This is a genomic window from Streptomyces sp. NPDC050416, assembly GCF_044458845.1.
Lineage (GTDB): Bacteria > Actinomycetota > Actinomycetes > Streptomycetales > Streptomycetaceae > Streptomyces.
This window is the reverse complement of sequence record NZ_JBITII010000017.1, coordinates 57,246-113,309: the sequence shown is the minus strand read 5'-3', so window position 1 is coordinate 113,309 and position 56,064 is coordinate 57,246. Positions and strand designations below refer to the sequence as shown.

At 70.4% G+C, this 56,064-nt stretch carries 54 protein-coding genes and 1 pseudogene (1 of these 55 cut by a window edge); 35 read left to right on the top strand and 20 right to left on the bottom strand.

Features of this window, described 5'->3' with window-relative positions:
* The 20 genes from rho to ACIBL4_RS37350 all read left to right on the top strand — a co-directional run.
* Positions 1-1,521: the 3' portion of a transcription termination factor Rho gene (gene rho, locus ACIBL4_RS37445; protein WP_399416269.1), read on the top strand. It extends 513 nt beyond the left edge of the window; only the last 1,521 of its 2,034 coding nucleotides appear in the window; its start codon lies off the left edge, out of view; the stop codon is at positions 1,519-1,521.
* Between the two features lie 124 nt (positions 1,522-1,645).
* Positions 1,646-3,439, top strand: a complete 1,794-nt coding sequence (locus ACIBL4_RS37440) for a trypsin-like serine protease (RefSeq protein ID WP_399416293.1) — start codon at positions 1,646-1,648, stop codon at positions 3,437-3,439.
* A gap of 209 nt (positions 3,440-3,648) precedes the next feature.
* Entirely contained in the window at positions 3,649-4,785 is a 1,137-nt protein-coding gene (locus ACIBL4_RS37435; protein WP_399416268.1) for an LCP family protein, read from the top strand.
* A gap of 139 nt (positions 4,786-4,924) precedes the next feature.
* Positions 4,925-5,146, top strand: coding sequence for a 50S ribosomal protein L31 (gene rpmE, locus ACIBL4_RS37430; protein WP_010040182.1), 222 nt, complete (start codon positions 4,925-4,927; stop codon positions 5,144-5,146).
* A gap of 106 nt (positions 5,147-5,252) precedes the next feature.
* Positions 5,253-6,329 (top strand): peptide chain release factor 1, encoded by a 1,077-nt coding sequence (gene prfA, locus ACIBL4_RS37425; RefSeq protein ID WP_399416267.1) that lies wholly within the window; start codon positions 5,253-5,255, stop codon positions 6,327-6,329.
* Positions 6,330-6,425: 96 nt separating this feature from the next.
* Positions 6,426-7,265 (top strand): peptide chain release factor N(5)-glutamine methyltransferase, encoded by an 840-nt coding sequence (prmC, locus tag ACIBL4_RS37420; RefSeq protein WP_307177497.1) that lies wholly within the window; start codon positions 6,426-6,428, stop codon positions 7,263-7,265.
* Positions 7,266-7,335: 70 nt separating this feature from the next.
* Positions 7,336-7,983: an L-threonylcarbamoyladenylate synthase gene (locus ACIBL4_RS37415; RefSeq protein ID WP_020272587.1), complete on the top strand. Its 648-nt coding sequence runs from the start codon at positions 7,336-7,338 to the stop codon at positions 7,981-7,983.
* On the top strand, positions 7,980-8,660 hold the full coding sequence (locus tag ACIBL4_RS37410) for a low molecular weight phosphatase family protein (RefSeq protein ID WP_059417218.1): 681 nt from the start codon (positions 7,980-7,982) through the stop codon (positions 8,658-8,660). The genes ACIBL4_RS37415 and ACIBL4_RS37410 overlap by 4 nt, the downstream gene beginning before the upstream one ends.
* A gap of 71 nt (positions 8,661-8,731) precedes the next feature.
* Positions 8,732-9,970 (top strand): serine hydroxymethyltransferase, encoded by a 1,239-nt coding sequence (glyA, locus tag ACIBL4_RS37405; protein ID WP_399416266.1) that lies wholly within the window; start codon positions 8,732-8,734, stop codon positions 9,968-9,970.
* A gap of 129 nt (positions 9,971-10,099) precedes the next feature.
* Positions 10,100-11,443 (top strand): MraY family glycosyltransferase, encoded by a 1,344-nt coding sequence (locus tag ACIBL4_RS37400; RefSeq protein WP_399416264.1) that lies wholly within the window; start codon positions 10,100-10,102, stop codon positions 11,441-11,443.
* A 315-nt stretch (positions 11,444-11,758) separates the two neighbouring features.
* The gene (locus tag ACIBL4_RS37395) at positions 11,759-12,196 is read left to right on the top strand and encodes a hypothetical protein (RefSeq protein ID WP_354741901.1); all 438 of its coding nucleotides are present in this window, start codon (positions 11,759-11,761) and stop codon (positions 12,194-12,196) included.
* 273 nt (positions 12,197-12,469) lie between these two features.
* Positions 12,470-13,240, top strand: coding sequence for a F0F1 ATP synthase subunit A (gene atpB, locus ACIBL4_RS37390; protein ID WP_399416292.1), 771 nt, complete (start codon positions 12,470-12,472; stop codon positions 13,238-13,240).
* A 68-nt stretch (positions 13,241-13,308) separates the two neighbouring features.
* Positions 13,309-13,548, top strand: a complete 240-nt coding sequence (locus ACIBL4_RS37385; RefSeq protein ID WP_053670587.1) for an ATP synthase subunit C — start codon at positions 13,309-13,311, stop codon at positions 13,546-13,548.
* A 38-nt stretch (positions 13,549-13,586) separates the two neighbouring features.
* The gene (locus tag ACIBL4_RS37380; RefSeq protein WP_086852629.1) at positions 13,587-14,135 is read left to right on the top strand and encodes a F0F1 ATP synthase subunit B; all 549 of its coding nucleotides are present in this window, start codon (positions 13,587-13,589) and stop codon (positions 14,133-14,135) included.
* Positions 14,132-14,947, top strand: coding sequence for a F0F1 ATP synthase subunit delta (locus ACIBL4_RS37375; protein ID WP_399416263.1), 816 nt, complete (start codon positions 14,132-14,134; stop codon positions 14,945-14,947). The genes ACIBL4_RS37380 and ACIBL4_RS37375 overlap by 4 nt, the downstream gene beginning before the upstream one ends.
* 126 nt (positions 14,948-15,073) lie before the next feature.
* Positions 15,074-16,663 (top strand): F0F1 ATP synthase subunit alpha, encoded by a 1,590-nt coding sequence (atpA, locus tag ACIBL4_RS37370; protein WP_059417212.1) that lies wholly within the window; start codon positions 15,074-15,076, stop codon positions 16,661-16,663.
* A gap of 21 nt (positions 16,664-16,684) precedes the next feature.
* A complete protein-coding gene (locus ACIBL4_RS37365; RefSeq protein WP_399416262.1) occupies positions 16,685-17,602 on the top strand; it encodes a F0F1 ATP synthase subunit gamma in 918 nt (305 codons plus the stop codon).
* Positions 17,603-19,039, top strand: coding sequence for a F0F1 ATP synthase subunit beta (atpD, locus tag ACIBL4_RS37360; RefSeq protein ID WP_399416261.1), 1,437 nt, complete (start codon positions 17,603-17,605; stop codon positions 19,037-19,039).
* A gap of 216 nt (positions 19,040-19,255) precedes the next feature.
* Positions 19,256-19,633 (top strand): F0F1 ATP synthase subunit epsilon, encoded by a 378-nt coding sequence (locus ACIBL4_RS37355; protein ID WP_053670581.1) that lies wholly within the window; start codon positions 19,256-19,258, stop codon positions 19,631-19,633.
* A 130-nt stretch (positions 19,634-19,763) separates the two neighbouring features.
* A complete protein-coding gene (locus ACIBL4_RS37350; RefSeq protein WP_399416260.1) occupies positions 19,764-20,210 on the top strand; it encodes a DUF2550 domain-containing protein in 447 nt (148 codons plus the stop codon).
* A gap of 241 nt (positions 20,211-20,451) precedes the next feature.
* Here the strand turns inward: ACIBL4_RS37350 and ACIBL4_RS37345 are convergent, their stop codons facing one another.
* The 3 genes from ACIBL4_RS37345 to ACIBL4_RS37335 all read right to left on the bottom strand — a co-directional run bounded on the left by ACIBL4_RS37345 (position 20,452) and on the right by ACIBL4_RS37335 (position 24,240).
* Entirely contained in the window at positions 20,452-22,275 is a 1,824-nt protein-coding gene (locus tag ACIBL4_RS37345; protein ID WP_399416259.1) for a glycosyl hydrolase family 18 protein, read from the bottom strand.
* Positions 22,276-22,408: 133 nt separating this feature from the next.
* Positions 22,409-23,050 (bottom strand): response regulator, encoded by a 642-nt coding sequence (locus ACIBL4_RS37340; protein ID WP_399416258.1) that lies wholly within the window; start codon positions 23,048-23,050, stop codon positions 22,409-22,411.
* On the bottom strand, positions 23,047-24,240 hold the full coding sequence (locus ACIBL4_RS37335; RefSeq protein WP_399416256.1) for a sensor histidine kinase: 1,194 nt from the start codon (positions 24,238-24,240) through the stop codon (positions 23,047-23,049). The genes ACIBL4_RS37340 and ACIBL4_RS37335 overlap by 4 nt, the downstream gene beginning before the upstream one ends.
* A gap of 152 nt (positions 24,241-24,392) precedes the next feature.
* On the opposite strand from ACIBL4_RS37335, the gene ACIBL4_RS37330 reads away from it, so the two are divergent.
* Both ACIBL4_RS37330 and ACIBL4_RS37325 read left to right on the top strand, forming a co-directional pair.
* A complete protein-coding gene (locus ACIBL4_RS37330) occupies positions 24,393-24,971 on the top strand; it encodes a hypothetical protein (RefSeq protein WP_399416255.1) in 579 nt (192 codons plus the stop codon).
* Positions 24,968-25,156: a DUF5708 family protein gene (locus ACIBL4_RS37325; RefSeq protein WP_399416254.1), complete on the top strand. Its 189-nt coding sequence runs from the start codon at positions 24,968-24,970 to the stop codon at positions 25,154-25,156. Before ACIBL4_RS37330 ends, ACIBL4_RS37325 begins: the two co-directional genes overlap by 4 nt.
* Before the next feature lie 3 nt (positions 25,157-25,159).
* Here the strand turns inward: ACIBL4_RS37325 and ACIBL4_RS37320 are convergent, their stop codons facing one another.
* From ACIBL4_RS37320 to ACIBL4_RS37310, 3 genes are read right to left on the bottom strand one after another with little or no spacing between them, the layout of a single operon-like run.
* Positions 25,160-25,732 carry a cob(I)yrinic acid a,c-diamide adenosyltransferase gene (locus tag ACIBL4_RS37320; protein ID WP_399416253.1) on the bottom strand — a complete coding sequence of 191 codons (573 nt, stop codon included), beginning with the start codon at positions 25,730-25,732 and terminating at the stop codon, positions 25,160-25,162.
* 13 nt (positions 25,733-25,745) lie between these two features.
* Complete coding sequence (locus ACIBL4_RS37315) at positions 25,746-26,495, bottom strand: ABC transporter permease (protein WP_399416252.1); 750 nt, start codon at positions 26,493-26,495, stop codon at positions 25,746-25,748.
* Positions 26,496-26,528: 33 nt separating this feature from the next.
* Complete coding sequence (locus ACIBL4_RS37310; protein WP_399416251.1) at positions 26,529-27,311, bottom strand: ABC transporter ATP-binding protein; 783 nt, start codon at positions 27,309-27,311, stop codon at positions 26,529-26,531.
* 79 nt (positions 27,312-27,390) lie between these two features.
* On the opposite strand from ACIBL4_RS37310, the gene ACIBL4_RS37305 reads away from it, so the two are divergent.
* The 4 genes from ACIBL4_RS37305 to ACIBL4_RS37290 all read left to right on the top strand — a co-directional run bounded on the left by ACIBL4_RS37305 (position 27,391) and on the right by ACIBL4_RS37290 (position 32,230).
* On the top strand, positions 27,391-28,032 hold the full coding sequence (locus ACIBL4_RS37305) for a TetR/AcrR family transcriptional regulator (RefSeq protein ID WP_399416250.1): 642 nt from the start codon (positions 27,391-27,393) through the stop codon (positions 28,030-28,032).
* Between the two features lie 127 nt (positions 28,033-28,159).
* A complete protein-coding gene (locus tag ACIBL4_RS37300) occupies positions 28,160-29,008 on the top strand; it encodes a 3-hydroxyacyl-CoA dehydrogenase family protein (protein ID WP_356924543.1) in 849 nt (282 codons plus the stop codon).
* A 149-nt stretch (positions 29,009-29,157) separates the two neighbouring features.
* Positions 29,158-29,481, top strand: a complete 324-nt coding sequence (locus ACIBL4_RS37295) for an STAS domain-containing protein (protein WP_030246483.1) — start codon at positions 29,158-29,160, stop codon at positions 29,479-29,481.
* A 265-nt stretch (positions 29,482-29,746) separates the two neighbouring features.
* A complete protein-coding gene (locus ACIBL4_RS37290) occupies positions 29,747-32,230 on the top strand; it encodes an ATP-binding protein (protein ID WP_399416249.1) in 2,484 nt (827 codons plus the stop codon).
* Positions 32,231-32,296: 66 nt separating this feature from the next.
* Here the strand turns inward: ACIBL4_RS37290 and nucS are convergent, their stop codons facing one another.
* Positions 32,297-32,968, bottom strand: coding sequence for an endonuclease NucS (nucS, locus tag ACIBL4_RS37285; RefSeq protein WP_190055002.1), 672 nt, complete (start codon positions 32,966-32,968; stop codon positions 32,297-32,299).
* Positions 32,969-33,224: 256 nt separating this feature from the next.
* Between nucS and ACIBL4_RS37280 the strand changes: the two genes are divergently transcribed.
* The gene (locus ACIBL4_RS37280) at positions 33,225-33,617 is read left to right on the top strand and encodes an SCO5389 family protein (RefSeq protein WP_030246492.1); all 393 of its coding nucleotides are present in this window, start codon (positions 33,225-33,227) and stop codon (positions 33,615-33,617) included.
* 84 nt (positions 33,618-33,701) lie between these two features.
* Here ACIBL4_RS37280 and ACIBL4_RS37275 read toward each other — a convergent pair whose 3' ends face one another.
* On the bottom strand, positions 33,702-34,730 hold the full coding sequence (locus tag ACIBL4_RS37275; protein WP_399416248.1) for an LLM class flavin-dependent oxidoreductase: 1,029 nt from the start codon (positions 34,728-34,730) through the stop codon (positions 33,702-33,704).
* A gap of 261 nt (positions 34,731-34,991) precedes the next feature.
* Between ACIBL4_RS37275 and ACIBL4_RS37270 the strand changes: the two genes are divergently transcribed.
* Entirely contained in the window at positions 34,992-35,324 is a 333-nt protein-coding gene (locus ACIBL4_RS37270) for an ATP/GTP-binding protein (protein WP_399416247.1), read from the top strand.
* A 6-nt stretch (positions 35,325-35,330) separates the two neighbouring features.
* Here ACIBL4_RS37270 and ACIBL4_RS37265 read toward each other — a convergent pair whose 3' ends face one another.
* From ACIBL4_RS37265 to mce, 7 genes are all read right to left on the bottom strand, one after another.
* Positions 35,331-36,200 carry an ABC transporter permease gene (locus ACIBL4_RS37265; RefSeq protein ID WP_399416246.1) on the bottom strand — a complete coding sequence of 290 codons (870 nt, stop codon included), beginning with the start codon at positions 36,198-36,200 and terminating at the stop codon, positions 35,331-35,333.
* 301 nt (positions 36,201-36,501) lie between these two features.
* A complete protein-coding gene (locus ACIBL4_RS37260; RefSeq protein WP_399416245.1) occupies positions 36,502-37,875 on the bottom strand; it encodes an ABC transporter ATP-binding protein in 1,374 nt (457 codons plus the stop codon).
* A 144-nt stretch (positions 37,876-38,019) separates the two neighbouring features.
* A complete protein-coding gene (locus tag ACIBL4_RS37255) occupies positions 38,020-38,787 on the bottom strand; it encodes an ABC transporter permease (protein WP_399416244.1) in 768 nt (255 codons plus the stop codon).
* 2 nt (positions 38,788-38,789) lie between these two features.
* Positions 38,790-39,749 (bottom strand): ABC transporter ATP-binding protein, encoded by a 960-nt coding sequence (locus ACIBL4_RS37250; protein ID WP_399416243.1) that lies wholly within the window; start codon positions 39,747-39,749, stop codon positions 38,790-38,792.
* An 86-nt stretch (positions 39,750-39,835) separates the two neighbouring features.
* Positions 39,836-40,771 (bottom strand): cellulose-binding protein, encoded by a 936-nt coding sequence (locus tag ACIBL4_RS37245; RefSeq protein WP_010040099.1) that lies wholly within the window; start codon positions 40,769-40,771, stop codon positions 39,836-39,838.
* Positions 40,772-41,030: 259 nt separating this feature from the next.
* Positions 41,031-44,912: a polarized growth protein Scy gene (gene scy / locus ACIBL4_RS37240; RefSeq protein WP_399416242.1), complete on the bottom strand. Its 3,882-nt coding sequence runs from the start codon at positions 44,910-44,912 to the stop codon at positions 41,031-41,033.
* A gap of 232 nt (positions 44,913-45,144) precedes the next feature.
* A complete protein-coding gene (mce, locus tag ACIBL4_RS37235) occupies positions 45,145-45,585 on the bottom strand; it encodes a methylmalonyl-CoA epimerase (protein WP_059417187.1) in 441 nt (146 codons plus the stop codon).
* 148 nt (positions 45,586-45,733) lie between these two features.
* Here mce and ACIBL4_RS37230 point away from each other — a divergent pair, with 148 nt between their 5' ends.
* Positions 45,734-46,933, top strand: a complete 1,200-nt coding sequence (locus ACIBL4_RS37230; protein ID WP_399416241.1) for an acetyl-CoA C-acetyltransferase — start codon at positions 45,734-45,736, stop codon at positions 46,931-46,933.
* Between the two features lie 40 nt (positions 46,934-46,973).
* On the top strand, positions 46,974-47,930 hold the full coding sequence (meaB, locus tag ACIBL4_RS37225) for a methylmalonyl Co-A mutase-associated GTPase MeaB (protein ID WP_399416239.1): 957 nt from the start codon (positions 46,974-46,976) through the stop codon (positions 47,928-47,930).
* Between the two features lie 441 nt (positions 47,931-48,371).
* Here the strand turns inward: meaB and ACIBL4_RS37220 are convergent, their stop codons facing one another.
* On the bottom strand, positions 48,372-49,010 hold the full coding sequence (locus ACIBL4_RS37220) for a PepSY domain-containing protein (protein WP_399416237.1): 639 nt from the start codon (positions 49,008-49,010) through the stop codon (positions 48,372-48,374).
* A 115-nt stretch (positions 49,011-49,125) separates the two neighbouring features.
* Here ACIBL4_RS37220 and ACIBL4_RS37215 point away from each other — a divergent pair, with 115 nt between their 5' ends.
* Positions 49,126-49,794, top strand: a complete 669-nt coding sequence (locus ACIBL4_RS37215; RefSeq protein WP_399416236.1) for a response regulator transcription factor — start codon at positions 49,126-49,128, stop codon at positions 49,792-49,794.
* The gene (locus ACIBL4_RS37210; RefSeq protein ID WP_399416235.1) at positions 49,791-51,200 is read left to right on the top strand and encodes a sensor histidine kinase; all 1,410 of its coding nucleotides are present in this window, start codon (positions 49,791-49,793) and stop codon (positions 51,198-51,200) included. Before ACIBL4_RS37215 ends, ACIBL4_RS37210 begins: the two co-directional genes overlap by 4 nt.
* 22 nt (positions 51,201-51,222) lie before the next feature.
* Here ACIBL4_RS37210 and ACIBL4_RS37205 read toward each other — a convergent pair whose 3' ends face one another.
* The 4 genes and pseudogenes from ACIBL4_RS37205 to ACIBL4_RS37190 form a co-directional block, all read right to left on the bottom strand.
* Positions 51,223-51,699: a MarR family winged helix-turn-helix transcriptional regulator gene (locus ACIBL4_RS37205; RefSeq protein WP_086564495.1), complete on the bottom strand. Its 477-nt coding sequence runs from the start codon at positions 51,697-51,699 to the stop codon at positions 51,223-51,225.
* Between the two features lie 116 nt (positions 51,700-51,815).
* Positions 51,816-52,616, bottom strand: coding sequence for an AIM24 family protein (locus ACIBL4_RS37200; RefSeq protein ID WP_399416234.1), 801 nt, complete (start codon positions 52,614-52,616; stop codon positions 51,816-51,818).
* On the bottom strand, positions 52,613-53,263 hold the full coding sequence (locus tag ACIBL4_RS37195) for an AIM24 family protein (protein ID WP_399416233.1): 651 nt from the start codon (positions 53,261-53,263) through the stop codon (positions 52,613-52,615). Before ACIBL4_RS37195 ends, ACIBL4_RS37200 begins: the two co-directional genes overlap by 4 nt.
* A 1-nt stretch (position 53,264) precedes the next feature.
* Positions 53,265-53,896 (bottom strand): annotated as a pseudogene (locus ACIBL4_RS37190) (AIM24 family protein).
* 175 nt (positions 53,897-54,071) lie between these two features.
* Between ACIBL4_RS37190 and ACIBL4_RS37185 the strand changes: the two are divergent.
* The 3 genes from ACIBL4_RS37185 to ACIBL4_RS37175 all read left to right on the top strand — a co-directional run bounded on the left by ACIBL4_RS37185 (position 54,072) and on the right by ACIBL4_RS37175 (position 56,011).
* Positions 54,072-54,416, top strand: a complete 345-nt coding sequence (locus ACIBL4_RS37185) for a DUF3817 domain-containing protein (protein WP_399416231.1) — start codon at positions 54,072-54,074, stop codon at positions 54,414-54,416.
* The gene (locus tag ACIBL4_RS37180; protein WP_030854324.1) at positions 54,413-54,706 is read left to right on the top strand and encodes an MTH1187 family thiamine-binding protein; all 294 of its coding nucleotides are present in this window, start codon (positions 54,413-54,415) and stop codon (positions 54,704-54,706) included. The genes ACIBL4_RS37185 and ACIBL4_RS37180 overlap by 4 nt, the downstream gene beginning before the upstream one ends.
* Before the next feature lie 186 nt (positions 54,707-54,892).
* Positions 54,893-56,011: a SchA/CurD-like domain-containing protein gene (locus tag ACIBL4_RS37175; RefSeq protein ID WP_399416230.1), complete on the top strand. Its 1,119-nt coding sequence runs from the start codon at positions 54,893-54,895 to the stop codon at positions 56,009-56,011.
* Positions 56,012-56,064: the final 53 nt, after the last annotated feature.

Here is a 56,064-nt window from a genome sequence, read left to right as displayed (position 1 = left end):
GCTTCCGAGACGGTCGCCGCCGAGGCGAAGAACGAGTCCAAGGGCGAGTCGCAGGCGCAGCAGCAGTCCCAGAACGACGCCAGGTCCGACGGGGGCGAGGGCGGCGAGGGCCGTCGTCGCGACCGTCGTGACCGCGGCCGGGACCGGGACGGCGGCCGTGACCGTGACCGCGACCGTCGTGGCAACAAGGGCGACGACCAGCAGGGCGGCCAGCGCGGGCAGCAGAACCAGCAGCAGGGCGGCGGCCGTCAGGACCGTGACCGTCAGCAGGACGACGACGACTTCGAGGGCGGCCGGCGTGGACGTCGCGGGCGTTACCGTGACCGCCGTGGCCGCCGTGGCCGCGACGACATCGCCTCCGAGCCGCAGATCACCGAGGACGACGTCCTGATCCCCGTCGCGGGCATCCTGGACATCCTCGACAACTACGCCTTCATCCGCACGTCCGGCTACCTGCCCGGCCCGAACGACGTGTACGTCTCCCTCGCCCAGGTCCGCAAGAACGGCCTGCGCAAGGGTGACCACATCACCGGTGCGGTCCGTCAGCCGAAGGAAGGCGAACGCCGCGAGAAGTTCAACGCGCTGGTGCGCCTGGACTCCGTCAACGGCATGGCGCCCGAACACGGCCGAGGCCGCCCGGAGTTCAACAAGCTGACGCCGCTGTACCCGCAGGACCGCCTCCGCCTGGAGACGGACCCGGGCGTCCTCACGACCCGCATCATCGACCTGGTCTCGCCCATCGGCAAGGGCCAGCGCGGTCTGATCGTGGCCCCGCCGAAGACCGGCAAGACCATGATCATGCAGGCGATCGCCAACGCGATCACCCACAACAACCCCGAGTGCCACCTGATGGTCGTCCTCGTCGACGAGCGTCCGGAAGAGGTCACCGACATGCAGCGGTCGGTCAAGGGCGAGGTCATCTCCTCGACCTTCGACCGCCCGGCCGAGGACCACACCACGGTCGCGGAGCTCGCCATCGAGCGTGCCAAGCGGCTGGTGGAGCTCGGTCACGACGTGGTCGTCCTGCTGGACTCCATCACGCGTCTGGGCCGTGCCTACAACCTCGCCGCCCCGGCCTCCGGCCGCATCCTGTCCGGTGGTGTCGACTCGACGGCCCTGTACCCGCCGAAGCGCTTCTTCGGTGCGGCCCGCAACATCGAGGACGGCGGCTCGCTGACCATCCTCGCCACCGCTCTGGTGGACACCGGTTCCCGCATGGACGAGGTCATCTTCGAGGAGTTCAAGGGCACTGGCAACGCCGAGCTCAAGCTCGACCGGAAGCTCGCCGACAAGCGCATCTTCCCGGCGGTGGACGTGGACGCGTCCGGCACCCGTAAGGAAGAGATCCTGCTCGCCAACGACGAGCTGTCCATCGTCTGGAAGCTGCGCCGGGTGCTGCACGCCCTCGACCAGCAGCAGGCCGTCGAACTGCTCCTCGACAAGATGAAGCAGACGAAGTCGAACGCCGAGTTCCTGATGCAGATCCAGAAGACCACCCCGACGCCGGGCAACGGCGACTGAGGTAAGCACTGCGTAAGAGGGCCGCTCCCGGAAACGGGGGCGGCCCTCTGTGCGTTCGCGTGAGGGTAGGATCACGCTCTCTTCGAACATGTGATCCCGAGGGGGGACATTCGTGGGTAGAACCATGCCTGGGGGCGGTCGGCACAGACGCCGGATACGCATCGCCCTTCCCGTCGCCGCGGCCGGTGTGGCCGCCGCCGTGGCCGCCGCGCTGCTGACGACGTCCGCCGGCGCGGCCACCGCACTGCCGCAGCCGACGGTCAAGCCCGCCACCACCTCACCGTCGCTCGCCGAGCTGGAGAAGCGCGTCGCGGGCGCCATGGCCGGTGACGACATCGCGGGCAAGACGAGCAAGACGTCGCTGAGCACGAGCACGAACACGAGCCCTTCCACCGTCGACCCGAAGATCATCGGCGGCAGCGAGACCACCATCACCTCGGCCCCGTGGATGGCGCAGCTGCACTACTACGACGACCGGGGCACCTCGACCACCAGCGACGACATCGGCTTCTTCTGCGGCGGCGCCGTCGTCGCGCCGACGAAGATCCTCACCGCCGCGCACTGCGTCAAGGGCTACGACTGGCACGCCAACGGCGCCATCGTCACCGGCACCTCCCAGCTGCCCTCGGCCGACGGCACCGACCTGCACGGCGGCACCGTCACCGGCGTCTGGCGGCAGTGGAACCACCCGTCGTACAACGCGACGACCATCGACAACGACATCGCGGTGCTCACCCTGCCCGTCCCGGTCAAGGCCACCCCGATCCGCATGACGACGTCCGGCGACACCACGTCGTACCAGGCCGGCACCAGCGCCAAGGTCTACGGCTGGGGCCGCACCAGCTCCACCAGCGACGACATCTCCGAGACGCTGAAGACGGCCACGCTGCCCGTCCAGTCGGACACCACCTGCGCCGGCGCGTACGGCAGCGACTTCGTCAAGGGGCACATGGTCTGCGCGGGCAACCCCGCCACCGGCAGCGACACCGGTACCACCACCGCCTGCAACGGTGACTCCGGCGGCCCCCTGGTCGTGAACAACCGGATCGTCGGTGTCGTCTCCTGGGGCGTGACGGACTGCGTCGCCAAGGGCGCCTACAGCGTCTTCAGCAAGGTCAGCACCTACGTCGGTGCCGCCTACCCGCGCCTCGACGACACCAACATCAGCGGCGACCACAAGGCCGACCTGTGGGTGCGCAACGCCTCGACGAAGACGGGCTACTCCAAGGACTCCAAGGGCACGTCGTTCGCCGCCCGCGAGTCCTGGGGCAACTGGAACGGCTTCAACACCGTCCTCCAGACGGACTTCGACCGGGACGGCTACCAGGACCTGGTCTACCGGCGCAGCAGCGACGGCGACGTCTTCTGGGCCCACTACGTGATCTCCACCGGCACCTGGTCCACCAAGCAGATCGCCGACAACTGGAAGACCCGCACCCGGATCATCACCCCCGGTGACGTCACCGGCGACTACCTGCCCGACCTGCTCTCGGTCGACTCGGCGGGCGTGATGTGGATCTACCCGGGCAAGGGCAACGGCACCTTCTCGCCTCGCGTCAAGGTGAGTTCCGGCTGGAACCAGTACAACTCCGTGCGCGGCCACGGCGACTTCACCGGCGACGGCAAGACCGACCTGATCGCGCGCAGCTCGTCGGGCAGCTACATGTACCTCTACAAGGGCACCGGCAAGGCCGGCTCGGGCGCCTTCTCGGCCCGGGTCAAGGTGCGCACCTGGAGCGGCTACAACGCCTTCGACGCCACCGGCGACATCACCGGCGACGGCAAGGCCGACTTCCTGGCCCGCACTCCCGGCGGGACGCTCTACCTGTACCCGGGCACCGGCAAGGCGACCAGCGAGATCTTCGCCACAAGGATCTCTGTCGGTACCGATTTCAAGCAGTACGACATCTTCGGCTGAAATCGCAGGTGAGCGGGGTACCCCTCGCTGACGTGAATACACACTGTGCCCACCGTCGTACGCGGTGGGCACAGTCCGTTGTGCAACCCTTTCCCGAGTTTCTCCGTCTGACCAGGCGGAGTGACGATGGTGCCAGGAGGAAGTCCCCGACCGAGCACGCCTGGCACTGACCGCAGGGGGTAACCGACCGTAGACGAGCTGAGGAGCACATGTCTGCCGAGAGCACGCCGGGTCCGGGTATACCGGGCGATACCGGCATCACCGGGCCGCGCCACCGCGCCAAGGGCCGGCGCCGCAAGCCCCGTAAGCGTCACAAGGCTCTGATGGTGACGGCCTGGACCGCTGCGGGCATCGTCGCCGTGGGCGGCGCCGGGGCGGGGTACATGTACTTCAAGCTCAACGGCAACCTCAAGAGCGTCGACATCGACCAGGCGCTCGGCACGGACCGGCCCAAGAAGGCCGACAACGGCTCGGAGAACATCCTCGTCCTCGGCTCCGACACCCGCGCCGGCGGCAACAAGAAGCTCGGCGGCGGCACCGACGACGGCAGCGCCCGCTCCGACACGGCGATGATCGTGCACGTCTACAAGGGGCACAAGAAGGCCAGCGTGGTCTCCATCCCGCGCGACACCCTCATCGACCGGCCCTCGTGCACGGACACCAAGGGCAAGGAGTACCCCGCCGCGAACGGCGTGATGTTCAACTCCGCGTACTCCACCGGCGGGGCCGCCTGCGCCGTCAAGACCGTCGAGTCGATCACCGACCTGCGCATGGACCACTACCTGGAGGTCGACTTCGCCGGCTTCCAGAGGCTCATCGACGACCTCGGCGGGGTCGAGGTCACCACGACCAAGAGCATCGACGACCCCGACAGCCACCTGAAGCTGAAGGCCGGCACCCACAGACTCGACGGCGAGCAGGCCCTCGGCCTGGTCCGCACCCGGCACGGCGTCGGCGACGGCTCCGACCTCGGGCGCATCCAGCTCCAGCAGGCCTTCATCAAGGCCCTGGTCAACCAGGTCAAGGACGTCGGCGTCTTCACGGACCCGAAGAAGCTGCTCGACCTCGCGGAGACCGCGACCAAGACGGTGACGACCGACTCCGACCTCGGCTCGGTCAGCAAGCTCGCGTCCTTCGCGGGCGGCCTCAAGGGCATCACCCCGTCCCACATGCACATGGTCACGATGCCGGTGGCCTACGACCCGGCCGACCCCAACCGGGTCCTCCTCCAGAAGAAGAAGGCCGACGAGATCTGGAAGGCCCTGCAGAACGACAAGCCGATCCCGAAGAGCGCGACGAAGGGAACGGCGACGGGTGAGGCCAAGGGTGTCGTGAGCGGCCAGTAAGGGGCACGGGGAACAAACAACGGCAACCCCCGGTTTTGGGGGATGGCCCCAGTCCTGGCAGACTGGTACGTCGGCCCCGGTTCACGCTCCCGCACCCCGCGGCAGCGACCCGGCGCCCTCCCGAAACCTAGGAGACACCTTGAAGCGCGACATCCACCCCGCGTACGTCGAGACGCAGGTCAGCTGCACCTGCGGCGCGTCGTTCACCACCCGCAGCACCATCGAGTCCGGCGCGATCCGTGCCGACGTGTGCTCCGAGTGCCACCCGTTCTACACGGGCAAGCAGAAGATCCTCGACACCGGTGGCCGCGTGGCCCGCTTCGAGGCCCGCTTCGGCAAGGCCGCCGGCTCCAAGAAGTAGCGAGCCCCATTTCGCCGGTCCGCGGACGCGCCCCCTCACCGGGCGCTCCGGGACCGGCGTTTTTGGTCGCCCGCCCTTCACCCCCGTCCCTGCACAGGAGCCCAAGATGTTCGAGGCCGTCGAGGAACTCGTCGCCGAGCACGCCGACCTGGAGAAGAAGCTCGCCGACCCGTCGGTCCACAACGACCAGGCCAACGCGCGCAAGCTGAACAAGCGCTACGCCGAGCTCACCCCGATCGTCGCCACGTACCGCTCCTGGATGCAGACGGGCGACGACATCGAGACCGGGCGCGAGTACGCCGCCGTCGACCCCGACTTCGCCGCCGAGGTCAAGGAACTGGAGAAGCAGCGCGAGGAGCTGACCGAGAAGCTGCGCCTTCTCCTCGTCCCGCGCGATCCCAGCGACGACAAGGACGTCATCCTCGAGATCAAGGCGGGCGCGGGCGGCGACGAGTCGGCCCTGTTCGCCGGCGACCTGCTGCGCATGTACCTGCGGTACGCCGAGCGGGTCGGCTGGAAGACCGAGATCATCGACGCCACGGAGTCCGAGCTCGGCGGCTACAAGGACGTCCAGGTGGCCGTGAAGACCAAGGGCGGCCAGGGCGCCACGGAGCCCGGGCAGGGCGTGTGGGCCCGACTGAAGTACGAGGGCGGCGTGCACCGCGTGCAGCGCGTCCCCGCCACCGAGTCCCAGGGCCGTATCCACACCTCCGCCGCCGGTGTCCTCGTCACCCCCGAGGCCGAGGAGGTCGACGTCGAGATCAACCCGAACGACCTCCGCATCGACGTCTACCGCTCCTCCGGGCCGGGCGGGCAGTCCGTCAACACCACCGACTCCGCCGTGCGCATCACGCACATCCCCACCGGAGTCGTCGCCTCCTGCCAGAACGAGAAGAGCCAGTTGCAGAACAAGGAGCAGGCACTGCGTATCCTGCGCTCCAGGCTCCTCGCAGCCGCACAGGAGGAAGCGGAGAGGAACGCCGCCGACGCCCGCCGCAGCCAGGTCCGCACCGTCGACCGCTCCGAGAAGATCCGTACGTACAACTACCCGGAGAACCGCATCTCGGACCACCGTGTCGGCTTCAAGGCGTACAACCTGGACCAGGTCCTGGACGGCGACCTCGACGCGGTGATCCAGGCCTGTGTCGACGCGGACTCGGCCGCCAAGCTGGCCGCCGCGTAAGGACACGGCCGCCGCGTAAGGACACATAGGAGTACCGAGCACCGGAGGACTTGCGTGCAGCAGTCATTTGGGGGGCGACCCCCAAGCCCCCGCAGCGTGCTGCTCGCGGAGGTGGCCCAGGCCACCCAGCGGCTCGCCGATGCCGGCGTGCCCTCGCCGCGCACCGACGCGGAGGAGCTCGCCGCGTTCGTGCACGGCGTCAAGCGAGGCGAGTTGCACTCCGTCAAGGACTCCGACTTCGACGCCCGCTACTGGGAGGTCATCGCCCGCCGCGAGGCCCGCGAGCCGCTCCAGCACATCACCGGGCGCGCCTACTTCCGGTACCTGGAACTCCAGGTCGGCCCCGGGGTGTTCGTGCCCCGGCCGGAGACGGAGTCCGTGGTCGGCTGGGCCATAGACGCCGTACGGGCCATGGACGTCGTCGAGCCGTGCATCGTCGACCTGTGCACCGGCTCCGGCGCCATCGCGCTCGCCCTCGCCCAGGAGGTGCCGCGCTCGCGCGTGCACGCCGTGGAGCTGTCCGAGGACGCCCTGAAGTGGACCCGCAAGAACGTGGAGGGATCCAGGGTCGAGCTGCGCCAGGGAGACGCCCTGACGGCCTTCCCGGACCTCGACGGCCAGGTCGACCTCGTCATCTCCAACCCGCCGTACATCCCGCTCACGGAGTGGGAGTACGTCGCCCCCGAGGCGCGGGACTACGACCCCGGTCTCGCCCTGTTCTCCGGCGAGGACGGCCTGGACCTCATCCGCGGCCTGGAGCGCACCGCGCACCGGCTGCTGCGCCCCGGCGGGGTCGTGGTCGTGGAGCACGCCGACACCCAGGGCGGCCAGGTGCCGTGGATCTTCGCCGAGGACCGGGGCTGGACCGACGCAGCCGACCACCCGGACCTGAACAACCGCCCGCGTTTCGCCACGGCCCGCAAGGCACTGCCGTGAGCACACCGGGCACCCCGCAGTCTTCGTGGACTTCACCCCAGCAGCACGTGTACGAGGAGGCCAGCTAAAGATGGCACGGCGATACGACACCAACGACGCGACCGACCGTGTGACCGGTCTGCGTGAGGCAGCGTCCGCCGTCCGCCGTGGCGAGCTCGTGGTGCTGCCGACGGACACGGTGTACGGCATCGGCGCCGACGCGTTCTCCTCGGAGGCGGTCGCGGACCTGCTGGAGGCCAAGGGCCGGGGCCGCAACATGCCCACCCCCGTCCTGATCGGCTCCCCGAACACGCTCCACGGTCTCGTCACGGACTTCTCGGAACTGGCCTGGGAGCTGGTCGACGCCTTCTGGCCGGGCGCGCTGACGCTCGTCGCCAAGCACCAGCCGTCCCTCCAGTGGGACCTGGGCGACACCCGAGGCACGGTCGCCGTGCGCATGCCCCTGCACCCCGTCGCCATCGAGCTGCTGACGGAGGTGGGCCCGATGGCCGTCTCCTCCGCCAACCTGACCGGCCACCCGGCGCCGGAGGACTGCGACGCCGCGCAGGAGATGCTCGGCGACTCCGTCTCCGTCTACCTCGACGGCGGCCCGACCCCCGGCAACGTCCCGTCGTCGATCGTCGACGTGACCCGTGAGGTGCCGCTGCTCTTGCGCGCCGGCGCGCTCTCCGCGGAAGAGCTGCGAAAGGTCGTACCCGACCTCGAGGTGGCGAATTGACGGCCCCTGGAGCGGGGCGTGGCATAGGCAACGGGGAAAGCGCGGCGGAGATCACGACGACATTCGTGGGGCTTCCGCGTGACAGCTTCCGCATCCTCCACGTCAGTACCGGCAACGTGTGCCGCTCGCCCATCACCGAGCGGCTGACCCGACATTTCGTGCGGGAGCGGCTCGGGATCCTGGGCGGCGGGCTGATCGTGGAGAGCGCGGGCACCTGGGGTCACGAGGGCGCCCCCATGGAGGCCAACGCGGAGACCGTGCTGGCCGACTTCGGCGCGGACGCCTCCGGCTTCACCGGGCGCGAGCTCCTCGACGAGCACGTGATCCGCGCCGACCTGGTGCTGACCGCCACCCGGGACCACCGGGCGCAGGTCATCTCCATGGGGCACTCGGCGGGCCTGCGGACCTTCACGCTCAAGGAGTTCACCCGCCTGGTGAAGGCCATCGACCCGGCGACCCTGCCGCCCCTGGAGGAGGGCGTGGTCACCCGCGCGCGTGCGCTGGTGCGCGCTGCGGCGGCTCTACGCGGGTGGCTCCTGGCGCCGAACGCCGAGGCGGACGAGGTGTACGACCCGTACGGGGCTCCCCTGACGTTCTTCCGGTCCATCGGGGACGAGATACACCAGGCACTCGATCCGGTCGTCACGGCCCTCACGGGCGTCCCCGCAAAGACGTAACGGCCGAGCGCGCCGGGGGCCCCGGGCCTACATTGGACGTACGTCACCGTCGACGCCGCCCGGAGCCCACCATGACGGTCACCCCTGCCATCGAGGCCGACCTCCTGCGCCGCCAGGACCCCGAACTCGCCGACATCCTGCTCGGCGAGCGGGAGCGGCAGGCGACCACGCTCCAGCTGATCGCCGCCGAGAACTTCAGCTCGCCGGCCGTCCTGGCCGCCCTCGGCTCGCCGCTCGCCAACAAGTACGCCGAGGGCTACCCCGGAGCGCGGCACCACGGCGGCTGCGAGATCGCCGACGTCGCCGAACGCGTCGCCGTGGACCGGGCCAGGGTGCTGTTCGGCGCCGAGCACGCCAACGTCCAGTCCCACTCCGGCTCTTCGGCCGTCCTGGCCGCCTACGCCGCCCTGCTGCGCCCCGGCGACACCGTCCTCGCCCTCGGCCTGCCCTACGGCGGCCACCTGACGCACGGGTCGCCGGCGAACTTCTCCGGCCGCTGGTTCGACTTCGTCGGATACGGCGTGGAGGCCGAGTCCGGGCTGATGGACCACGAGCAGGTGCGCACCCTGGCGCGCACGCGCCGGCCCAAGGCGATCGTGTGCGGCTCCATCGCCTACCCCCGGCACATCGACTACGCGTTCTTCCGTGAGGTCGCCGACGAGGTCGGCGCGTACCTCGTCGCGGACGCCGCGCACCCCATCGGGCTCGTCGCCGGGGGAGCGGCGCCGAACCCGGTGCCGTACGCGGACATCGTCTGTGCGACGACCCACAAGGTGCTGCGGGGCCCGCGCGGCGGCATGATCCTGTGCCGCGCGGAGCTGGCCGAGCGGGTCGACCGGGCCGTGTTCCCTTTCACACAGGGCGGTGCGCAGATGCACACCATCGCGGCCAAGGCGGTCGCGTTCGGGGAGGCGGCAACACCGGCGTTCGCCGTGTACGCCCATCAGGTGGTCGCCAACGCGAGGGTTCTCGCGGCCCGGCTGGCCGCCGAGGGACTGGTCGTCACCACGGGCGGCACGGACACCCATCTGATCACCGCCGACCCGGCGCCGCTCGGCGTCGACGGCCGCACCGCCCGGGGCCGTCTCGCCGCGGCCGGCCTGGTCATGGACTGCTGCGCCCTGCCGCACGGCGACGCCCGGGGGCTCAGGCTGGGCACGGCCGCCGTCACCACACAGGGCATGGGAGAGGCGGAGATGGCGCGGATCGCCAAGCTCCTCGCGGGGGTGCTCAGGGGCGTGACCGAGACCGCGAGAGCCCGTGAAGAAGTACGGGAGCTGGCCGGTGGATTTACGCCGTATCCCCGTTGAGACGGGGTAAGCGCACCAGGGTGCACAGCTACTCGTGCAACCATCGTCGCTACCCGGAAGTCCCCACTCATATGCGCGCATCGCTAGGGTGTGGGGCTGTGATGGCCAGCGAGACCTGTGGGGAAGCCCGTGCGTGAATACCTGCTGACGCTCTGCATCACGGCCGCGGTGACGTATCTGCTGACAGGGCCGGTACGGAAGTTCGCGATCGTGGCAGGAGCGATGCCGGAGATCCGGGCACGTGACGTGCACCGGGAACCCACTCCGCGGCTCGGCGGGATCGCGATGTTCTTCGGCCTGTGCGCGGGCCTGCTGGTCGCCGACCACCTGACCAACCTCAACCAGGTCTTCCAGGCCTCGAACGAACCCCGGGCACTGCTGTCCGGCGCGGCCCTGATCTGGCTGATCGGTGTGCTGGACGACAAGTTCGAGATCGACGCCCTGATCAAGCTGGGCGGCCAGATGATCGCCGCGGGCGTGATGGTCGTGCAGGGTCTGACGATCCTGTGGCTGCCCATCCCGGGCATCGGCTCGGTGGCGCTCACGCAGTGGCAGGGCACCCTGCTGACGGTGGCGCTGGTCGTCATCACGATCAACGCGGTCAACTTCGTCGACGGCCTGGACGGTCTCGCGGCCGGCATGGTCTGCATCGCGGCCACCGCGTTCTTCCTGTACGCCTACCGGATCTGGTACTCGTACGGCATCGAGGCCGCAGCCCCCGCCACGCTCTTCTCGGCGATCCTGATGGGCATGTGCCTGGGTTTCCTGCCGCACAACATGCACCCGGCGCGGATCTTCATGGGCGACTCGGGCTCGATGCTGATCGGCCTGGTGCTGGCCGCCGGCGCGATCTCCGTCACGGGGCAGGTCGACCCGGACGCGCTCAACCTGTACGTCGGGTCGGAGAAGGAGGCCGTGCACCAGACGGTCCCCGTCTACATCCCGCTGCTGCTGCCGCTGACGATCATCGCGGTCCCGGCCGCCGACCTGATCCTGGCGATCGTGCGCCGCACCTGGCGTGGCCAGTCGCCGTTCGCGGCCGACCGCGGCCACCTGCACCACCGCCTGCTGGAGATCGGCCACTCGCACAGCCGGGCCGTGCTGATCATGTACTTCTGGTCGGCGCTCATCGCCTTCGGGGCGCTGGCCTACTCGGTCAACTCGGCGTCCATGTGGATCGTTCTGGGCATCGTCTTCCTCAGCGCGATCGGTCTGGCGCTGCTCCTGCTGCCGCGCTTCACGCCGCGCACCCCGCGCTGGATGGAGCGGTTCGTGCCGCCGCGCTACCGGCGCCGCGGCCTCCCGGCCCTGGCGCCCGACGCCTCGACGCCGGCGTCCGCCGCGGAGCAGCCGGCTTCGGTCGCGCCCGGGAACCGCGCCCCGGTGGTGTCCGGCGTCGCAGGAGTCAACGGGGCGACCGCCATCGGCGCCCGCTCGCGTCCGGTGGACCGGCGCAAGGCCGGGACCAGGTAAGAGTCGGGACAAGGTAAGAATCTGACTAGAGCATTGCCAAGTCGTGGGGTTGCGATGGGGGAGCGAAGCACCCCAATACCAGACAAGTCGGCACTGTTCTTGCACAGACGCGCAGCTTCACTCTCATGTGTGACTGCCCGCACACCCTCAGGTAAAGACTGCATCAAATAGTTTGTGATACGGTTCACGAGAACCCCCCGGATAGAGCCGAAGGACCGCAGTGCGACGGTCCATTGGTGTGAGGTCTCCACTCAGCCCGGGACTACGCTCGTCCATGACGACACCCCTGCCCCCTGCGAAAGCGGAGTTGCCGCCATGCCGTCCAATGACGCCCGGAACCTTCTGCAGTGCGCTGTGCCCACAGCGGCTGCCGGTGTGGTCGCCGTCGCCGTCAGCGGCGTGCTGGCCGGAGGCAAGGGAGCCCTCGGAGCAGCCGTCGGCACGGTCCTGGCCATCCTCTTCATGGGGATCGGTCTGTACGTCCTGCAGCGGACGGCAAAAACGCTCCCGCAGTTGTTCCAGGCCATGGGGCTGATGCTCTACACGGCCCAGTTGCTGCTGCTCCTGATTTTCGTCGCCCTCTTCAAGGACACCTCATTCTTCAACGCGAGGACGTTCGCCGCCGGGCTCGTCGTCGCGACCGTCGTGTGGATGGCTGCGCAGGCTCGTGCGCATATGAAGGCCAAGATCTTCTACATCGACCCGGACTCCGAGAAGAGCGAGAAGCCCGAGAAGACCGGGTCCCCGTCGTGACGAGTAGGGGCGCGATAAAGAGCACTGGGAACTCCTGCTATCGTCCGGTGCCAACTGCGGCATCGCGGGCGCGGGCATCTGAGCTGACGCCTGCTCGAACGCGAGGCTCGATGCCCCTCAGCCGCCCCCACATCCGTAACACCAGTCCGGTGCCGACCCGCGGCTGCGCGCCGCGCCGACACAACGAGGTTGCCGTACCCATGCGTCACGCCGAAGGAGCCCGTGGTGAGTGCTGACCAGACCCAGCTCGCCTTTGACTGGAGCTGTCGGATCATGTCCGACAACGGGTGTGGTTTTCCGGCTCCGGGCCTGCACTCGTTCCTCTTCAAGCCGCTCGCCACGGTGGGGGGGGTCGAGTTCAACAAGGTGATGCTGCTCGCCATCATCACGACCATTCTCATCATCGGCTTCTTCTACGCGGCCTTCGGCAAGGCCAAGGTGGTGCCGGGCAAGCTGCAGATGGTCGGTGAGGCCGGATACGACTTCGTCCGCCGCGGCATCGTCTACGAGACCCTCGGAAAGAAGGAGGGCGAGAAGTACGTACCGTTCATGGTCTCGCTGTTCTTCTTCATCTGGATCATGAACATCTGGTCCGTGGTCCCGCTGGCGCAGTTCCCGGTGTCGTCGATCATCGCGTTCCCGGCGGTCCTGGCCGCGATCGTCTACGTGACCTGGGTGTCGCTGACCTTCAAGCGGCACGGCTTCGTCGGGTTCTTCAAGAACGTCACCGGCTACGACAAGTCGCTCGGCCCGGTGCTGCCGCTCGTGATGGTCATCGAGTTCTTCTCGAACCTGCTCGTCCGGCCGTTCACGCACGCGGTGCGACTGTTCGCCAACATGTTCGCCGGCCACCTGATGCTGGTCATGTTCACCGTCGCCTCCTGGTACCTCCTGAACAGCTGGATGGTCCCGGCGGCCGGTGTCTCCTTCGTGATGACCATCGCCATGATCGGCTTCGAGCTTTTCGTGCAGGCCGTCCAGGCGTACGTCTTCGTACTCCTTGCCTGTACATACATCCAGGGCGCTCTCGCCGAGCACCACTGAGCCCCCATCCCACCCCGGTCGTCCGGTGGCCAACCCCCACCGGTCCGTTAAGAGAAGGAAGATTCAGCATGGCTGCCACTGAGACCCTCGCCGCTGTCTCCGGTTCCATCGGTTCCGTCGGTTACGGCCTCTCGGCTATCGGCCCCGGCATCGGCGTCGGCATCATCTTCGGTAACGGCACCCAGGCCCTCGCCCGCCAGCCCGAGGCCGCGGGCCTGATCCGCGCCAACCAGATCCTGGGCTTCGCCTTCTGCGAGGCGCTCGCCCTCATCGGCATCGTCATGCCGTTCGTGTTCGGTACGAAGTAAGACTTCCCTACCGACACGTATCGACGAAAGGCACTGATGTGATCGCCAACCTGGTGCAGCTGGCGGCCGAGGAAGAGCAGAACCCGCTCGTTCCTCCCGGCCCCGAGCTGCTCGTCGGCACCATCGCCTTCGCCATCGTGTTCTTCTTCTTCTGGAAGAAGCTGCTTCCGAACATCAACAAGGTTCTGGAGGAGCGCCGCGCGGCGATCGAAGGCGGTATCGAAGAGGCCGAGACCATGAAGGTCGAGGCCCAGAGCGTCCTTGAGCAGTACAAGGCACAGCTCGCCGAGGCCCGGCACGAGGCCGCGCGCCTGCGCCAGGAGGCGCAGGAGCAGGGTGCCGCGCTCATCGCCGAGATGCGGGCCGAGGGCCAGCGTCAGCGCGAGGAGATCGTCGCCGCGGGCCACGCCCAGATCGAGGCCGACCGCAAGGCCGCGTCGTCCGCGCTCCGTCAGGACGTCGGCAAGCTCGCCACCGACCTGGCCGGCAAGCTCGTCGGCGAGTCCCTCGAGGACCACGCCCGCCAGAGCCGCGTGATCGACCGGTTCCTCGACGACCTCGAGGAGAAGGCCGAGGCCGGCCGATGAACGGAGCGAGCCGCGAGGCCCTGGCAGCCGCACGAGAGCGTCTCGACGCGCTGACGGACTCCACGTCCGTGGACGCCGGCGCGCTCGCCGACGAACTGGCCGCCGTCACCGCGCTGCTCGACCGCGAGGTGTCGCTGCGTCGGGTCCTCACCGACCCGGCGCAGGCCGGCGAGGCCAAGGCCGAACTGGCCCAGCGTCTCCTCGGCACCCAGGTCAGCGGCCCGGCCGCCGACCTGGTCGCCGGAATGGTGCGCTCCCGCTGGTCGCAGTCGCGCGACCTTGTGGACGCCCTGGAGGAGCTGGCCAGCACCGCCGACCTCACCGCCGCGCAGAAGGCGGGCAAGCTCGACGACGTCGAGGACGAGCTGTTCCGCTTCGGGCGGATCGTCTCCGGCAGCATCGAACTGCGTGCCGCGCTGACCGACCGCAAGGCCACCACCTCGGCCAAGAGCGAGCTGCTGCGCAGCCTGCTCGGCGGCCGGGCGCAGGCGGCCACCGAGCGTCTGGTGACGCGCCTTGTGACCGCGCCGCGGGGACGTAGCCTGGAGTCGGGACTGGAGTCCCTGTCCAAGCTCGCCGCCGAGCGCCGGGACCGCATGGTCGCCACCGTCACCTCGGCGGTACCGCTGAGCGACGTGCAGAAGCAGCGCCTGGGCGCTGCCCTCGCGAAGCTCTACGGGCGCACGATGCACCTCAACCTGGACGTGGACCCCGAGGTCATCGGCGGAATCCGGGTGCAGGTCGGCGACGAGGTCATCAACGGCTCCCTCGCGGACCGCATCGAGGACGCCAGCCGCCGGCTCGCGGGCTGAGCAGCAACTCAATAGGCACAACGTACTTACGACGGCCCTGGTTGGGCCGTGCAGAAGAATCCTGGGGGTCGCCCCCAGACCCCCAAAGTGAAACTTCGGGCCCAACAAGGAGAGCAGGGAACCCAGATGGCGGAGCTCACGATCCGGCCGGAGGAGATCCGGGACGCGCTGGAGAACTTCGTCCAGGCGTACAAGCCGGACGCGGCCTCGCGCGAGGAGGTCGGTACGGTCACCTTCGCCGGCGACGGTATCGCGAAGGTCGAGGGTCTGCCCTCGGTCATGGCCAACGAGCTGCTGAAGTTCGAGGACGGCAGCCTCGGTCTCGCCCTCAACCTCGAGGAGCGCGAGATCGGCTGCGTCGTCCTCGGCGAGTTCAGCGGCATCGAGGAGGGGCAGCCGGTCAGCCGTACCGGCGAGGTCCTGTCCGTCGCGGTCGGCGAGGGCTACCTCGGCCGCGTCGTGGACCCCCTCGGCAACCCGATCGACGGCCTCGGCGAGATCGAGACCGACAGCCGTCGCGCCCTGGAGCTGCAGGCTCCGGGCGTCATGGTCCGTAAGTCGGTGCACGAGCCGATGGAGACGGGCTACAAGGCCGTCGACACGATGACCCCGATCGGCCGTGGCCAGCGCCAGCTGATCATCGGTGACCGCCAGACCGGCAAGACCGCCCTGGCCGTCGACACCATCATCAACCAGCGCGACAACTGGCGCACCGGCGACCCGAACAAGCAGGTCCGCTGCATCTACGTCGCCATCGGCCAGAAGGGCTCCACCATCGCCGGCGTGCGCGGCGCTCTGGAGGAGGCCGGCGCGCTGGAGTACACGACCATCGTCGCCGCCCCGGCGTCCGACCCGGCCGGCTTCAAGTACCTGGCGCCGTACACCGGTTCGGCCATCGGCCAGCACTGGATGTACCAGGGCAAGCACGTCCTGATCATCTTCGACGACCTGTCGAAGCAGGCCGACGCCTACCGCGCCGTGTCGCTGCTGCTGCGCCGCCCGCCGGGCCGTGAGGCCTACCCGGGTGACGTCTTCTACCTGCACTCCCGTCTGCTGGAGCGCTGCGCGAAGCTCTCCGACGAGATGGGCGCGGGCTCGATGACCGGTCTGCCGATCGTCGAGACGAAGGCCAACGACGTCTCGGCGTTCATCCCGACCAACGTCATCTCCATCACCGACGGCCAGTGCTTCCTGGAGTCGGACCTGTTCAACGCCGGTCAGCGCCCCGCGCTGAACGTCGGTATCTCGGTCTCCCGAGTCGGTGGTTCCGCCCAGCACAAGGCGATCCGCCAGGTCTCCGGCCGTCTGCGTGTGGACCTCGCCCAGTTCCGTGAGCTGGAGGCGTTCGCCGCCTTCGGTTCCGACCTGGACGCCGCGTCCAAGGCGCAGCTGGAGCGTGGTCAGCGCATGGTCGAGCTGCTGAAGCAGCCGCAGTACCAGCCGATGGCCACCGAGGACCAGGTCGTCTCCATCTGGGCCGGCACCACCGGCAAGATGGACGAGGTTCCGGTCGCTGACATCCGCCGCTTCGAGAAGGAGCTGCTGGAGTACCTGCACCGCAAGGAGCAGGGCCTGCTGACCTCCATCCGCGAGGGCGGGAAGATGTCGGACGACACCCTCCAGGCCATGGCCGACGCCATCGCGGAGTTCAAGAAGCAGTTCGAGACCTCCGACGGCAAGCTGCTCGGCGAGGACGCCCCGGCTGCCGGCAAGTGACGTAAGGAAGGGACCTGACTCATGGGAGCCCAGCTCCGGGTCTACAAGCGTCGCATCCGATCCGTCACCGCGACCAAGAAGATCACGAAGGCGATGGAGATGATCGCCGCCTCGCGCGTCGTCAAGGCGCAGCGCAAGGTGGCGGCGTCCACGCCGTACGCGACCGAGCTCACCCGGGCGGTCACGGCGGTGGCCACCGGATCGAACACCAAGCACCCGCTGACGACGGAGCCGGAGAACCCGACCCGCTCCGCGGTCCTGCTCCTCACGAGCGACCGCGGTCTGGCCGGCGCCTTCAACTCCAACGCCATCAAGGCCGCGGAGAGGCTCACGGCGAAGCTCGAGGGTGAGGGCAAGGAGGTCGTCAGCTACATCGTCGGCCGCCGTGGTCTGGCCCACTACAACTTCCGCGAGCGCAAGGTCGCGGAGTCGTTCACGGGCTTCACCGACGAACCGTCGTACGCGGACGCCAAGAAGGTCGCGGCCCCGCTGATCGAGGCGATCGAGACGGAGACGGCTCAGGGCGGCGTGGACGAGCTCCACATCGTCTACACCGAGTTCGTGTCGATGATGACGCAGACGGCCATCGAGGCCCGGCTGCTGCCGCTCAGCCTCGAAGAGGTCGCGGCGGAGGCGAAGCCCAAGGGCGAGATCCTCCCGCTGTTCGACTTCGAGCCCTCGGCGGAGGACGTCCTGGACGCCCTGCTGCCGCGCTACGTGGAGAGCCGGATCTACAACGCGCTGCTCCAGTCGGCCGCCTCCAAGCACGCCGCCACGCGGCGCGCGATGAAGTCGGCCACCGACAACGCCGGTGAGCTCATCGAGACGCTCACCCGGCTTGCCAACCAGGCCCGCCAGGCCGAAATCACCCAGGAAATCAGCGAGATCGTCGGTGGCGCCAGTGCCCTGGCCGACGCGACCGCGGGGAGTGACCGATAAATGACCACCACTGTTGAGACCGCGACGGCTACGGGCCGCGTCGCCCGGGTCATCGGCCCGGTCGTCGACGTGGAGTTCCCCGTCGACGCGATGCCCGAGATCTACAACGCCCTGCACGTCGAGGTCGCCGACCCGGCGCTCGCGGGCGAGAAGAAGACGCTGACCCTGGAGGTCGCCCAGCACCTGGGTGACGGCCTGGTCCGCGCGATCTCCATGCAGCCCACCGACGGCCTGGTTCGCCAGGCCCCGGTGATCGACACCGGCGCGGGCATCTCCGTCCCGGTCGGTGACTTCACCAAGGGCAAGGTGTTCAACACCCTCGGTGAGGTGCTGAACAGCGACGAGACCTACGAGGGCGAGCGCTGGTCCATCCACCGCAAGGCCCCCGCGTTCGACCAGCTCGAGTCGAAGACCGAGATGTTCGAGACGGGCCTGAAGGTCGTCGACCTTCTCACCCCGTACGTCAAGGGCGGCAAGATCGGTCTGTTCGGTGGTGCCGGTGTCGGCAAGACCGTGCTGATCCAGGAAATGATCATGCGTGTCGCCAACCTCCACGAGGGCGTCTCCGTCTTCGCGGGCGTCGGCGAGCGCACCCGTGAGGGCAACGACCTCATCGCGGAGATGGAAGAGTCCGGCGTTCTGGACAAGACCGCCCTGGTCTTCGGTCAGATGGACGAGCCCCCGGGCACCCGTCTGCGCGTGGCCCTGGCCGGCCTGACGATGGCGGAGTACTTCCGTGACGTCCAGAAGCAGGACGTGCTGTTCTTCATCGACAACATCTTCCGCTTCACCCAGGCCGGTTCCGAGGTGTCGACCCTGCTCGGCCGTATGCCCTCCGCGGTGGGCTACCAGCCGAACCTGGCCGACGAGATGGGTGTCCTCCAGGAGCGCATCACCTCGACCCGTGGTCACTCGATCACCTCGATGCAGGCGATCTACGTCCCCGCGGACGACCTGACCGACCCGGCCCCGGCCACGACCTTCGCCCACCTCGACGCGACGACGGTGCTGTCCCGTCCGATCTCCGAGAAGGGCATCTACCCGGCCGTGGACCCGCTGGACTCGACGTCCCGCATCCTCGACCCGCGGTACATCTCGGCGGACCACTACAACGCCGCGATGCGCGTGAAGAACATCTTGCAGAAGTACAAGGACCTGCAGGACATCATCGCGATCCTCGGTATCGACGAGCTCGGCGAGGAGGACAAGCTCGTCGTCCACCGTGCCCGTCGCGTGGAGCGCTTCCTGTCCCAGAACACCCACGCCGCCAAGCAGTTCACCGGCGTGGACGGTTCGGACGTGCCGCTGGACGAGTCGATCGCCGCGTTCAACGCGATCTGCGACGGCGAGTACGACCACTTCCCGGAGCAGGCGTTCTTCATGTGCGGTGGTCTCGAGGACCTGAAGAAGAACGCGAAGGAGCTGGGCGTCTCCTGAGCCTCGCGCTCGACACATGAGCCTCGTGCTCATACCGGAGGGGGCGGGCGCGTCCCGCCCCCTCCGTCACGCCTACTGCTGCATTGCCTGGGGGACAACCCCCAGACCCCCGGCAGAGTCCCGGGGCCGGGGTCCGGCACCGAGGTGCTCGGCGCCCTACTAGACTTGTTCGCAACACCCGGCACGAGAGCCGGGTGGTGACCCGAGGAGCCACCCTTGGCTGCTGAGCTGCACGTCGCGCTGGTCGCGGCCGACCGTGAGGTCTGGTCCGGCCAGGCCACCCTGGTCGTCGCGCGCACCACGTCCGGCGACATCGGCGTCATGCCCGGTCACCAGCCGCTGCTCGGTGTGCTGGAGTCGGGCCCGGTGACCATCCGTACGAGTGATGGCGGGACGGTCGTCGCCGCGGTCCACGGCGGTTTCATCTCGTTCGCGGACGACAAGCTCTCGCTGCTGGCCGAAGTCGCGGAGCTGTCGGACGAGATCGATGTCCAGCGCGCGGAGCAGGAGCTGGAGCGTGCGAAGGCGGAGGATGACGCGGAGGCCCAGCGCCGCGCGGACGTCCGTCTGCGTGCGGCCACGGCGGCGCGCTGACGCAGCCCGTCGTGTGATGACGTCACTCAGCCGCGGCTGGGTACCGGAGAGATCCGGACCCAGCCGCGGCTGAGGCGGATGTGGGTGTTTTTTACGTTCCGTTACCTAGGAGACGAGGAGGTCGGTGTCGATGGTCCTCGCTCTGACTGTGTGCGGAATTGTCGTGGCCGTCGTGGTGGTGGGACTCTTCGTCTTCGGTCTGCGCCGCCGGCTCATCCAGCGCTCGGGCGGCACCTTCGACGCCAGCCTGCGCTGGGACACCCCGGAGCAGGGCGACACCAATGGCAAGGGCTGGGCGTACGGGGTGGCCCGGTACAACGGCGACCGCGTCGAGTGGTTCCGTGTCTTCTCCTACTCACCCCGCCCGCGCCGGATCCTGGAGCGTTCCGCGATCGAGGTGGCCGGCCGCCGGGTCCCGCAGGGCGAGGAGGAGCTGGCGCTGCTCTCCGACCATGTGATCCTCGCGTGTCTGCACCGGGGGACCCGGCTGGAGCTGGCCATGAGCGAGGACGCGCTGACCGGTTTTCTCGCGTGGCTTGAGGCAGCCCCGCCCGGTCAGCGCGTCAATGTGGCTTAGTCGTTCCTAGGGCGTGTCCGCAGAGTCCCGCCTGCCCCGCGACGCCCGGCACGCTCCCCCACTGCCTTGAGTGCGTGGGAGGTGCCCCCACTCGCCGCACCGGGCGGACGCCCGCGTACAACCAGTACGCGGGCGTCCGCCCGCCACTCCGCCAGCCTTCGGCCGGGGGGACCCCCAGAGCACGCACCGGACGCCGCGGGGCCCGCCCTTCGGGCGGACGACGGGACTTTACGGACACGCCCTAGCCGAGCCCGTTGTCGATGGCGGTCACCAGCTCGCCGTTGCCGGTGTCGCCGCTGAACTCCCAGAAGAACGCTCCGCCCAGGCCCTGGTTCCTGGCCCAGGACATCTTCCCGGCGATCGTCGCCGGGGTGTCGTAGGACCACCAGTTGCTGCCGCAGTGCGCGTACGCCGTGCCGGCGATCGTGCCGGTGGCCGGGCAGGAGTTCTTGAGGACCTTGTAGTCCTCGATGCCCGCCTCGTACGTGCCCGGTGCGGCGCCGGTCGCCGATCCGCCCGGGGCGGACTGGGTGACGCCGGTCCAGCCGCGGCCGTAGAAGCCGATGCCGAGCAGGAGCTTGGCGGACGGCACGCCCTTCGCCTTGAGCTTGGCGATCGCGTCGGCCGAGTTGAACCCGGCCTGCGGGATGCCGGGGTACGAGGTGAGCGGGGAGTGCGGGGCGGTCGGGCCGTCCTTGTCGAAGGCGCCGAAGTAGTCGTACGTCATCACGTTGTACCAGTCGAGGTACTGCGCGGCGCCGCCGTAGTCGGCCGCGTCGATCTTGCCGCCGGAGGAGCCGTCGGCGGTGATGGCCGCGGTGACCAGGTAGTCCGGGCCGAACTCGGTGCGCAGCGCCGACATCAGGTTCCTGAAGGCCGCGGGGCCCGAGGTGTCGCAGGTCAGACCGCAGGCGTTCGGGTACTCCCAGTCGATGTCGATGCCGTCGAAGACATCGGCCCAGCGCGGGTCCTCCACGACGGCCTTGCAGGACTTGGCGAACGCGGCGGCGTTCGCAGCGGCCTGGCCGAAGCCGCCCGAGTAGGTCCAGCCGCCGAACGAGTACAGCACCTTGATGTGCGGGTACTTCGCCTTGAGCTGGCGCAGCTGGTTGAAGTTGCCGCGCAGCGGCTGGTCCCAGGTGTCGGCGGTGCCGCTGACGGACTGGTCGGCGGTGTAGGCCTTGTCGTAGGCGGCATAGGTGTCGTCGACCGTGCACTGGCCGTTCTTGACGTTGCCGAAGGCGTAATTGATGTGCGTGATCTTCGACGCCGAGCCGGAGGTCACCAGGTTCTTGACGTGGTAGTTGCGGCCGTAGACGCCCCACTCGGTGAAGTAGCCGAGCTTGACCTTGTCGCCCTTGGGGGGCTCGGTCGTGCCGCCGGTGGTGCGCACCGCGCGGGCGCCGCTGACCGGGCCGGTCTGGTCGGCGGTGTCACGCGCCTGGACGGCGTAGGAGTAGTCGGTGCCCTTGGTCAGGCCCGTGTCGGTGTACGACGTACCCGTCACGGTGGCGACCTTGGCGCCGTCGCGCAGGACGTCGTAGTTCTTGACGCCCTTGTCGTCGGTGGCGGCGGACCAGGACAGCCTCACCGAGGTGTCGGTGATGTCGGAGGCGGTCGGCGTGCCGGGGGCGCTGGGCGCGCTGTCGCCCGGTTCGGTGGTGCCGCCGTCGCAACTGCCGCCGTTGAGCCTGCAGTTCGCGGGGGAGCCGGTGCCGCTGCCGTTGAAGCCGAAGGTGACGGAGGCGCCGGGGGCGAGGGTCCCGTTCCAGGACTTGTTCTTCGCGGTCCAGTGGGTGCCCGAGGCGGTGACGTCGGCGTCCCAGGCGGAGGTGACGGACGTGCCGGAGGGGAAGTCCCACTCGACGGTCCAGGAGCTGAGGGTCGTGGTGCCGGTGTTCTTCACCGTCCACTTGCCTTCGAAGCCGGAGCCCCAGTCCTGCGTCTTGGTGTAGCTCGCGGTGGCGGATGTCGCGGCCTGGGCCGGGCTCGCGAGGCCGACGAGACCGGCCAGCGGGAGCAACAGGGTCGCGAACCCTGCCGCGGCTCTGTGTCTGAAGCGCATGCTGCGCCTCCTCGATGGAGTTGTGGGGGCATGACTGAGCCTCACGCCCACTCATGGTGCGGTGAGAATAGAAAGGTCTGGACCACCGGTCAATAGGTCTGGACCACCCTGGCCTGGAGCGGTCTGCGACCCGTTAGATCCCCAACTCCTGCGCGAGCACCGCCGCTTGCACCCGGCTGCGCAACTCCAGCTTGCCCAGCAGACGGCTGACATGCGTCTTCACGGTCGCCTCGGCCATGTCGAGCCGCTCGGCGATGCCCGCGTTGGACAGGCCCTCGCCGAGGCAGGACAGCACCTCGCGCTCACGCCGGGTCAGCCGGTCGAGGACGGCCGGATCGGCCGCCGGTTCCCGGGCCGGCTTCGCCGCGAACTCCGCGATCAGCCGCCGCGTGACCGCCGGGGCGATCAGCCCCTCCCCGCGCGCCACCGTCCGCACGGCCTCCAGCAGGTCCTTCGCCTCGGTGTTCTTGAGCAGGAATCCGGACGCGCCCGCCCGCAGCGCCCCGAAGACGTACTCGTCGAGGTCGAAGGTGGTCAGCACCAGCACGTCGGCGAGCCGTTCCGCCACCACCTGCCTCGTCGCCGACACACCGTCCAGCCGCGGCATCTGAACGTCCATCAGCACCAGGTCCGGCCGCAGCTCGCGGGCCATCGCCACCGCCTGTTCGCCGTCCGCCGCCTCGCCGACCACCTCGATGTCGGGCGCGCTGCGCAGGATGAGGACCAGGCCGGCACGGACGGCGGACTGGTCCTCGGCGACCAGGACGCGGATCATTCGGGTTCTCCTTCGACGGTGTCGTGGACGGGCAGAGTGGCGCGCACGGCCCAGATCTTGCCGTCCGGCGAGTCCTCCGGGCCGGCCTCGAACGTGCCGTCCAGCAGGGCGGCGCGTTCCCGCATGCCGATGAGCCCGGCCCCGGAGCCGGGGGCACTCGGCTGGTCCCGGTCGCCGTACGGGCTGGTCACCGAGACGGTCAGCGCACCGTCCTGCCGGGCGAGGGCGACGGTGACCCGGCCGGGGCCGGCGTGCTTGAGGGCGTTGGTGAGGGATTCCTGCACGATGCGGTAGGCGGCGAGTTCGACGGGTGCGGGAACCGTCCCGTGGGCGGCGTCGAGGGTGATGTCGAGGCCGTTGGCGCGCCCGTTCTCGACCAGGGCACCGAGACCGTCGAGCGTGGGGGCGACGACAGGCTCGGTGTCGCCACTGGAGTCCCGGAGGATTCCGATGAGCCGCCGCATCTCCGCGAGCCCCGCCACGCTGTTCTCGCGGATGACGGTCAGCGCCTCCTGGGAGGTCTTCGGATCCTGGAGGGAGAGCGCGGCCGTGGAGTGGATTGCGATCGCCGACAGATGGTTGGCGACCATGTCGTGCAGCTCGCGGGCCATCCGGGCGCGTTCGGCGGTGACCGCCTGGGTGCGGTCCATCTCGGCGAGCAGCGCGGTCTGCTCGGCGCGCAGCCGGGCCGCCTCCGCGGCCTCCCGGTGGTTGCGGACGATCAGGCCGGTGGAGGCGGGGCCGAAGGCCACGAGGCCCGTGACCACACCGATCAGCAGCGCCTCGGGCTCGCGCCACAGGGCGAACGGCACCACGGCCCCGGCCAACGAGAGCAGCCCGGTGATCCGCGGGATGCGGTGCGCCGAGGCGGGCGGGCCGTACAGGACGGCCGCGTACATGAGGTCGGTGTACATCAGGACCGTGACCAGGTTGCCCTGGCTGACGGTGTCCAGGACGATCGCCGCCGTGCCGATCAGCAGGGCGGTGCGCGGGGCGGTGCGGCGCAGCAGCTCGCAGCCGGCCATGACCAGCAGCGGCAGCAGGACCGGCCAGTGGCCCGGCAGCAGTACGTACACCTCGGTGTGCGGGCGTGTGGCCAGGCCGAGCCCCCAGAGCAGCAGCCCGCCGAGCAGACCGCCCAGCGCGACGTACAGGTCGAAGCGGCGGGGGCGGGTGAGTCGTACGGCCATGGCCCCATCCAACACGGGCGCCGGGCCCCACGCGTGATCCCCGCGAAGGGTCCCCGACTGCATCTTTCGATGTACCGCGGGTTCGTCAGTCGCGACGACGATTCCGGCCGCGCCCGCCGGGAGCCTGGAAGGGTGACCGAGAGGAGCGAACCGTGATCGTCGCCTTGATCGCCGCCTGTGAGATCGGCTTCTGGGTGCTGCTGGCGGCCGGACTGGCCTTCCGCTACCTGCTGCGCATGCGGCGTACGGGACTGGCGCTGCTGCTGTGCGAGCCGCTGCTGGAGGTCGTCCTGCTGGTCGCCACCGCGCTGGACCTGAAGAGCGGTGCCGAGCCGAACTGGACGCACGGGCTGGCCGCGCTGTACATCGGCTACACAGTGGGGCACGGCCATCGCACCGTGCAATGGCTCGACGGCCACGCGGCCCACCGCCTCGGCGGCGCCCCGCCGCCACCGAAACCCCCGCGCTACGGCATGGCCCGGGCCCGTCACGAGGGCAAGGTCTGGACGGGCACCCTGATCGGCGCCGCCGTGGCGACGGTGCTGCTCCAGCTCGCCATCTGGTACGTGGACGACCCGAGCCGTGTCACGTCCCTGGAGAGCTGGCGCTATGTGGCCTGGCGCACGGCGGGCATCCACGGCCTGATCGCGCTGAGCTACTGGATCTGGCCGCGGAAGGCTCCGGCGGGTGAGTCGGAGGTCGCGCCGGAGAAGGAGAGGGTGCACCGATGAGCAAGGCCCGCGGGAACCTGGTGGAAGGGATCGTCACCTTCGTGATCGGCCTCGGGTTGTGGCTGTTCACCGGCGACGTGGAGGTCCCCGTAGTCACCCTCACGAAGGTCGGCATCGTGATGATGTGTGTCGGCGGCGTGCTGGTCGCCGCCGGCCTGTGGCAGGGCGCGCGGCACAGGACCTGAGGGTCAGCGCTCCCCGCCCGGCACCCACAGCACGTCCCCGACCTCCTTGTTCGCCGTCCTCGCGAGGATGAACAGGAGGTCGGAGAGGCGGTTGAGGTAGGTGGCCGTCAGGGGGTTCATGACCTCTCCGTGGGCCTCCAGGGCCACCCAGGTCGAGCGCTCCGCCCGGCGGACCACCGTGCAGGCCTGGTGGAGCAGGGCCGCGCCCGGGGTGCCGCCGGGGAGGATGAAGGAGCGGAGCTTCTCCAGGCCCTCCAGGAAGCGGTCGCAGTCCGCCTCCAGCTTGTCGACGTAGGACTGCTCGACCCGCAGGGGCGGGAACTCCGGGTTCTCCACCACCGGCGTCGACAGGTCAGCGCCCACGTCGAACAGGTCGTTCTGCACGCGGGTGAGGACCTTGACGACCTCCTCGTCCAGGCCGCCCAGCGCGATCGCCGTGCCGATCACCGCGTTCGCCTCGTTGGCGTCGGCGTACGCGGTGATCCGCAGGTCGGTCTTGGCGACCCGGCTCATGTCGCCGAGGGCGGTCGTGCCCTGGTCGCCGGTCCTGGTGTAGATGCGCGTCAGATTGACCATGTGGCCAGCGTAGTTAGGCTCCGGCCGTTCGGAACACGCGTGTGCCCACTGTCACGGACAGGGCCGTGAAACCGAGGGCCACCAGCACGCCGTACAGCATGTGCGCCGTGGCGTAGGAGCCGACGAAGGCGTCGCGGACGGCGTCGACCAGATAGCGGAACGGCATCAGGTGCGACAGCACGTCCAGCCAGGCCGGGCCCAGGCTCATCGGGAGCATCAGCCCGGACAGCAGCATCGACGGCATGGTCAGCGCGTTGATCGCCGGGCCGAAGGTCTGCGGGGTGTGCAGCTTTATGGCCAGCGCGTACGACAGCGAGGCCAGCGAGAGCGAGAGCAGGGCGACGAAGCCGAACCCGATCAGGACGCCGGGCAGCGGGGCCCGCAGGCCCATCGCCACCGCCGCCAGCACCAGCAGCACGGCCTGGAAGACGAACACCGTGGCGTCCCTGAGCACCCGGCCGAGCAGCAGTGCCAGTCGGCTGACGGGGGTGACGCGCATGCGCTCGACCACCCCCTGGCCCTTCTCGATGAGGATCGAGAAGCCCGCGAACGAGGCTCCGAACAGGCCCAGCTGCAGCAGCAGGCCGGGGACGAGCAGCTGCCAGGAACTGCCCCGCCCGCCGAGCGGCAGATCCGTCAGCAGGGGGCCGAAGAACAGCAGGTACAGCAGCGGCATCAGCACGCCGAAGAGCAGCGCGAAGCGGGAGCGCAGGGACTGGCGGAGATAGCGCCCGTAGACGAGCGCGGTGTCGTGCAGCAGCATCAGGAATCCTCTTCGTCTTTACGTCCCTACGTCCTATACGGCGACGGGAGTCTGGTCGGCCGGCGCGGCACTGCGGCCGGTGATGGTGAGGAAGGTGTCCTGGAGCGAGGCGTCGATCGAGCCGCCGTACCGGAGCTTCAGCGCGCTCGGGGTGCCCTCGGCGACGACCACTCCCTGATCGACGACGACCAGCCGGTCGGAGAGGGCGTCGGCCTCGTCGAGGTAGTGCGTGGTCAGGAAGACGGTCGTGCCGTGCTCGTCGCGCAGCCGGCGCACCAGGTCCCACAGGTCGGCCCGGCTGCCCGGGTCGAGACCGGTCGTCGGCTCGTCGAGGAACAGCACCGTCGGGCGGTGGGTGAGCGCCATCGCGATGTCCAGACGGCGCCGCTGCCCGCCGGAGAGCGCCGCGCACTTGCGGTCGAGGAACTCGGTGAGGCCCAGGTCGCGGGCGAGTTCCCCGGCGCGCTCGGCGGCCCGCGCCTTCGTCAGCCGGTACAGACGCCCCTGGGTGACCAGCTCCTCCCGCACGCTGATCTGCGGGTCCACCCCGCCGGACTGCGCCACGTAGCCGCAGGCCCGCCGCACCCCGGCCGGGTCGGTCGCCAGGTCGCAGCCCGCGACGGTGGCGGCGCCGCCGGACGGTTCCAGCAGGGTCGTCAGCATCCGCAGGGTGGTTGTCTTGCCGGCCCCGTTCGGGCCGAGGAAGCCGAGGATCTCGCCCTCGCGGACGGTCAGGTCGATGCCGCGCACGGCCTCGACCGGGCCGCGTTTGGTCTGGAAAGTACGCGCCAGCGCGGAGGTAGTGATGATTGCCATGCCCCCAGAAAAACAGAGACACTTAAAATTTGCAACGCCCCCAAATTTTCACCGAGCCCAAGGAAGCTAGGATTCGTGTATGGCAGAGGGGCTCAGGGAGCGGAAGAAGCGCGAGACCAGGCAGCGCATCTCGGACATCGCCACCGGTCTGTTCCTGGAGCACGGGTTCGTCACGGTGACGATCGCGGACGTGGCGGAGGCGGCCGACGTCTCGGTGAACACCGTCTACAACTACTTCCCGGCCAAGGAGGACCTCTTCTTCGACCGCTCCCAGGGGGTCGTCGACCGGCTCTCCCGCTGGGTGCGCGGCCGGGACGCGGGGGAGTCGGCCGCCCGGGCGGTGCTGCGCGAGCTGCGCGCCGAGATCGAGGCCGTCTCGCCCCGGATGGGCCTCGTCGAGGGCTACGACCGTTTCATGCGCTGCATCGAGGAGGCGCCGCCGCTGCGCTCCCGGCTGTGGAGCATCCAGCAGGAGGTCCAGGACAACCTGGAGGCGACCCTCCGCGAGGAGACGGGTGCACAGGACGCCGACCCGCTGCCCAGGCTGATCGCCGGTCAGATCTGCTGGGCACACGGCACCGTCTTCGTCGCCATCGGCCGCGAGATGACCAAGGGGCGCAACCCGGACGAAGTGTCACGGGAGATGCTCGTCCTCCTCGACGACATCGAGGAGCTGTTGAGCGAGAAGGTGCTCAACTACGCCGTCCGGGGCGCGGGGTGACACCTGCCGGTGTGATGTCCGTCATGTGAGACGTGACGCGCATTACTTACTGGTCACACAGACCCTCACGAACGCTAGTGTCCGCCCGAGAGAGCAGACATATACAGCGCGTCAGGGGAGTCGCACAGTGGCACGGAAGCTTGCCGTCATCGGAGCCGGCCTCATGGGATCCGGCATCGCCCAGGTCTCCGCACAGGCAGGCTGGGACGTGGTCCTGCGCGACGTCACCGACGAGGCACTGACCCGGGGCACCGACGGCATCAAGGCGTCGTACGACAAGTTCGTCGCCAAGGGCAAGCTGGAGGCGCACGACGCCGACGCCGCCCTCGCCCGGATCACCGCGACCACCGACCTGGACGCCGTGGCCGACGCGGACGTCGTCGTCGAGGCCGTGTTCGAGAAGCTGGAGGTCAAGCACGAGATCTTCCGCGCGCTCGACAAGCTCGTGAAGGAGGAGGCCGTCCTCGCCTCCAACACCTCCGCCATTCCGATCACCAAGATCGCGGCCGCGACGGAGCGCCCCGAGCGGGTCGTCGGCACGCACTTCTTCTCGCCCGTGCCGATGATGCAGCTGTGCGAACTGGTCCGCGGCTACAAGACCAGCGACGAAACCCTCGCCAAGGCCCGGGAGTTCGCCGAGTCGGTCGGCAAGACCTGCATCGTCGTCAACCGCGACGTCGCCGGCTTCGTGACGACCCGTCTCATCTGCGCCCTGGTCGTCGAGGCCGCGAAGCTGCACGAGTCGGGCGTGGCGAGCGCCGAGGACATCGACCTCGCCTGCAAGCTGGGCTTCGGCCACGCCATGGGCCCGCTGGCGACGGCCGACCTGACGGGCGTCGACATCCTGCTGCACGCCACGAGCAACATCTACACCGAGTCCCAGGACGAGAAGTTCGCGGCTCCCGAGTCGATGCGCCGGATGGTTGACGCCGGTGACATCGGACGCAAGAGCGGGCAGGGCTTCTACAAGCACTGAAACCGCACATGCCCCGGGAGCATCACACCCCCGGGTGAATTCGGTATCGGTTCGCTTACAAGAAGCAACCTCTGCCCCCCTCACGCAGTCAGAGGTTGCATCACCGGCATCAGAACGCGGAGCACGAGACGCACGCACGGGGAGCGCATATGTACATCAGGGGCGATCATGCCGAGCTGGTCGTCGGGGGCCGCCTCGACGTCCGGAGCGCGGCGGACGCCCGTACGGTCCTGCACTCGGCCGTCGACGACGGAGTCGGCGACCTGGTGCTGGACCTGTCCGAACTGGACTCCTGGGACGCCACCGGACTCGGTGTGATCATGGGGGCTCACCGGCGGGCCGGCCGCTGCGGCCGACGCCTGGTGCTGCGCGGCGTGCCGCCGCAGATGCAGCGCCTGCTGGTGGCCACCCGCCTGCACCGGATCCTGGCGATCGAGGGGGGCATCGGGGTGGAGACATTGCCTCGCGTGTGACCTTCTGTGCGGGTGTGAACCGGGCGACCGGGGAGACCCGGGCGGACATCGCCTCGTGCGACGCGCACAATCCTCACGAGACCGTGACGTCTCGGACGGCGCGGTACCCCGGACTGTCGTAGATACTGTGCGAAGGTTTAGGGTTCGGCTGCCCGCTGCCTTGAAACCCTATCTGCGGGCCCGGACCAGAAGCGACAGCGCGGTGTGCAGCAAGGCCGGGAGGGGCTTTTCAGAGCACACACACGCTTTTGGGGGGCTTTGACCTATGGACCCGAACACCCGGGGACCCGAGGAGTACGGCCACGACGGCGACAGCGAGTCGCCGCGCCAGCGCCCGCCCAGGGAATCCCTCACACCCGACTTCAGTCAGCACGCGCCCGCGCTCGCCCGCACGGTGCAGCTCGTCTCCGGCGACTTCCTGCTGACCGTCAACCCCGTCGACGGCAGCGAGATAGAAGCCTGCCCGCCCGCCGAACGGCCCGCCCGTCCCGTGAAACTCACGACGGCGGAGCGCGCCGAGGCCGAGCGCGCGGCCCGGCCGCCCGTCCCGCCCGGGCCCGCGCAGCCCAGCCTCCCGCTGCTGGCCCGCCAGGACGAACGCGAGCGACTGGTGCGCCTGCTCGCCCGCGGCCGCTCGGTCCGCCTCACCGGCCCCGCCGGCTGCGGCCGCACCCGCCTCCTCGACCTCGTGGGCGAGGACTGCTCCGACCTCGCCCCCGACGGCGTCGTACGCCTGAACGGCTTCGGCCGCACCTCCGGCGACCTGCTGTACGACCTCTTCTACGCGGTGTACAACGCCCCCCTGCACCGCCCGGAACGGGATGAACTGCTCACCTTCGTCCGGGAGATCGGCGCGGTCGTCGTCGTCGACGACCTGGAGTTCGGCGGCGCCGCGCTCGACGAGCTGCTGGAGGCCACCCCCGAGTGCGCCTTCCTGCTCGGCGCCACGCCGGACGTGCCGGCCCCTTCCGCCGACTCCGGCGTCGAGGAGGTCCTCCTCGGCGGCCTGGAACGCGCCGCCGGCCTCGACCTGCTGGAACACGCCGTCGGGCGGTCCCTCACCGACGAGGAGTCCAACTGGGCGGGCGACCTCTGGTTCGAGTCCGAGGGACTGCCGCTGCGCTTCGTGCAGGCCGGCGCCCTGCTGCGGCAGCGCGACCGGCTGCGCGCAGGGACCAGCGCCGTCGACGCGTTCGGCGTCTTCGAGGACGAGCCCCCGGCCGACGCCTACGACGCCGCCGACGGGGACGACGTACCACTGCCCTCGCTCGGCGAGGCCGCCGCGCCCGCGCCGCTGCTCGCCTCCCGGCTGAGCGCCTCCGCCCGCGCCACCCTGCGGTTCGCCGTCGCCCTCGGCGGCGAGGTGCCCCACCAGGCGCATCTGCCCGCCCTGGTCGGCGACACCCACGCGGACGCCGCGCTCGGCGAACTGGCCTCCTGCGGCCTGGTCTCCCCGGTCGGCTCCCGCTACCGGCTCGCCGCCGGTGTCCTGGCCCAGCTGGAGGCCGCCGGATACGCCGACGAGGCCGAGGCCGGCGCCCGCAGCGCCGCCCAGCACTACTCCTGGTGGGCCGGGCACCCCTCGGTCACACCGGAGCGCGTGTGCGCCGAGGCCGACGCCCTCCTCGCCGCCCTGGCCGTGCTCGGGCCGCTCACCGGCCCGGCCGCCGAGGGCGAGGAGAGCCCGGCCGTGCACCTGGCGCGCACCGCCGCGCCCGCGTTCGCCGCCGGACTGCACTGGGGTGCCTGGGAACGCGCCCTGCACCTCGGCGCCGAGGCCGCCCGGCTCGCCGACGACGTCGCCGAACAGGCCTACTTCCACCACGAGCTCGGCATCCTCGCCCTGTGCGGCGGACAGCTCGACCGGGCCCGGGCCGAACTGGAGACCTCGATCGGCCTGCGCGGCTCCCTCTCCGACAAGCGTGGCACCGTCGCCGGCCGTCGGGCTCTCGCCCTGGTCGCCGACCGCTCGGGCACGCCGATCGGACTCGGGCCGACCGCGGCCGAGGAGGTGCCCGAGGCCCGGTACGAGGAGTCGCCGTCCCCGGCCGGCGGTGTGCCGGCGGCCTTCCCGACCCTCCAGCAGCCGCCCTCGCCGACCCTGGTCACCCGCCAGAGCCCGTCCTCGCCCTCGCGCAAGGCCCGGGGCGGGCTCAAGGGCCTGGCCCGGCGCAACCTCGTGGCCGCCGGGGCCGGTGCCCTGCTCGTCGCCGTGCTCGGCACGGTGGTGACCCTCGGCGCCACCTCCGACAAGGAGGCGAACCCGCCGTCCGACCAGGTCGGCGTCAACCCCTCGGCCAGCCAGGGCGTCGACGACGGCAGCCTGGGCGCCGACCGGCCGGCGAACGACAGCAACGGCGACACGGGCGCGGCGACGAGCCGCCCGACCGACCCGGGTCCGGACGGCACGCCGGGCACCCCGGACGATCCGACGCCGACGGGCAGTCCCAGTGCTTCCCCGAGCCACAGCGACTCCGGGTCGACGTCGAAGCCGCCGGCGACCTCCCGGCCGCCGGCCACGTCCAAGCCGCCGACGACGTCCAGGCCCCCCACGACGTCGAAGCCGCCGACGACGTCGAAGCCGCCCTCGCAGTCGCCCACGTCTCAGCCGCCGACCTCCCAGTCGCCGACGTCCCAGCCGCCGACCTCGCAGCCGTCCACCTCGGACTCGGCCAGCGGCCCGGCGTCGAGCGCCCCCGCGAGCACCACCGCGAGCGCGCCGGAGAGCAGCCCGGACCAGGTGATCTGACGGCCGAACAGCAGGGCCGGGTCCGTTCCACGGACCCGGCCTTGTTCGTCGTGTGCGTGCGGTGTGTCAGAACAGCCGCAGCTTGTCGTCCTCGATGCCCCGTAGCGCGTCGTAGTCGAGGACCTGGCAGCCGATGCCGCGGTCGGTCGCGAGGACACGGGCCTGGGGCTTGATCTCCTGGGCGGCGAAGATGCCGCGGACCGGGGCGAGATGGGGATCGCGGTTCAGCAGCTCCAGATAGCGCGTCAGTTGCTCCACGCCGTCGATCTCACCGCGCCGCTTGATCTCCACCGCGACGGTCTTGCCGTCGGCGTCCCGGCACAGGATGTCGACCGGCCCGATGGCCGTCGGGTACTCGCGGCGGATGAGGGTGTAGCCCTCGCCGAGTGTCTCGATGCGGTCGGCGAGCAGCTCCTGGAGGTGCGCTTCCACGCCGTCCTTGATCAGACCGGGATCGACGCCCAGTTCGTGCGAGGAGTCGTGGAGGACTTCCTCCATCGTGATGATGAGCTTCTCACCCGCCTTGTTGACGACGGTCCAGACGCCTTCGTCCTCGCCGGTGCCCTCCTTCAGCGTGCAGGGCGGCGACATCCAGTTCAGGGGCTTGTAGGCCCGGTCGTCGGCGTGGATCGAGACGCTGCCGTCCGCCTTCACCAGGATCAGGCGCGGGGCCGAGGGAAGGTGGGCGGTGAGCCGCCCGGCGTAGTCCACGGAGCAGCGGGCAATGACGAGACGCATGGTCGGCAACGCTACTCGACGGGCGGGTGCCGACGCGATTCGCCCTGGAAAACACGTGTTCGGTATTGGCCGATTGTGTGCAGGGTGTGGTCATCGGGAGTGCCTCATCTGCGCATTCTCCTGGTGCGGTCACCGGCGGTTGCTTACGGTATGAACGGGAGGTCGCGATGTGTGTACGCAGCGTGTCCGGTATCGCGAACTCCCTTATCTGTCCGGCAACCCCTGCCCGCCGGGCGGGGGTGCGAGAGGAGAACTCATGTCGCTCGACGTCTCACCGGCCCTACTCGAACAGGCCGAGCGAGGCGAGGTCGACGAAGCGGAATTCGTCGACTGCGTCCGGACCTCCCTGCCCTACGCGTGGGAGATGATCAGCTCCCTGGTGGCCCAGCTGAAGGTGGACGGCGGTGCGTTCGCCGACAACCAGACGCCTCCGCCGGACGAGCAGGCACGCGGTCAGTTGCTGCGTGCGCTTGCGAGTGACGCGATACGCGGCGCGCTGCAGCGGCACTTCGGTGTGCGACTGGCCTTCCAGAACTGCCACCGGGTGGCCGTGTTCCCGCTTGACTCCTCGGTCGACGAGAAGCTGGGCCGCTTCACGTCGGTCCGCAGCCAGGTGCTCAACCAGTCACCCGAGTTCCGGGACTGCTGACGCGGCGCCGCTTGCTTGCCGCTCCGTACGCGGGAGGTGCAGTTCTGTACCGGAGCGGCAAGCCCATAGGAACCCACCGCGTGGTCAGGCGAGTTGGGGGAGCACCTCGGCCCCCAGCCGCCGTACGTTCTCCTCCGTCGCCGCCAGGTCCCCGGAGCCCTCGACGAGCAGGGCGAAACGAGAGATGCCGGTCCGCTCGCTGGTCGCCGCCAGCCGGTCGGCGCACAGCCGCGGGGTGCCCACCGGGTGCAGCCCGCAGAGCAGTTCGGTGTACGCCAGCGGGTCGCGCATCCGGCGCGTGCGCCCGTCGACCGTGACATGCGCCTCCAGGCCCTGCTTCAGCCAGCCCGGCATCGCCTTCAGCAGCGTCTCCGCCGCGTCGACCCGCCGGTCCGCGACCTGGCAGACGCCCGCCGACACATGGGACGCGCGGTGGATCTCCTCCGCCGGCCGCCCGCACGCCCGCGCGTGCTGCCGCCACAGGGCGACCATCTCGGCCTTCTCCTCGTCCCCCACGTGCATCCCGAGGAGCATCGAGAGCCCGCGCTCGGCCGCCAGCCGCACGCTCGCCGGGGACGTGCACGCGACGACCAGCTCGGGGCCCTCGGCCTCGGTCAGGGCCTCCGACGGCCGGGGGACCACCGGGACTTCACGGAAGCGGAAACGCTCCCCGTCGGCCGCCACGGACGCGTCGCGCAGCCAGCGCACCAGGACGTCCAGGGACTCCGGGAACCCCTTCTCGTACGCCTCCAGGCCCGCGCCGAACACCTCCAGGTCGACCCACGGGCCGCCACGCCCGACGCCGAGCGTGAAACGGCCGTCGCTCGTGTGGTGCAGCAGCGCGGCCTGTTCGCCGAGGGCCACGGGGTGGGCGGTGGGCAGCACGCTGACCGCCGTACCGACCCGGATGCGGCGGGTGCGGCCGAGCAGTAAGGCGGCCAGGGTGATGGCCGACGGGCACGTGCCGTACGGCACGAAGTGGTGCTCGGCCAGCCAGACCGTGTCGAGCCCGGCCTCCTCGGCCACCTCGGCCGAGCGGACCGCGCGGTGCAGCGCCTCTCCCTCGCCCTGACCGGGGAACCGGGCCGCCAACACGAAACTTCCAACGCGCATTGCTTTCCTGCTTCCTTGGCTCCGACACGGAGCTCCCCCACAGGGCATAACCGTCTGACACGTGCCGAGGACACGGCCGGTCGGGGTACTTTGCGGATTGTCTGCAGAATGGGCCGTTCCGCGGGAGCCCGGGGAGAGATCCCGGCGGGGCCCGCCCTGCCCGGCGAGGGACTTGCGAGGATTGGTGGCGTACGTGTACCCCCCTCCGCGCCGCGTAGGCTGGGCACGCCACGTGTCCTGTATAGCCCCGAGAGGTGTCCCGTGTCCCCGCGTCGCAACCGACCCAAGGGCGCCGCTTCGTCCGGCCGGAGCGCCGAGGACGACCGCCCCGGCCGTTACGGCGGCTGGCAGTCATCGGAGAACTGGCAGGGCGAGAACTGGAGCGTGCGGCACGTGGCCGGCGCGAGCGCGCAGGGCAAGTCCTACCGCTGCCCCGGCTGCGAGCAACTGATCCCGGACGGGGTGCCGCACGTGGTGGCCTGGTCCGAGCACACGGGCGTCGACGACCGCCGGCACTGGCACAAGGCCTGCTGGAACGCGCGGGACCGCCGCACCCCCGGGGTGCAGCGGTCCCGTAACGCGCCCAGATTCTGAGGGACCTCAGACGTCCCGCTTCTCCAGCAGCGCGAAGGCGGCGGCGAACGCGACGGCCGTCGCGCCGAGGATGATCCACAGCGGGTCCCAGCCGGACGGGCCGGACTCGCTCAGGGAGTTGGAGTAGAAGACGCTGAGCTGGTTCGGGATGGAGAACTCGAACAGGGCCTGGCGCACGTCCTCCAGGGACTGCGAGAACATGAACAGCGCGATCACCAGCGGGGCGAGCACGGCGCCGATCATGATGGTGATGGCGCCCGCCGAGTGCCGGATGATCGAGCCGACGGCGAGCGAGAGCAGGCCCAGCAGCGCGACGTACGCGGAGATGCCGACCGTACCCCTCAACCACTCCGCGCCGGACGGGTCCTTGGCGCCCTGGCCTTCCAGCATGGCCACGTGCAGGAAGGCGACGAGGGACGCGGACACCAGCGTCACCACGAACGCGACCAGGAAGAACACGATGCCCTTCGCCGCGAGCACCCGGCCCCGGCTCGGGCACGCGACCATCGTGGTGCGGACCATGCCCGTGCCGTACTCCGAGGCCGTGGTCAGCACGCCCAGCGTGATGATGCACATGCTGCCGAGCAGCAGCCCGAAGAAGCCCAGGCCGAGCGGGCTCTCGCCGGACAGGGCCGGGTCGGAGTTCGCCACCACCACGCCGGTCAGCGTGCCGATGCCGATGACGAGCAGGACGAACACGCCGAGCGTCCACATCGTGGAGCGCACCGACCTGATCTTCGTCCACTCGGAGGCGATGGCATGCCCGAGGTGCGTCCGCACGACCGGGATCGGCGAGGCGTAACCGGAGTACGAAGAACCGGGCGCCGCCTCCCAGGTGGGCGCGGCCGGCGGCATCTGAGGCTGAGGGCTGCTCATCGGGGGTCCTCGGGCTTGGTCAGATCGGAGGCCGGGGCGGAAACCGGCGCGGTGTACGTGGCGGGTGCCGGGCTGTCGGCCGACGGCGCGGGCGTGCCTGCCCGGGCCGCGGGCCCGGCGGGGGCCCAGGGTGCCGCGGGGCTGCTCGCCGAAGGGCCTTCGGCTCGGGCAAGGAGGTCGAGGGCGGAGACCGGCGTGGTGGGAGTGGCGTGCGGCGGCGGGGCCTGCCGGGCAGTCGGCGGTGTGTGCGCGCCTGCCCGGGCCGCGGGCCCGGCGGGGGCCGCGGGTGCTGCGGGGCTGGTCATCGGGGGTCCTCCGGCTTGGTCAGGTCCGGGGCCGGGGCGGAGACCGACGGTGTGGGCGCGCCCGCCTGGGCCGCGGGCCCTGCCGGGGCTTCGGAGCTGCCCTGCGGCGCCCGGCCTGCGGGCTGCGCGGGCCCGGTGCCCGCCTGCGATGCCTGCGCGGCGGGCATCGCAGGGGCTTGGGGCGGCGTCTGGCCGGAGGGCTGCGATGCCGGCGGCTGCGGTGTCTGGCCCGCCGGCTGGGCGTACGGGTTCGGGGTTCCCGGGCCGGGGACTCCCGGAGCCCCAGGTGCGCCGTAGGGGGCGCCCGGTGCGGCCTGCGGCGGCGCCGTGAACGGGTGTGCGCCCGGCGGGGGCGGCGGCGGGGCGTACCAGCCGGGCTGGCCCTGGCCGGGGATCGGCATCGGGGGCTGTGCCCCGGGCGGCAGCGGCTGCTGGAGGCCTTCCTTCTGGTCGATGGTCGAGCGGTAGTCGACGGCGCCCTGCGTCATCCGCATGTACGCCTCCTCCAGTGAGGCCTGGTGCGGCGACAGTTCCCACAGCCGGACGTCGTGGTCGTGCGCGATGTCGCTGATGCGGGGGAGCGGCAGCCCGGTCACGCGCAGCGCGCCGTCCTGCTCGGGCAGCACGTGCCCGCCCGACTCGGTGAGCGCGGCCGACAGCTTCTCCCGCTGCTGCGGCTCGGTGTCCGGCGTACGGACCCGTGCGAAGTCGGCGGAGTTCGCGGAGATGAACGCCGTCACGCTCATGTCGGCCAGGAGCTGCCCGCGGCCGATGACGATGAGATGGTCGGCGGTCAGCGCCATCTCGCTCATCAGATGGGAGGAGACGAAGACCGTACGGCCCTCCGCCGCGAGCGCCTTCATCAGGTTGCGCACCCAGAGGATGCCCTCGGGGTCGAGGCCGTTGACCGGCTCGTCGAACAGCAGCACCTGCGGGTCGCCGAGCAGCGCGGCGGCGATGCCCAGCCGCTGTCCCATGCCGAGGGAGAAGCCCTTGGAGCGCTTCTTGGCCACGTCCTGGAGGCCGACGACCCCGAGCACCTCGTCCACCCGCCTGGCCGGGATGCCCGACAGCTGGGCCAGGCACAGCAGGTGGTTGCGGGCGGCCCGGCCGCCGTGCACGGCCTTGGCGTCCAGCAGGGCACCGACCTGACGGGGGGCGTTGGGCAGCTTGCGATACGGGTAGCCGCCGATCGTCACGTGCCCGGCCGTCGGGTTGTCCAGGCCGAGGATCATCCGCATCGTCGTCGACTTGCCTGAGCCGTTCGGTCCGAGGAAGCCCGTGACGGCCCCCGGCCGTACCTGGAAGGAAAGGTTGTGCACAGCGGTCTTGTCGCCGTAGCGCTTCGTCAGGCCGACTGCTTCGATCATGCTCCGCACCCATCGCAAGGTTCAGGACAGCGGGGCACACGCCCCCGTAAGGGTTAGGAGGATATCGAGGCGCTGACGGTTCCGCTCAAATGAAAGTAAAGGGGAGAGCGTGACGCGCCCCGGCAGCCCCCGGGGCGCGCCTGCCTAGGCGTCGCGCTTCTTCAGCAGCACGTACCCGCCGACCAGCGCCGCGAGCACCCACAACCCCATGATCCCGAGGCCGCCCCACGGCCCGTACGGGACGTCGTCGACGGGCGTGACCACCTGCATGATCCGGCTGCCGGCCTGGTCGGGCAGGAACCGGCCGACCTTCTTCGTCGCGTCGACATTGCCCAGGATGTTGGAGATCAGGAAGAAGAACGGCATCAGGATGCCCAGCGACAGCATCGGCGAGCGCAGCATCGCGGCGACGCCCATCGAGAACATCGCGATGAGGGCCATGTAGAGGCCCCCGCCGAACACGGCGCGCAGCACCCCCGGGTCACCGATCTCCGCCCGGTGCTCGCCCAGCATCGCCTGCCCCAGGAAGAAGGCGGCGAAGCTGGTGACGAGACCGACCAGGAGGGCGAGTCCGCCCGCCACCGCGATCTTGCTGAACAGGAAGGAGCCGCGCTGCGGCACCGCGGCCAGCGAGGTGCGGATCATGCCGGTGCTGTACTCGTTCGACACCACCAGCACACCGAACACGATCATCGCGAGCTGCCCGAGGCTCATCCCCGCGAAACTGATGAACGTCGGATCGAACTCCGCCCGCTGCTGCGCGCCCATGGAGTCGAACTCGTTCTTGGACAGGGCCGCGATCAGCATGCCGAGGGCGACCGTCACGACCACCACCAGCGACAGGGTCCACACCGTGGACGCCACCGACCGGATCTTCGTCCACTCCGACCGTACGACCTGCGTCGTCGCCATGCTCAGCCCCTCTTCCAGCCGTCGCCCCACTGCTGCCCCGGTGGCTCGGGACTCGCCCTGCTGTGCGCGTGGTACTCCACCGACTCCGCGGTCAGCTGCATGAACGCCTCCTCCAGCGACGCCTGTTGCGGACTCAGCTCGTGCAGCGTGATCCCGTGCTGCGCCGCCAGCTCGCCGACGTGCTCGGCCTTGCCGCCGTCCACCTCCAGCACCCCGTCACCGCTCTCGACGGCCACGACCCCGGCCTGGTGCAGCACGTCGAGCAGCCGCTCCCGCTGCGGGCTGCGGACCCGGACGTACGACCGTGAGTTGCGCGCGATGAAGTCGGCCATGGAGGTGTCCGCGAGCAGCCGCCCCTGCCCGATGACGACGAGGTGGTCGGCCGTCAGCGCCATCTCGCTCATCAGATGGGAGGAGACGAACACGGTCCGGCCCTGCGCCGCCAGGGACTTCATCAGCGTGCGGATCCAGTGGATGCCCTCGGGGTCGAGGCCGTTGACCGGTTCGTCGAACATCAGGATCCGCGGATCGCCGAGCAGCGCGGCCGCGATGCCGAGCCGCTGCCCCATGCCCATCGAGAAGCCCTTGGTCTTCTTCTTCGCGACCGTCGTCAACCCGACCGTCTCCAGCACCTCATGGACCCGGCCGCGCGGAATGCCGTTGCTCTGCGCGAGGCACAGCAGGTGGTTGTAGGCGCTGCGCCCGCCGTGCCAGGCCTTGGCCTCCAGCAGGGCGCCGATGTACGTCAGCGGGTCCTTGAGCTGCTGGTAGTGCTTGCCGTCGATACGGACGTCGCCGGCGGTCGGGTGGTCGAGCCCCAGGATCATCCGCATGGTCGTGGACTTGCCCGCGCCGTTGGGGCCGAGGAAGCCGGTGACGATGCCAGGTCTGACGGTGAAGGACAGGTTGTTGACCGCCACCTTCTCGCCGTACCGCTTGGTCAGCCCCTCGAGCTCAATCATGCCCGCCACGCTAGAACGGGACAAAGCCCTCTGCCACCCGAGCGGCAGAGGGCTTTGCGGAGATTCAGACTCCGTATGCCGGGTCGTTACCGGGACTGCTGGGCCGGAACCCCGCGGGAGATCGGCTCGTCCTCGGCCGGCGTGCCGGCGGCGGCCACCGCGGCGCCCGTGAGCGTCGCGAGCATCTCGCGGACGTTCGTCAGCTGGGCGTTGATGCTGTCGCGGCGGTTGGTGAGGGCCGCGAGCTCGCGCTCGGATTCCGAACGGATGCGGTCGGCCTTGGCGTTGGCGTCGGCCACGATGTCCTCGGCCTGGCGCTGGGCCGTCTCCACCGTCTGGCGGGCGCGGCGCTCGGCGTCCGTGCGCAGCTTCTCCGCCTCCAGGCGGAGCTGCTCGGCGCGGTGCTCGATCTCGGCGAGGCGCTTCTCGGCCTTGGCCTGACGGGACGCCAGGTCGCGCTCGGACTGCTCGCGGCGCTTGGCGAGGTTCGTCTCGAAGTCGGCGGCGGCCTGAGCGGCCTTGGCGCGGGTCTCCTCGAAGAGGGCGTCCGCCTCCTCACGCTTGGACTGCGCGTCCTTCTGCGCCTCGGCACGCAGCTGGGCGGCGTCACTCTTGGCCTTCTCGACGATGCGCAGGCCCTCGTCCTCGGCCTTGGCCTTGCGCTCCGCCGAGTACGACTCGGCGTCGTTGCGCACCTGCTGGGCCGCCGACTCGGCGAGCTCGCGGTGCTGCTCGGCAGCGCGCCGGGCCTCCTCGCGCAGGTCCTTCGCCTCTTCCTCGGCGAGGCGGAGGATCTTCTCCACGCGTGCGCCGAGGCCCGCGTACGACGGCTCGGCGTCGCTGATCTGGGCCTGGGCGTTCTGCGTCTCGAGGTGGAGCTCTTCGATGCGCTTTTCCAGAGCGGTGATGCGGGCGAGAGCGCTGTCACGGTCGGAGACGAGCTTGGAGATACGTTCGTCCACCTGAGCGCGGTCGTATCCACGCCGCACAAGCTCGAAGCCGTAGGGGGAAGTGTCGCTCATGGGGTTCCTGTCGAATGAGACCGGTGAGGTGATAGGTGGAATCCTAGGGGCCGAAACGGTGTGTCATCGAGCGGATGCGCGTTTGGTCTGCAAAATGAGACCCCTTTTGAGTGGCTGATCCCAGGACTGCTTGCCAAAGACATGGTCAAAGGCTCCAGAACACACCGGTTTCGCCCCGGTTCGCCCAGAACCTCCCCGGCGGACCAGGCCAGGGGCGCGGCACCGTATCTCCAGTCTGGCCTGGTCCGCCGGGCAGGTTCTAGCTATCCGTGGACTTGCCACCCGAACGGGGTGCGCCGACTGTTGCGCCCGCCTTGACTCCGCTGTCCTTGGCCGGGGAGGGGGCCTCGAAGGATTCCAACGCCTCCAGGACGTCCTGGACGCGGGAGATCTCGGCATTGATGTCCTCGCGGCGGCGGACCAGGACCTCCAGCTCGCGCTTGCCCTCCTCGACCGTGCGCTTCGCCTCGCGGATCGCCTCGGCCTTGAGCTCCTCGGCCTCCCGGACCAGCGTGGACTTCTTCTGCTCGGCCTCCTTGAGCAGCCCCTCCGCCTTCTTCACCGCGGCGATACGGACCTTGCCCGCCTCGGAGTTGGCCTCCGACACGATCTCCTTGGCCTTCGCCTGCGCCTTCGCGAGCTGCTCCTCCGCGGCCTTGACGAGCGCGTCGCAGCGGTCGCCCGCCGACTTCATCGCCTCGGCCGACTCCCGGCGGGCCCGCTCGTGCAGCTCCTCGATCTCGGACGTGATGCGGTCGCGCAGCTCCTCGGCACGCTCCCGGATCTGCGTGGCGTCCCGGCGCGCGCCGACCAGCAGCTCGTCCGCGTCCGTACGGGCCTTCTCCACCAGCGAGTTGCCCTCGACCGTCGCCTCGGACACGAGCCGGTCGGCCTCCTTGCGGGCCGCGCCCACCATCGTGTCGGCCTGCGACTCGGCCTCCGCGGTGGTCTTGTGCGCCTGCTGCTGCGCCTCGGTGAGCAGCTTGTCGGCCTCCGCCGTGGTCTCCGAGATGAGCTTGTCGACCTGCTCGGCCGCCTCGGAACGCCGCTTGTTGGCGTCCTTGCGGGCCTCGTCCAGCGTCCGGTCGGCCTCCTCGCGCGCGGAGTTGACGAGCCGCTCCGCCTCCGCCTCGGCGTCCGCCTTGACGCGCTCGGCCTCGCTGCGGACCCGCTCGGCGTGCTGCTGTGCCGAGCCGACCGTCTCCGCGGCCTCGGCGCGCAGCCGCTCGGCCTCCGCGGCCGCCTCGGCACGCAGGCGCTCCGCCTCGGAGACGGCCTCCGTGCGGACCCGCTCGGCCTCCGCGACCGTCTCCATCCGCAGCCGGTCGGTCTCCTGGACCGTCTCGGTCGTGAGCCGCTCCGCCTCGTTGCGCGCCTCGGTGATGAGGGTGTCCGCCTGCGTCGCCGCGTCCGAGCGGATGCGGTTGGCGTCCTCGCGGGCGTCCGCCCGGGTGCGCGAGGCGCTCTGCTCGGCCTCCGCGATGGCGTCCGACGCCTCCGTGCGCACCCGCTGGGCATGCTCGGCGACGTCCGCGCGGATCCGCTCCGCCTCCGCGATCGCCTCGGACATCGTGCGCTCGGCGAGCGCCTTGGCGGCCTCGGACTCCTCGTGCGCCTCGCGCCGCAGCCGGCCGGCGTCCTCGCTCGCCCGCTCCCGCTCGGCGTAGGCGTCGGAGCGGACCCGGTCCGCCTCCTCCTGCGCCTCGCGCCGCGTACGGTCCGCCGCGTGCTCGGCGGCGCTGCGCAGCCCGGCGATCTCCTCCTGCGCCTGCTCGTGCAGCCCCGCGACGGAGTCCCGGACCTGCTGCGCGTGCTGCTCGGCCGCCGACACCATCTCCGTGGCACGCCGGTCGGCCTCCTCGACCAGCCGGACGGCCTCGGTCTGCGCCTCCTCCACGCGCCTGCGCGCGGAAGCCAGCAGCTCCTCGCTCTGCTCGCGGGCCCGCTCGCGCTCCTGGTCGGCCTCCTGCCGGGCACTGCCGAGGAGCTCCTCGGCCTCCCGGCGCCGCCGGTTGGCCTCGTCCTGGGCGGCGGCCAGCGTCTCGGACGCCTCCGTGGCCAGCCGCTCGGCGGCGGCCTGCGCCTCCGCACGGACCCGGTCGGCGCTCTCCTGCGCCTCCGACTTCAGCCGCTCGGCCTCGCTCGCGGCCTCCGACCGCAGGCGGACGGCGACGGCCTCGCCCTCGGCACGCGCGGCCGACGCGTCGGACGCGGCCTCGTCGCGCAGCCGCTCGGCCTCCGCCTCGGCCTGCTGCTGGAGCGTACGGATCCGCTCGGCGGCCTCGGCACGCAGCCGCTCGTTCTCCTCGGCGGCCTCGCGACGGATCCGCGCGGCCTCCTCCCGGGCGTCGGACAGCGCCTGCTCGGCGGCGGTGAGCCGCTCCTCCGCCTCCGTCTGGAGCCGCGTCAGCTCCTGGGCGGCCACCGCGCGGCGGGCCTCTATGGCCCGCTCGGTCTCCTCGTGCAGTTCCCGCGCCGCACGCTCGGCTTCCGCCTTGAGGGCCTCCGCCTGCTCGACGACCTCCTCGCGGTGCCGCTCGGCCTCCTGCCGGGTGCGCTGAAGGGTCTCCTCGGCCTGCCGGCGCAGCGTCGTCGCCCGCTCGATGGCCTCGGTGCGGACCCTCTCGCTGTCCGTCTGGGCCGTCGTGCGCAGCTCGTCCGCGTCCGCCTTCGCCTTGGCGAGCAGCTCCTCGGCGGACCGCGCCGCCTCCTCGATCTGCGCCACGGCCTCCTTGCGGGCCTCGGCGCGGATCTTCTCGCCCTCTTCTACGGCGTCCGAACGCAGCTGCTCGGCCTCGCCGCGCAGCCGGCGGGCCTCCTCCTGCAGCTCGACCGTCTTGGCGCGGTACTCCTTGGTGTCGTCCTTCGCCGCGCCCTTGAGCTGCTCGGCGATGTCATGCGCCTCGGCGCGCAGCCGGTCCGCCTCGGCCTCGGCCTCCCTGCGGATCCGCTCGGCCTCCTCGGCCGCGGCCTTGGTGGTCTTCTTGGCGTCCTCCGACGCCTTGTTGAGGACCTCCTCGGCGGTCTTGGCCGCCTTGGACAGCTGGGTCGCCGTCTCCTCGGCCGTGAGCGTGCGGGCCTTCTCGGAGGCCTCCGCGACGATCTTCTCCGCCTCGGCGCGGGCGTCCGCGACGAGCTGCTCGGCCTCGGACTTGGTGTTCTCGGCCTCCTTCGTGGCCTCCTCGACCAGCCGGGCGACCTGCTCCTTGGCGGTGCGCGTACGCGTCTCGTTCGCGGACTCCGCGCTCGCCAGGGCCTTGGCGGCGGCCTCCTTGGCCTCCGCGACCAGCTTCTCCGACTCGGCCTGCGCCTTGCGCAGCGCCTCCTCGGCCTCCGCCATCCGCTGCTCGGCGGCCTTGCTCAGCTCCTGGGCCTGGCGGCGCGCGGACTCCGACTCCGAGGCCGTGGACGTCCGCAGCTGCTCGGCGTGGTCGGTGGCCTCCTGCGCCTGGGTGGAGGCGGCGTTGAGCAGCCGCTCGGCGTCCGTGCGGGCACGCCGCAGGATCTGCTCGGCCTCCGCGCGGGCCTCCTCGGCCGCGCCCGTCAGCCGCTGCCGGGCCTCGGTCGTCAGCCGCTCGGCCTCCGCGCGGGCGGTCGCCAGGGCCTGCTCGGCCTCGGCGCGGGACTCCTCCAGCAGCCGGCGGGCCTGCTGCTCGGTGCGGGCCCGCAGCTGCTCGGCCCACGCCACGTTCTCGTTGACGTGCGACTCGACCGTCTGGCGGCGCTCGGCCAGCTCCTGGTCGAGCTGCTGGCGCCGGGTCACGGCCTCCTGGTGCAGCTCCGCCTGGAGCCGGGCCGCCTGCTCGGCGTGCTCCTGGAGGATCCGCTGGGTCTGGGCCCGGGCCTCACTCAGCTCACGGTCGGCGTCCGCCCGGATCTGGTCGGCCTGCATCTGCGCGTTGCGCAGCAACTGCTCGGCCTGCCAGCCGATGTCGCCGCCGTCGAAGGAGGGCCGGGACATGATGGTGCGCCGCGCCTCGTGCAGCTTGGCGCGCAGCACCTCGACCTGGTAGCCGAGGTCCTCGGCGTGCTGGATCGCCTTTTCCCGCTCGGTCTTCAGCCGCTTCATCTCGGCTTCGAACCGAGAGAGGTGGTCGACGTCAGCCGCCGGCTCTCGCTCCTGGCTCTCGTAGCCCCGCACTGCGCGGTCCCATCCGTCCCCTGGTCGCAACTCTCTCCAAACGAGCTCCGTCCATCCGCCGAACGGGGCCCCCGGGGAATGGTGTCAGATCATCGGCGGAGCAGAGGCTGCTGCCCCGACGCTCGTCCCCCGAAACCCGGACCCCGGTGGTCCTGCCGTCGCACGGCGGGACCGCGGTCACCCTGGCTGAGCGGCGACCGCCCCCAACCCTACCGGCCCCTATGTACGAGGGTCAGTGCTCAGGTGACTCAACGGCCGCCGAAGTGACCAGTTCTGTCAGCACGCCATGACAGTCCTTCGGGTGCAGGAAGGTGATCCGTGACCCCATGGAACCGCGTCGCGGCTCTTCGTACAGCACGCGTACGCCCTTGTCCTTGATGTCCGCGGCCTCGGCGTCCACGTCCGCCGTACCGAAAGCGATGTGGTGGACGCCCTCCCCGTTCTTCGCCAGCCACTTCGCGACGGTGGAGTCCTCGCGGGTCGGCTCCAGGAGCTGCAGGTACGAGGCGCCGCCGTCGGACGTATCGTTGATCTTGAGCATGGCCTCGCGCACGCCCTGCTCCTCGTTGACCTCGGAGTGGAACACCTCGAAGCCGTAGGTGGCACGGTAGAACTCGACGGTCTTGTCGAGGTCGAAACAGGCGATTCCGATGTGGTCGATTCGCGTCAGCATGGATTCAGTGCAGCGCTCCGGAGGTGGTTACGCAACGTGCGCGCGATCACACCGACAGCCCGATGACGGGGTGGCGTACCGGTCAGTACATTCGAAGTAAACCCTCGTTCACTCCTCGGCTGTGCAGCCGGTAAGGGGATCGCAGCTCATGTCTTCTGCTACGACCAGCTCGGTGATCGTCTCGGGGGCGCGTACGCCCATGGGGCGGTTGCTCGGTTCGCTGAAGTCCTTCTCCGGAGCCGACCTCGGCGGCTTCGCGATCAAGGCCGCCCTCGACCGTGCGGGGATCGGTGGCGACCAGGTGCAGTACGTGATCATGGGTCAGGTGCTCCAGGCCGGGGCGGGGCAGATCCCGGCGCGCCAGGCCGCGGTGAAGGCCGGCATCCCGATGAACGTGCCGGCGCTGACCATCAACAAGGTGTGTCTGTCGGGCCTCGACGCCATCGCTCTCGCCGACCAGCTGATCCGTGCGGGTGAGTTCGACGTGATCGTCGCGGGCGGCCAGGAGTCCATGACCAACGCCCCGCACCTGCTGCCGAAGTCCCGTGAGGGCTTCAAGTACGGCGCGATCGAGATGCTCGACGCCATGGCGTACGACGGTCTGACCGACGCTTTCGAGAACGTCGCCATGGGCGAGTCGACGGAGAAGCACAACACGCGCCTCGGCATCGCGCGACCCGAGCAGGACGAGTTCGCGGCGCTGAGCCATCAGCGTGCCGCCGCCGCGCAGAAGAACGGCATCTTCGAGGCCGAGATCACCCCGGTGGAGATCCCGCAGCGCAAGGGCGACCCGGTGCTGTTCAGCAAGGACGAGGGCATTCGCGGTGACACCACCGCGGAGTCCCTGGGCAAGCTCCGTCCGGCCTTCGCCAAGGACGGCACGATCACGGCCGGTTCCGCCTCGCAGATCTCCGACGGTGCCGCCGCCGTCGTGGTGATGAGCAAGGCCAAGGTGCAGGAGCTCGGCCTGGAGTGGATCGCGGAGATCGGGGCGCACGGGAACGTGGCCGGGCCGGACAACTCGCTGCAGTCCCAGCCGTCCAACGCGATTCAGCACGCGCTGAAGAAGGAGGGGCTGGGCGTCGAGGACCTCGACGTCATCGAGATCAACGAGGCGTTCGCGGCGGTGGCCGTGCAGTCGATGAAGGACCTCGGGGTGTCCACCGAAAAGGTGAATGTCAACGGTGGTGCCATTGCCCTGGGTCACCCGATCGGGATGTCCGGTGCGAGGCTCGTGCTGCACCTCGCGCTGGAGCTGAAGCGGCGTGGTGGCGGCGTGGGCGCGGCCGCGCTGTGCGGTGGCGGTGGTCAGGGTGACGCGCTGATCGTGCGGGTGCCGAAGGCCTGAGCACCGGTTTTCGGATCTCCCTCATCTGAACGGAGCTGTGATGCAGGACGTCTCCACGCTGGTCGCCCAGGCGAGGGAGGGCCGGCCGCGGGCCGTGGCCCGGCTGATCTCCCTGGTGGAGGGGGCGTCCCCGCAGCTGCGGGAGGTGATGGCGGCGCTGGCGCCGCTGGCCGGCAAGGCGTACGTGGTCGGGCTGACCGGGTCGCCTGGGGTCGGCAAGTCCACGTCGACCTCGGCGCTGGTGACCGCGTACCGCAAGCAGGGCAAGCGGGTCGGCGTGCTCGCCGTCGACCCGTCGTCCCCGTTCTCCGGGGGTGCGCTGCTCGGGGACCGGGTGCGGATGTCGGAGCACGCGTCGGACCCGGGCGTGTACATCCGCTCGATGGCCACGCGCGGGCATCTGGGCGGGCTCGCGTGGGCCGCGCCCCAGGCGATCCGGGTGCTGGACGCGGCGGGCTGTGACGTGATCCTCGTCGAGACGGTGGGGGTCGGGCAGTCGGAGGTGGAGATCGCCTCGCAGGCGGACACGTCCGTGGTGCTGCTGGCCCCGGGGATGGGGGACGGCATCCAGGCGGCCAAGGCCGGGATCCTGGAGATCGGTGACGTGTACGTGGTGAACAAGGCCGACCGGGACGGGGCGGACGCGACGGCTCGCGAGCTGAACCACATGCTGGGGCTGGGGGAGGCCCGGGCGCCCGGGGACTGGCGTCCGCCGATCGTGAAGACGGTCGCCGCGCGGGGGGAGGGCATGGACGAGGTCGTCGAGGCCCTGGAGAAGCATCGCGCCTGGATGGAGGAGCGGGGGGTGCTCGCGGAGCGGCGCATGGCCCGTGCGGCGAGGGAGGTCGAGACGATCGCGGTGACGGCGCTGCGGGAGCGGATCGGGGATCTGCACGGGGACCGGCGGCTGGGTGCGCTCGCGGAGCGGATCGTGGCGGGGGAGCTGGATCCGTACCGTGCGGCTGACGAGCTCGTCGCGGGGTTGACGGAGGGCTGAGCGCGGGGTGCGTCCGGCGGTTGGGCGGGGGTCTGCGCCTGCGGCGGGCTGGTGGGTCGGGGCCGCGCCGGGGGGTGTCCGTCCTCGGAACGGCGCGATGGGCTTGCGAACCAACTAACTGTCCGCTGACGCGCCAACCGCTGCGGGCGGACCCCCCCCCGACACGTCCCCTTCTCGCCGTGCGCGAGTGCGGGGGCGTCGTGCCTTAGCTCCCGCCGGGCCGGCCGCTGCGCCTGCGGGCATGCGGAGGTGGCTCAGCTGCCGCGGGGCGCCGGTCCCGCCTAGCTGCGGGCAGTCGTGCCTCCCCCAGTGCCTTAAGGGCCTGGGAGGTGCCCCCAGGCGGCACGGGTGGGCGCAGCGGCACCCCGCAGCGCCGAGCTGCGCAACAACGCCCCGGCGTCAGCAGCGACGCCGGGGCGGTGGGAAAGGGGCAGTACCGGGTCAGTCCTGGTCCTGGTCCGCCGTGATCTTGCCCGTGTCGAGGTCGATCCTCCAGTCCTGCTCGGCGCCGCCGGACTTGTGCGTCTCGGCCTCCCAGGACTTGTTCTTGCCGTCCTCGTCCAGGTCCACGGACGTCACCGTGCCCTTGCCGTCGGCGGCCTTCGCGGCCTTCGCGGCCTCCTCGGCCGTCACGGAAGAGCCCTTCAGCGCCGCCCGCACCTGCGCCGTGTCGTCCTCGTCGTCGGTGTGCGAACCGAGGACCTTGCCGCTCGACGGTTCGACGCTCACGCTGTGCCAGCTGTTGTCCCCGGACAGGACGTCGACCTTCCAGATCACCTTGCCGCTGTCGTCCTCGTCGTCCAGCTCGGCGGAGACGGCCGTGCCGGACGTGTGCTTCAGCGCGGAAGAGATGGCCTCGGGCGCCGACACGTCGGCGGAAGCAACGCGCGCGTCGTCGTCGCGGTCGTCCTGCGCGTCCACGCCGTCCTGGTCGTCGCGGCCGTCGTCGTCCGACAGCCGGGTGTTCGCCGCCTGCCGCGCCGAGCCCTGGTCGTCTCCCGTGGTCGCGAGCGCCGTGGCCGTACCGCCTCCGATCAGAGCGGCAGCGGTCACAGCGGCGATCACGATGTTGCGCTTCATGCGGATTCCTCCCGAGTCGTTTGTTTTCGACGTGTTCCAATCTGGCTGACCGAGGCTGAGAGGAACCTGAAGGCCCCTGAAGGGATCTTCAGCTTGGCTTTGCCACTCTTTATCCATGCGCCTGTTGATCGTGGAGGACGAGAAGCGGCTGGCCCTGTCGCTCGCCAGGGGCCTGACGGCCGAGGGGTACGCCGTGGACGTCGTCCACGACGGACGGGAGGGGCTCCACCAGGCCTCGGAGGGCGCGTACGACCTGGTGATCCTCGACATCATGCTGCCCGGCCTCAACGGTTACCGGGTCTGCGCCGCCCTGCGCGCCGCCGGGCACGAGGTGCCGATCCTGATGCTCACCGCCAAGGACGGCGAGTACGACGAGGCGGAGGGGCTCGACACCGGTGCGGACGACTATCTGACCAAGCCCTTCTCGTACGTCGTGCTCGTCGCCCGGATCAAGGCGCTGCTGCGGCGGCGCGGGGTGGGTGCCGGGGCCTCGCCCGTGCATGTGCACGGGGACCTGAAGGTGGACACCGCGGCCCGGCGGGTGTTCCTGGGGGAGGACGAGGTCGCCCTGACCGCCAAGGAGTTCTCCGTGCTGGAGCACCTCGTGCTGCGGGCCGGGGAGGTCGTGTCCAAGTCCGACATCCTCGAACACGTGTGGGACTTCGCGTACGACGGGGACCCCAACATCGTCGAGGTGTACGTCAGCACCCTGCGGCGCAAGCTGCGGGCGGGGCTGATCCGGACCGTGCGCGGTGCCGGGTACCGGCTGGAGACGTCGCCATGAGGCGGCTGTTCGGGTCCGTCCGGGCGCGAGCCACGCTGGGAGCCACGCTCGTGGTCGCGGTGGCGCTCGTCGCGGCCGGGGCGGCCGTTCTGCTGTCCCTGAAGTCCAACCTGATGGGCGAGGCCGGCACCCGGGCGGAGCGCTCCGCCCGGGCGGTCGCCGCCGAACTCGCCGCCGGGACGCCGTACGACAAGCTGTCCGGGCTGGACGGCGACGACGGGCCGGTCCAGGTGCTCGCCGGGAAGAAGCGGGTGGTCGCGGTCAGCGAGGATCTGGAGAAGATCAGCGGCACCGACTCCGACCGGGTGAAGCCGCTGCCGCCGGCGGCGGCCAAGGGGGACGATGACGATGACTCCGACGACCACGAGGAGTCCCTCGAACCGGGGGAGATCGCCGGGGAGAGCACCTTCCGGAACGGGTCCGCGACGATCGACGGTGAGACGGAGGACTACCGGTTCGCCGCCGTCGAGGTCGAGACGCATGACCGGGGGCGGCTGAAGGTCTACGCCGGTGCCCCGCTGGCCGCCGAGCACGGGGCCGTGCAGAGCGCGACGACGGTGATGCTGATCGGGTTCCCGCTGCTGCTCGGCGTCGTCGCGGGGGTGACCTGGCTGGTCACGCGGCGGGCGCTGCGGCCGGTGGAGGGCATCCGGAGTGAAATGGCCGCGATCACCGCCTCCCAGGACCTCGCACGGCGGGTGCCGGAGCCGCAGACGCACGACGAGGTCGCCCGGCTCGCCCGGACGACGAACGAGACGCTCGCGGCCCTGGAGACCTCCGTGGAGCGGCAGCGGCGCTTCGTCGCGGACGCCTCCCACGAGCTGCGCAGCCCGATCGCCTCGCTGCGCACCCAGTTGGAGGTGGCCGCCGCGCATCCCGAACTGCTGGACCTCGACGGGGCCGTGGAGGACACCGTGCGGCTCCAGCGGCTAGCCGCCGACCTGCTGCTGCTCGCCCGGCTGGACGCGGGGGAGCGCCCGGGTGACGCGAAGGTCGACCTCGCCGGGATGGCCCGGGAGGAGGCCGAGGGGCGGACGGGCGTGACGGTGGACGCGGAGCCGGTGAACGTGGCCGGATCGCGCGGGCAGCTGGGGCGAGTGCTCGCCAATCTGCTCGACAACGCCCAGCGGCACGCCCGGTCGGCCGTCACCGTGACGGTGCGGCGGGAGGGCGACCTGGCCGTGGTCGGGATGGCGGACGACGGGGACGGCGTGCCCGAGGCCGACCGGGAGCGGATCTTCGAGCGGTTCGTCCGGCTGGACGCCGCCCGCAGCCGCGACGACGGCGGTGCCGGGCTGGGGCTCGCCATCGCCCGGGACGTCGCCGTCCGGCACGGCGGCACGCTCACGGCCGGCCGGGGGCCCGAAGGCGGAGCCCTGTTCGAACTCCGCCTGCCGCTCGCCTAGCCGGGGATGTGCCGTCCCGGGGTCACGGGCGCCCGCGCTGGGTGCGCAGGTGCTCCGCGATGGGCTTGAGAGCCTTGTCGAGTTCCGTCAGGGCCTCGGGGGACAGCAGGTCGATGAAGTGCCTCCGCACGGACGCCACATGGTGGGGCGCGACCTTCTGCATCGTCGCCATGCCGTGGTCGGTGAGGACCGCGTAGAGCCCCCGGCGGTCGGACTCGCAGTTCTCCCGCCGGACCAGGTTCGCGTTCTCCATGCGCGTGATCTGGTGGGAGAGGCGGCTCTTGGACTGGAGGGTCGCGGAGGCGAGGTCGCTCATCCGCATCCGTTGGTCCTCCGACTCGGAGAGATTCACCAGGATCTCGTAGTCGTTCATTGTCAGGCCGAACGGCTGCAGGTCCTTCTCGAGCTGGTACGTCAACAGCCTGTTGACCTCCAGGTGGGTGCGCCAGGCGCACTGCTCCGCATCGGTCAGCCAGCGGGTGGCCGTCTCGGTCTCCATGAATGAAGTCTACCTAAAAGGTTGAAAGGCGAACTAGTGAGGGTTTTCGTGTGACGGAGCGCACCCGCCGAACATCGGTGCGCAGACGTTCGATGTCACACTCCGCAGACTACCGCTCACAGCCCGAAGCGACGCTGGAGGTCCCCCAGCTGTCCGGGAAGACGCGGTACTCCGGACTGGCCCGCCTGGGGGCTGTGCGCCCCGCCGCCGGGCACTCCGGCCTGGTGCGGAACGGCCCCCGTGGCCTGCTCCGCCATGAGGGTCTCGGACGACTGGAGCAGGACCGTGCCGGCGCCGACGAACTCGAACTGGTGCTCTTCACCGGAGGCCCCGCCGAGGCCCGTCAGCGCACGTAGACCGCCCATTACCCCGGTCATGTACCCATGGTCGTAGTGATGGCAGGGGGAGGGGCAGTCCGCCCATCCGACCAGGGCCTGCGGGTCGACCCGGATCGGGGGTTCCATGAACACCACAGGGCCGTTCGACGCGGCCACGAACTTTCCGGTTCCGATGAGGGTGAGGAAACCCGGCACGATTGATTGCTTCAGCGACAGAGTTGGCTGAAAAGCGAGGAGGTTGCCCGAGCGAATGGTCAGATTGCCGTCCTCGAGGTCGAACGAGTTCACGTCGAAGGCCCGGTCGGCGAGGAGCATCTTGCCCGAGCCCTCCGCCACGACCCAGTCGCTCGCGTGCAGTGGCGAATGGAAGGACGTACGGACGAGACGGTCCAGCCGGCCGTGTCCGACGCCGTTGAAGTCGATCGAGCCGTAGTAGGCGATCATCTTCCCCTTCTGGAGGAACCACTGGCTCCCCTTGAGCTCCACGCAGAAGGTGTAGGCGTTGACGTTGTCATCGGGCGGCAGCGTCGCCGGGTCGAAGACCGCGGGGCCGGCGCCCGGGGTTCCGTACGTGCTCACAGCTTCTCCTCCGACGCCTGGACGTACACCGCACCGCTGCCGCTGAGCTCCAGCTGGAACGCCTCGCCCGAGCCGCGGCCCACCATGTCCCGCCAGCCCAGGGCCGTGGACAGCTTGTTGCGGACCTCCCCGTGGTGGGCGACGTAGGCCTGCGGGTCCACGTGCACCGGCCGCTGGGGTGTGACCGGGATCTCGATCACCCCGCCGTGGGCCATGACCGCGACGGCCCCATGCCCCTTGAGCGTGGTGGTGAACAGCCCCTGGCCGCTGACCTGCCCGCGCACCATGCCCATGACGCCGCCCTGCGAGCCCAGGAACATCGTCCCCTGCTGGAGCGTGCCCTCGAAGGCCAGGAGGCGGTCCGCCTCGACGTACAGCGTGTCGCCGGCGAGCTGGATCACCTGGACGTGATGCCCGCCGTGCCCGAACAGGACGGTGCCGCTGCCCTCGACGGTCATCAAGGGCGTGTCCTCGTCGGCGACCCGGCGGCCGATCATCGACATGAGCCCGCCCTGGCCGCCGGCCATGTTGGGCGTGAAGGACACCTCGCCCTTGTAGGCGAGCATCGCGCCGCGCTGGCTGAACAGCCGCTGGCCCGGCGCGATCGTCGCCTCGACCATCTTCGCGTTGATCTCCCGGAAGGCCATCTCACACGTCTCCCGCGATCGTGTTCCGCTCGCTCGGCTGCACGTACACCAGCCCGTCCCCCTCGAACCGCATCTGGAAGGCCTCGCCGCCGCCCTCCCCGAGCAGCGTGCGGAACGTCACACCGGACTGGAAGGACTGCCGGAGATTCCCCTGGTGTGCCACGTACGCCCCCGGGTCGACGGTCAGCGGATACTGCGGACTCACCCGCAGCACCACCGCCGGGCCGTCCGACATGATCGCTGCCTGGCCGTGGCCCTCGACGGTCGTCGTGAACAGCCCGTTGCCCTGCGAGGCGCCGCGCAGGCCGGTGAACTCGGTCCCCGTGCGCAGCCCGCCGTCGGTCGCGAGCAGGTTGCTGGACTCCACGTAGAGCTTGTCGCCCTGGAGACCCACCAGGTTGATCTCGGAGGCGCGGTCGGCGAACCAGCAGGTCCCCCGCCCCTTCACCTCCATCAAGGTCATCTGCTCGCCGGTCAGCCGCCGGGTCACCATGCCTCGTATGCCCTCGCCGCCGCCGCTGAGCTTCTTGAAGGCCATCTCGCCGTCGTACGCGACCATCGAGCCGTTCTTCGCCTTCACGGCGTCTCCGTCATGTCGACGGCGAGCACCTTGCTGCTCTGAAGTCGGAACATCGCCACGTACGTGAAGGTAGCCGCAGGTCGGGCCCTGCGGACAGGGCCTGTGGGTGGAGAACCACCCTGAGCACACCCCTAGGGGTCGGGGCCCGCGGCGGTTTGCCACAATGGGCCGGACGCTTGTGCGTGCGTTCACAAACCGTCAGACCGTCTCTCCCACCGAAGGTGACCCGTGGACCTCAAGACCGCCACCGCCATCCGCCGCCTCCGCCTGGTCTCGGCCCCCGAGGCGATCTCCTTCCTCCTCCTGCTGGTCTGCTCGGTGCTGAAGCGGACCACGGACTTCAATGCCGTGCCGGTGATGGGCATGGTGCACGGTGTCCTGTTCATCCTGTACGTGATCTTCTGGGCCGACGCGTGGAACCGGACGAAGTGGTCGGTGAAGACCGCCGCGCTGTACTTCGTCCTCTCGGTGCTGCCGACCGGTGGGTTCTTCGCGGAGCGCAAGCTGCGGCGTGAGGCCGAGGACGCGGTCATCGCGTCCCGGGCGCGCCGGGAAGGGGCCGTGAAGGCATGATCGTCGCCTTTTCCGTGACGCCGCTGGGGGTCGGGGAGGACGTGGGAGAGTACGTCGCCGACGCGGTGCGGGTGGTGCGGGAGTCCGGGCTGCCGAACCGTACGGACGCGATGTTCACGTCCGTCGAAGGAGAGTGGGACGAGGTCATGGACGTCGTCCGGCGTGCGGTCGCCGCGGTGGAACGGCGGGCGCCTCGGGTGTCCCTCGTCCTCAAGGCGGACATCCGCCCCGGGGTGACCGACGGGCTGACTTCAAAGGTGGAGACGGTGGAGCGGCATCTCGCGGAGTAGCCACAAGGACCACAGCCCCGGCTCGTGACGAGCCGGGGCTTTGCTGTGCGCCGGGCAGTTCCCTCTGATGACTCGTGCGGCTCGCGGAGTCCGAGGCACCGACCCACGATGAGGGCTCAGGGCCGACCGCCGTCCCGCTGCCGGACACGGCGGCCGCCGTCTGCCCAGCGAAGGAAGGGCCTGCCGGTGAACACTTCGACGTATACGTCCCAGTCGGCGTTCGACGGCTCCAGGCTGCGCGTCATCCTGCTCGTCGATCTCCACGAAGGCGCCCAGCAGCGGTTCCTCGACGCGTACGAGCACATGCGCAGCCGGGTCGCGTCGGTTCCCGGTCACCTCGGTGACCAACTGTGCCAGTCCGTGGAGAACCCCTCCCAGTGGCTCATCACCAGCGAATGGGCGACCGCGCCGCCGTACCTCGCCTGGGTGAACAGCGAAGAGCACCTGGAGACCGTCAGGCCCATGCAGGACTGCGTCCGGGACATCCGGTCGATGCGTTACAGCATCGTCCGTGAGACCGGGCGTGCGCTCCCGCCCACCGCCGGGACCGCTGACGGGGTCCAGGCGCCGGTGCGGATGGGTGACGGAGTGACGCGCCATGCGCTGACGTTCACCGTAAAACCCGGCTCCGAGTCGAAGGTCGCGGACATCCTCGCCGGATACGCGCCGCCCCAGGCCCGCGCCGACGACTCCACACGACTGCGCCGCACGACGCTGTTCATGCACGGCAACCGAGTCGTACGCACCGTCGAGGTGGAGGGCGATCTGCAGACGGCGCTGCGCCACGTCTCGCGTCAGCCGGAGGTGCGGGCCGTCGAGGAAGCCCTCAATCCGCACCTGGAACAGAGCAGGGATCTGACCGACCCAGCCTCGGCACGGGCCTTCTTCATCCGCGCGGCCATGCCGGCCGTACACCATGTGGCGCGTGGCGGACCGGAGCCGGAGGGTCTGCGGCGTCACGCCCTGTACTACCCGGCCCGTGAGGGCTGCGGGATGGCGCTGGCCCGGCTGCTCGCCCAGCAGGACGAGACCGCCGCGGCCGACCCCGCCGGGCCCGTGCACCGCAGCACCGTCTTCCACCGGGACGACCTGGTCGTCCGTCTCATCGACACGCGGGATCCCGAGACCGATCCGGTCAGGGTGCTCGGCCTGCACGGCACGCGGAAGGCCGCCGTGCTGGCCCGCCTGCTCGACGGCGCCGCACTCGGCGTCGAAGGGACGCTCTCGAGCGACCGGGACGCCACCCGCCTCCTTGCGCACACCGACATGACGCTGATCACCGATCGCAGGGCTGCCCAGTCCTGACGGTCCATGGACGACACCCGCCCATGGACGACACCGCCCACAGACCGACCTGG

Bases quoted from the DNA above. Each gene is read 5' to 3' on its own strand.
- ACIBL4_RS37440 (WP_399416293.1), top strand. From the start codon at position 1,646: ATGCCTGGGGGCGGTCGGCACAGACGCCGGATACGCATCGCCCTTCCC.
- ACIBL4_RS37435 (WP_399416268.1), top strand. From the start codon at position 3,649: ATGTCTGCCGAGAGCACGCCGGGTCCGGGTATACCGGGCGATACCGGC.
- prfA (WP_399416267.1), top strand. From the start codon at position 5,253: ATGTTCGAGGCCGTCGAGGAACTCGTCGCCGAGCACGCCGACCTGGAG.
- ACIBL4_RS37415 (WP_020272587.1), top strand. From the start codon at position 7,336: ATGGCACGGCGATACGACACCAACGACGCGACCGACCGTGTGACCGGT.
- glyA (WP_399416266.1), top strand. From the start codon at position 8,732: ATGACGGTCACCCCTGCCATCGAGGCCGACCTCCTGCGCCGCCAGGAC.
- ACIBL4_RS37395 (WP_354741901.1), top strand. From the start codon at position 11,759: ATGCCGTCCAATGACGCCCGGAACCTTCTGCAGTGCGCTGTGCCCACA.
- atpB (WP_399416292.1), top strand. From the start codon at position 12,470: ATGTCCGACAACGGGTGTGGTTTTCCGGCTCCGGGCCTGCACTCGTTC.
- ACIBL4_RS37385 (WP_053670587.1), top strand. From the start codon at position 13,309: ATGGCTGCCACTGAGACCCTCGCCGCTGTCTCCGGTTCCATCGGTTCC.
- ACIBL4_RS37375 (WP_399416263.1), top strand. From the start codon at position 14,132: ATGAACGGAGCGAGCCGCGAGGCCCTGGCAGCCGCACGAGAGCGTCTC.
- atpA (WP_059417212.1), top strand. From the start codon at position 15,074: ATGGCGGAGCTCACGATCCGGCCGGAGGAGATCCGGGACGCGCTGGAG.
- ACIBL4_RS37365 (WP_399416262.1), top strand. From the start codon at position 16,685: ATGGGAGCCCAGCTCCGGGTCTACAAGCGTCGCATCCGATCCGTCACC.
- atpD (WP_399416261.1), top strand. From the start codon at position 17,603: ATGACCACCACTGTTGAGACCGCGACGGCTACGGGCCGCGTCGCCCGG.
- ACIBL4_RS37350 (WP_399416260.1), top strand. From the start codon at position 19,764: ATGGTCCTCGCTCTGACTGTGTGCGGAATTGTCGTGGCCGTCGTGGTG.
- ACIBL4_RS37345 (WP_399416259.1), bottom strand. From the start codon at position 22,275: ATGCGCTTCAGACACAGAGCCGCGGCAGGGTTCGCGACCCTGTTGCTC.
- ACIBL4_RS37340 (WP_399416258.1), bottom strand. From the start codon at position 23,050: ATGATCCGCGTCCTGGTCGCCGAGGACCAGTCCGCCGTCCGTGCCGGC.
- ACIBL4_RS37335 (WP_399416256.1), bottom strand. From the start codon at position 24,240: ATGGCCGTACGACTCACCCGCCCCCGCCGCTTCGACCTGTACGTCGCG.
- ACIBL4_RS37325 (WP_399416254.1), top strand. From the start codon at position 24,968: ATGAGCAAGGCCCGCGGGAACCTGGTGGAAGGGATCGTCACCTTCGTG.
- ACIBL4_RS37320 (WP_399416253.1), bottom strand. From the start codon at position 25,732: ATGGTCAATCTGACGCGCATCTACACCAGGACCGGCGACCAGGGCACG.
- ACIBL4_RS37315 (WP_399416252.1), bottom strand. From the start codon at position 26,495: ATGCTGCTGCACGACACCGCGCTCGTCTACGGGCGCTATCTCCGCCAG.
- ACIBL4_RS37310 (WP_399416251.1), bottom strand. From the start codon at position 27,311: ATGGCAATCATCACTACCTCCGCGCTGGCGCGTACTTTCCAGACCAAA.
- ACIBL4_RS37305 (WP_399416250.1), top strand. From the start codon at position 27,391: ATGGCAGAGGGGCTCAGGGAGCGGAAGAAGCGCGAGACCAGGCAGCGC.
- ACIBL4_RS37295 (WP_030246483.1), top strand. From the start codon at position 29,158: ATGTACATCAGGGGCGATCATGCCGAGCTGGTCGTCGGGGGCCGCCTC.
- ACIBL4_RS37290 (WP_399416249.1), top strand. From the start codon at position 29,747: ATGGACCCGAACACCCGGGGACCCGAGGAGTACGGCCACGACGGCGAC.
- nucS (WP_190055002.1), bottom strand. From the start codon at position 32,968: ATGCGTCTCGTCATTGCCCGCTGCTCCGTGGACTACGCCGGGCGGCTC.
- ACIBL4_RS37280 (WP_030246492.1), top strand. From the start codon at position 33,225: ATGTCGCTCGACGTCTCACCGGCCCTACTCGAACAGGCCGAGCGAGGC.
- ACIBL4_RS37275 (WP_399416248.1), bottom strand. From the start codon at position 34,730: ATGCGCGTTGGAAGTTTCGTGTTGGCGGCCCGGTTCCCCGGTCAGGGC.
- ACIBL4_RS37265 (WP_399416246.1), bottom strand. From the start codon at position 36,200: ATGAGCAGCCCTCAGCCTCAGATGCCGCCGGCCGCGCCCACCTGGGAG.
- ACIBL4_RS37260 (WP_399416245.1), bottom strand. From the start codon at position 37,875: ATGATCGAAGCAGTCGGCCTGACGAAGCGCTACGGCGACAAGACCGCT.
- ACIBL4_RS37255 (WP_399416244.1), bottom strand. From the start codon at position 38,787: ATGGCGACGACGCAGGTCGTACGGTCGGAGTGGACGAAGATCCGGTCG.
- ACIBL4_RS37250 (WP_399416243.1), bottom strand. From the start codon at position 39,749: ATGATTGAGCTCGAGGGGCTGACCAAGCGGTACGGCGAGAAGGTGGCG.
- ACIBL4_RS37245 (WP_010040099.1), bottom strand. From the start codon at position 40,771: ATGAGCGACACTTCCCCCTACGGCTTCGAGCTTGTGCGGCGTGGATAC.
- mce (WP_059417187.1), bottom strand. From the start codon at position 45,585: ATGCTGACGCGAATCGACCACATCGGAATCGCCTGTTTCGACCTCGAC.
- ACIBL4_RS37230 (WP_399416241.1), top strand. From the start codon at position 45,734: ATGTCTTCTGCTACGACCAGCTCGGTGATCGTCTCGGGGGCGCGTACG.
- meaB (WP_399416239.1), top strand. From the start codon at position 46,974: ATGCAGGACGTCTCCACGCTGGTCGCCCAGGCGAGGGAGGGCCGGCCG.
- ACIBL4_RS37220 (WP_399416237.1), bottom strand. From the start codon at position 49,010: ATGAAGCGCAACATCGTGATCGCCGCTGTGACCGCTGCCGCTCTGATC.
- ACIBL4_RS37215 (WP_399416236.1), top strand. From the start codon at position 49,126: ATGCGCCTGTTGATCGTGGAGGACGAGAAGCGGCTGGCCCTGTCGCTC.
- ACIBL4_RS37210 (WP_399416235.1), top strand. From the start codon at position 49,791: ATGAGGCGGCTGTTCGGGTCCGTCCGGGCGCGAGCCACGCTGGGAGCC.
- ACIBL4_RS37205 (WP_086564495.1), bottom strand. From the start codon at position 51,699: ATGGAGACCGAGACGGCCACCCGCTGGCTGACCGATGCGGAGCAGTGC.
- ACIBL4_RS37195 (WP_399416233.1), bottom strand. From the start codon at position 53,263: ATGGCCTTCCGGGAGATCAACGCGAAGATGGTCGAGGCGACGATCGCG.
- ACIBL4_RS37180 (WP_030854324.1), top strand. From the start codon at position 54,413: ATGATCGTCGCCTTTTCCGTGACGCCGCTGGGGGTCGGGGAGGACGTG.